The 55,976-nt window shown below is 69.8% G+C and carries 52 protein-coding genes (1 of these 52 running past the window's edge); 28 read left to right on the plus strand and 24 right to left on the minus strand.

Features of this window, described 5'->3' with window-relative positions:
- The coding region (locus ACYVDG_RS22920) for a hypothetical protein (protein ID WP_460757496.1) at positions 1-193 on the plus strand (193 nt) is incomplete at its 5' end.
- Between the two features lie 146 nt (positions 194-339).
- Here ACYVDG_RS22920 and ACYVDG_RS22925 read toward each other — a convergent pair.
- Positions 340-1,614 (minus strand): alpha/beta hydrolase, encoded by a 1,275-nt coding sequence (locus tag ACYVDG_RS22925; RefSeq protein WP_460757500.1) that lies wholly within the window; start codon positions 1,612-1,614, stop codon positions 340-342.
- Positions 1,615-1,684: 70 nt separating this feature from the next.
- On the opposite strand from ACYVDG_RS22925, the gene ACYVDG_RS22930 reads away from it, so the two are divergent.
- A complete protein-coding gene (locus ACYVDG_RS22930) occupies positions 1,685-2,284 on the plus strand; it encodes a TetR/AcrR family transcriptional regulator (protein ID WP_460757503.1) in 600 nt (199 codons plus the stop codon).
- A gap of 445 nt (positions 2,285-2,729) precedes the next feature.
- Here the strand turns inward: ACYVDG_RS22930 and ACYVDG_RS22935 are convergent, their stop codons facing one another.
- The 3 genes from ACYVDG_RS22935 to ACYVDG_RS22945 all read right to left on the minus strand — a co-directional run bounded on the left by ACYVDG_RS22935 (position 2,730) and on the right by ACYVDG_RS22945 (position 4,696).
- Entirely contained in the window at positions 2,730-3,182 is a 453-nt protein-coding gene (locus tag ACYVDG_RS22935; protein ID WP_460757506.1) for an ATP-binding protein, read from the minus strand.
- A gap of 520 nt (positions 3,183-3,702) precedes the next feature.
- A complete protein-coding gene (locus ACYVDG_RS22940) occupies positions 3,703-3,891 on the minus strand; it encodes a DUF397 domain-containing protein (RefSeq protein ID WP_460757509.1) in 189 nt (62 codons plus the stop codon).
- Positions 3,881-4,696: a helix-turn-helix domain-containing protein gene (locus ACYVDG_RS22945; RefSeq protein ID WP_460757512.1), complete on the minus strand. Its 816-nt coding sequence runs from the start codon at positions 4,694-4,696 to the stop codon at positions 3,881-3,883. The genes ACYVDG_RS22940 and ACYVDG_RS22945 overlap by 11 nt, the downstream gene beginning before the upstream one ends.
- Before the next feature lie 218 nt (positions 4,697-4,914).
- Here ACYVDG_RS22945 and ACYVDG_RS22950 point away from each other — a divergent pair, with 218 nt between their 5' ends.
- Complete coding sequence (locus ACYVDG_RS22950; protein ID WP_460757516.1) at positions 4,915-5,286, plus strand: hypothetical protein; 372 nt, start codon at positions 4,915-4,917, stop codon at positions 5,284-5,286.
- A 140-nt stretch (positions 5,287-5,426) separates the two neighbouring features.
- Positions 5,427-6,536 (plus strand): baeRF2 domain-containing protein, encoded by a 1,110-nt coding sequence (locus ACYVDG_RS22955; RefSeq protein WP_460757519.1) that lies wholly within the window; start codon positions 5,427-5,429, stop codon positions 6,534-6,536.
- Between the two features lie 113 nt (positions 6,537-6,649).
- Here the strand turns inward: ACYVDG_RS22955 and ACYVDG_RS22960 are convergent, their stop codons facing one another.
- The 3 genes from ACYVDG_RS22960 to ACYVDG_RS22970 all read right to left on the minus strand — a co-directional run bounded on the left by ACYVDG_RS22960 (position 6,650) and on the right by ACYVDG_RS22970 (position 10,120).
- Positions 6,650-8,026: an MATE family efflux transporter gene (locus ACYVDG_RS22960; protein WP_460757522.1), complete on the minus strand. Its 1,377-nt coding sequence runs from the start codon at positions 8,024-8,026 to the stop codon at positions 6,650-6,652.
- Positions 8,027-8,156: 130 nt separating this feature from the next.
- Entirely contained in the window at positions 8,157-8,822 is a 666-nt protein-coding gene (locus ACYVDG_RS22965) for a response regulator (protein WP_460757526.1), read from the minus strand.
- Complete coding sequence (locus ACYVDG_RS22970; RefSeq protein ID WP_460757528.1) at positions 8,819-10,120, minus strand: sensor histidine kinase; 1,302 nt, start codon at positions 10,118-10,120, stop codon at positions 8,819-8,821. Before ACYVDG_RS22970 ends, ACYVDG_RS22965 begins: the two co-directional genes overlap by 4 nt.
- Positions 10,121-10,234: 114 nt before the next feature.
- Here ACYVDG_RS22970 and ACYVDG_RS22975 point away from each other — a divergent pair, with 114 nt between their 5' ends.
- The 4 genes from ACYVDG_RS22975 to ACYVDG_RS22990 all read left to right on the plus strand — a co-directional run bounded on the left by ACYVDG_RS22975 (position 10,235) and on the right by ACYVDG_RS22990 (position 17,065).
- Positions 10,235-11,464 carry a DUF418 domain-containing protein gene (locus ACYVDG_RS22975; RefSeq protein ID WP_460757531.1) on the plus strand — a complete coding sequence of 410 codons (1,230 nt, stop codon included), beginning with the start codon at positions 10,235-10,237 and terminating at the stop codon, positions 11,462-11,464.
- 628 nt (positions 11,465-12,092) lie between these two features.
- Positions 12,093-13,097, plus strand: coding sequence for an ABC transporter ATP-binding protein (locus ACYVDG_RS22980; protein ID WP_460757534.1), 1,005 nt, complete (start codon positions 12,093-12,095; stop codon positions 13,095-13,097).
- Between the two features lie 109 nt (positions 13,098-13,206).
- Positions 13,207-14,058 (plus strand): ABC transporter permease, encoded by an 852-nt coding sequence (locus ACYVDG_RS22985; RefSeq protein WP_460757537.1) that lies wholly within the window; start codon positions 13,207-13,209, stop codon positions 14,056-14,058.
- A 271-nt stretch (positions 14,059-14,329) separates the two neighbouring features.
- Positions 14,330-17,065 (plus strand): sensor histidine kinase, encoded by a 2,736-nt coding sequence (locus ACYVDG_RS22990; RefSeq protein WP_460757541.1) that lies wholly within the window; start codon positions 14,330-14,332, stop codon positions 17,063-17,065.
- A gap of 138 nt (positions 17,066-17,203) precedes the next feature.
- Here ACYVDG_RS22990 and ACYVDG_RS22995 read toward each other — a convergent pair whose 3' ends face one another.
- The 3 genes from ACYVDG_RS22995 to ACYVDG_RS23005 all read right to left on the minus strand — a co-directional run bounded on the left by ACYVDG_RS22995 (position 17,204) and on the right by ACYVDG_RS23005 (position 19,567).
- Complete coding sequence (locus tag ACYVDG_RS22995) at positions 17,204-17,965, minus strand: hypothetical protein (protein WP_460757544.1); 762 nt, start codon at positions 17,963-17,965, stop codon at positions 17,204-17,206.
- Between the two features lie 205 nt (positions 17,966-18,170).
- Positions 18,171-18,692 carry a hypothetical protein gene (locus tag ACYVDG_RS23000; RefSeq protein ID WP_460757547.1) on the minus strand — a complete coding sequence of 174 codons (522 nt, stop codon included), beginning with the start codon at positions 18,690-18,692 and terminating at the stop codon, positions 18,171-18,173.
- A gap of 311 nt (positions 18,693-19,003) precedes the next feature.
- Complete coding sequence (locus ACYVDG_RS23005) at positions 19,004-19,567, minus strand: gamma carbonic anhydrase family protein (protein ID WP_460757550.1); 564 nt, start codon at positions 19,565-19,567, stop codon at positions 19,004-19,006.
- Positions 19,568-19,945: 378 nt separating this feature from the next.
- Between ACYVDG_RS23005 and ACYVDG_RS23010 the strand changes: the two genes are divergently transcribed.
- The gene (locus ACYVDG_RS23010) at positions 19,946-21,187 is read left to right on the plus strand and encodes a cell division protein DivIVA (RefSeq protein ID WP_460757719.1); all 1,242 of its coding nucleotides are present in this window, start codon (positions 19,946-19,948) and stop codon (positions 21,185-21,187) included.
- A 131-nt stretch (positions 21,188-21,318) separates the two neighbouring features.
- On the plus strand, positions 21,319-21,768 hold the full coding sequence (locus ACYVDG_RS23015; RefSeq protein ID WP_460757553.1) for a GNAT family N-acetyltransferase: 450 nt from the start codon (positions 21,319-21,321) through the stop codon (positions 21,766-21,768).
- Here ACYVDG_RS23015 and ACYVDG_RS23020 read toward each other — a convergent pair.
- A complete protein-coding gene (locus ACYVDG_RS23020) occupies positions 21,759-23,594 on the minus strand; it encodes an MDR family MFS transporter (protein ID WP_460757558.1) in 1,836 nt (611 codons plus the stop codon). The genes ACYVDG_RS23015 and ACYVDG_RS23020 overlap by 10 nt on opposite strands.
- 192 nt (positions 23,595-23,786) lie before the next feature.
- Between ACYVDG_RS23020 and ACYVDG_RS23025 the strand changes: the two genes are divergently transcribed.
- Together ACYVDG_RS23025 and ACYVDG_RS23030 are read left to right on the plus strand one after the other, a co-directional pair.
- Positions 23,787-24,395, plus strand: a complete 609-nt coding sequence (locus tag ACYVDG_RS23025) for a TetR/AcrR family transcriptional regulator (RefSeq protein ID WP_460757564.1) — start codon at positions 23,787-23,789, stop codon at positions 24,393-24,395.
- Positions 24,396-25,012: 617 nt separating this feature from the next.
- Complete coding sequence (locus ACYVDG_RS23030; RefSeq protein WP_460757569.1) at positions 25,013-26,212, plus strand: acyl-CoA dehydrogenase family protein; 1,200 nt, start codon at positions 25,013-25,015, stop codon at positions 26,210-26,212.
- Between the two features lie 62 nt (positions 26,213-26,274).
- On the opposite strand, the gene ACYVDG_RS23035 is transcribed toward ACYVDG_RS23030, so the two are convergent.
- The 6 genes from ACYVDG_RS23035 to ACYVDG_RS23060 form a co-directional block, all read right to left on the minus strand.
- Positions 26,275-27,660 (minus strand): IS30 family transposase, encoded by a 1,386-nt coding sequence (locus ACYVDG_RS23035; RefSeq protein WP_460757575.1) that lies wholly within the window; start codon positions 27,658-27,660, stop codon positions 26,275-26,277.
- Positions 27,661-27,769: 109 nt separating this feature from the next.
- Positions 27,770-28,375, minus strand: coding sequence for a GAF domain-containing protein (locus tag ACYVDG_RS23040; RefSeq protein WP_460757579.1), 606 nt, complete (start codon positions 28,373-28,375; stop codon positions 27,770-27,772).
- A gap of 33 nt (positions 28,376-28,408) precedes the next feature.
- The gene (locus tag ACYVDG_RS23045; RefSeq protein ID WP_460757584.1) at positions 28,409-28,990 is read right to left on the minus strand and encodes a GTP-binding protein; all 582 of its coding nucleotides are present in this window, start codon (positions 28,988-28,990) and stop codon (positions 28,409-28,411) included.
- Entirely contained in the window at positions 28,968-29,339 is a 372-nt protein-coding gene (locus tag ACYVDG_RS23050; RefSeq protein ID WP_460757587.1) for a DUF742 domain-containing protein, read from the minus strand. Before ACYVDG_RS23050 ends, ACYVDG_RS23045 begins: the two co-directional genes overlap by 23 nt.
- Positions 29,336-29,764, minus strand: a complete 429-nt coding sequence (locus tag ACYVDG_RS23055; protein WP_460757590.1) for a roadblock/LC7 domain-containing protein — start codon at positions 29,762-29,764, stop codon at positions 29,336-29,338. Before ACYVDG_RS23055 ends, ACYVDG_RS23050 begins: the two co-directional genes overlap by 4 nt.
- 36 nt (positions 29,765-29,800) lie before the next feature.
- A complete protein-coding gene (locus tag ACYVDG_RS23060; protein WP_460757593.1) occupies positions 29,801-31,507 on the minus strand; it encodes a sensor histidine kinase in 1,707 nt (568 codons plus the stop codon).
- Positions 31,508-32,550: 1,043 nt separating this feature from the next.
- Between ACYVDG_RS23060 and ACYVDG_RS23065 the strand changes: the two genes are divergently transcribed.
- The gene (locus ACYVDG_RS23065) at positions 32,551-33,225 is read left to right on the plus strand and encodes a class I SAM-dependent methyltransferase (protein ID WP_460757598.1); all 675 of its coding nucleotides are present in this window, start codon (positions 32,551-32,553) and stop codon (positions 33,223-33,225) included.
- 93 nt (positions 33,226-33,318) lie between these two features.
- On the opposite strand, the gene ACYVDG_RS23070 is transcribed toward ACYVDG_RS23065, so the two are convergent.
- Positions 33,319-33,699 carry a RidA family protein gene (locus ACYVDG_RS23070; protein WP_460757603.1) on the minus strand — a complete coding sequence of 127 codons (381 nt, stop codon included), beginning with the start codon at positions 33,697-33,699 and terminating at the stop codon, positions 33,319-33,321.
- A gap of 188 nt (positions 33,700-33,887) precedes the next feature.
- Between ACYVDG_RS23070 and ACYVDG_RS23075 the strand changes: the two genes are divergently transcribed.
- The 4 genes from ACYVDG_RS23075 (at position 33,888) to ACYVDG_RS23090 (ending at position 37,026) form a co-directional block, all read left to right on the plus strand.
- A complete protein-coding gene (locus ACYVDG_RS23075) occupies positions 33,888-35,486 on the plus strand; it encodes an N-acyl-D-amino-acid deacylase family protein (protein ID WP_460757608.1) in 1,599 nt (532 codons plus the stop codon).
- Positions 35,483-36,409: a sugar kinase gene (locus tag ACYVDG_RS23080; RefSeq protein ID WP_460757613.1), complete on the plus strand. Its 927-nt coding sequence runs from the start codon at positions 35,483-35,485 to the stop codon at positions 36,407-36,409. Before ACYVDG_RS23075 ends, ACYVDG_RS23080 begins: the two co-directional genes overlap by 4 nt.
- Positions 36,410-36,484: 75 nt before the next feature.
- A complete protein-coding gene (locus ACYVDG_RS23085; RefSeq protein ID WP_460757617.1) occupies positions 36,485-36,769 on the plus strand; it encodes a type II toxin-antitoxin system Phd/YefM family antitoxin in 285 nt (94 codons plus the stop codon).
- Positions 36,770-36,771: 2 nt separating this feature from the next.
- A complete protein-coding gene (locus ACYVDG_RS23090; RefSeq protein ID WP_460757622.1) occupies positions 36,772-37,026 on the plus strand; it encodes a type II toxin-antitoxin system RelE family toxin in 255 nt (84 codons plus the stop codon).
- A 3-nt stretch (positions 37,027-37,029) separates the two neighbouring features.
- Here the strand turns inward: ACYVDG_RS23090 and ACYVDG_RS23095 are convergent, their stop codons facing one another.
- Entirely contained in the window at positions 37,030-37,338 is a 309-nt protein-coding gene (locus ACYVDG_RS23095) for a hypothetical protein (protein WP_460757627.1), read from the minus strand.
- A gap of 244 nt (positions 37,339-37,582) precedes the next feature.
- On the opposite strand from ACYVDG_RS23095, the gene ACYVDG_RS23100 reads away from it, so the two are divergent.
- Together ACYVDG_RS23100 and ACYVDG_RS23105 are read left to right on the plus strand one after the other, a co-directional pair.
- Positions 37,583-37,882 (plus strand): DUF6412 domain-containing protein, encoded by a 300-nt coding sequence (locus ACYVDG_RS23100; RefSeq protein WP_460757630.1) that lies wholly within the window; start codon positions 37,583-37,585, stop codon positions 37,880-37,882.
- A gap of 73 nt (positions 37,883-37,955) precedes the next feature.
- On the plus strand, positions 37,956-38,663 hold the full coding sequence (locus ACYVDG_RS23105) for a YidC/Oxa1 family membrane protein insertase (protein WP_460757634.1): 708 nt from the start codon (positions 37,956-37,958) through the stop codon (positions 38,661-38,663).
- 82 nt (positions 38,664-38,745) lie between these two features.
- Here the strand turns inward: ACYVDG_RS23105 and ACYVDG_RS23110 are convergent, their stop codons facing one another.
- Positions 38,746-41,352, minus strand: a complete 2,607-nt coding sequence (locus tag ACYVDG_RS23110; protein WP_460757637.1) for a PEP/pyruvate-binding domain-containing protein — start codon at positions 41,350-41,352, stop codon at positions 38,746-38,748.
- Positions 41,353-41,551: 199 nt separating this feature from the next.
- Here ACYVDG_RS23110 and ACYVDG_RS23115 point away from each other — a divergent pair, with 199 nt between their 5' ends.
- Positions 41,552-43,081, plus strand: a complete 1,530-nt coding sequence (locus tag ACYVDG_RS23115; protein ID WP_460757640.1) for an MFS transporter — start codon at positions 41,552-41,554, stop codon at positions 43,079-43,081.
- Entirely contained in the window at positions 43,074-43,844 is a 771-nt protein-coding gene (locus ACYVDG_RS23120; RefSeq protein ID WP_460757645.1) for a TetR/AcrR family transcriptional regulator, read from the plus strand. The genes ACYVDG_RS23115 and ACYVDG_RS23120 overlap by 8 nt, the downstream gene beginning before the upstream one ends.
- A gap of 47 nt (positions 43,845-43,891) precedes the next feature.
- On the opposite strand, the gene ACYVDG_RS23125 is transcribed toward ACYVDG_RS23120, so the two are convergent.
- The 3 genes from ACYVDG_RS23125 to ACYVDG_RS23135 all read right to left on the minus strand — a co-directional run bounded on the left by ACYVDG_RS23125 (position 43,892) and on the right by ACYVDG_RS23135 (position 45,788).
- Entirely contained in the window at positions 43,892-44,509 is a 618-nt protein-coding gene (locus ACYVDG_RS23125; protein WP_460757650.1) for a superoxide dismutase family protein, read from the minus strand.
- 66 nt (positions 44,510-44,575) lie between these two features.
- On the minus strand, positions 44,576-45,052 hold the full coding sequence (locus ACYVDG_RS23130) for a DUF3291 domain-containing protein (protein ID WP_460757653.1): 477 nt from the start codon (positions 45,050-45,052) through the stop codon (positions 44,576-44,578).
- Between the two features lie 43 nt (positions 45,053-45,095).
- Positions 45,096-45,788 carry a helix-turn-helix transcriptional regulator gene (locus ACYVDG_RS23135; protein WP_460757658.1) on the minus strand — a complete coding sequence of 231 codons (693 nt, stop codon included), beginning with the start codon at positions 45,786-45,788 and terminating at the stop codon, positions 45,096-45,098.
- A gap of 84 nt (positions 45,789-45,872) precedes the next feature.
- Here ACYVDG_RS23135 and ACYVDG_RS23140 point away from each other — a divergent pair, with 84 nt between their 5' ends.
- From ACYVDG_RS23140 to ACYVDG_RS23155, 4 genes are all read left to right on the plus strand, one after another.
- Positions 45,873-46,505, plus strand: a complete 633-nt coding sequence (locus tag ACYVDG_RS23140) for a YigZ family protein (protein WP_460757663.1) — start codon at positions 45,873-45,875, stop codon at positions 46,503-46,505.
- Between the two features lie 117 nt (positions 46,506-46,622).
- Entirely contained in the window at positions 46,623-48,218 is a 1,596-nt protein-coding gene (locus ACYVDG_RS23145) for an outer membrane protein assembly factor BamB family protein (protein ID WP_460757666.1), read from the plus strand.
- A gap of 165 nt (positions 48,219-48,383) precedes the next feature.
- Entirely contained in the window at positions 48,384-50,024 is a 1,641-nt protein-coding gene (locus tag ACYVDG_RS23150) for a serine/threonine-protein kinase (RefSeq protein ID WP_460757670.1), read from the plus strand.
- A 10-nt stretch (positions 50,025-50,034) separates the two neighbouring features.
- Positions 50,035-50,439 (plus strand): spore-associated protein A, encoded by a 405-nt coding sequence (locus tag ACYVDG_RS23155; RefSeq protein WP_460757674.1) that lies wholly within the window; start codon positions 50,035-50,037, stop codon positions 50,437-50,439.
- A gap of 91 nt (positions 50,440-50,530) precedes the next feature.
- Here the strand turns inward: ACYVDG_RS23155 and ACYVDG_RS23160 are convergent, their stop codons facing one another.
- On the minus strand, positions 50,531-51,205 hold the full coding sequence (locus tag ACYVDG_RS23160; RefSeq protein WP_460757677.1) for a hypothetical protein: 675 nt from the start codon (positions 51,203-51,205) through the stop codon (positions 50,531-50,533).
- 229 nt (positions 51,206-51,434) lie between these two features.
- Between ACYVDG_RS23160 and ACYVDG_RS23165 the strand changes: the two genes are divergently transcribed.
- The 3 genes in view from ACYVDG_RS23165 to meaB are tightly spaced (each overlapping or abutting the next) and all read left to right on the plus strand, a layout consistent with a single transcriptional unit that may run on beyond the window.
- Positions 51,435-53,414: a methylmalonyl-CoA mutase family protein gene (locus tag ACYVDG_RS23165; protein WP_460757682.1), complete on the plus strand. Its 1,980-nt coding sequence runs from the start codon at positions 51,435-51,437 to the stop codon at positions 53,412-53,414.
- Entirely contained in the window at positions 53,411-55,642 is a 2,232-nt protein-coding gene (gene scpA, locus ACYVDG_RS23170; protein WP_460757685.1) for a methylmalonyl-CoA mutase, read from the plus strand. The genes ACYVDG_RS23165 and scpA overlap by 4 nt, the downstream gene beginning before the upstream one ends.
- Positions 55,639-55,976: the 5' portion of a methylmalonyl Co-A mutase-associated GTPase MeaB gene (meaB, locus tag ACYVDG_RS23175; protein ID WP_460757688.1), read on the plus strand. Its footprint extends 727 nt past the window's final position; 338 of the gene's 1,065 nt are visible here — the first part of the coding sequence; the start codon lies at positions 55,639-55,641; the stop codon falls past the right edge of the window. Before scpA ends, meaB begins: the two co-directional genes overlap by 4 nt.

Here is a 55,976-nt window from a genome sequence, read left to right on the forward strand (position 1 = left end):
CAACCCGGACACCGTCTCCACCGCGTGCCCGTTCTGTCAGGTCATGCTCGGCGACGCGATCAACGAGAAGAAGTCCTCCGGTGAGGCCAAGGAGTCGCTCGAGGTCGTCGACGTCTCCCAGCTGCTGCTGCGTTCGGTCAAGGGTGAGAACCAGGCCGAGGGCGGCGAGGAGAAGGAGACCGCAGACGCCTGAGGGCCGCTGATGCCTGAGGGCTGAGGTGCTCACCGGACGAGTCCGGAATCCGCGCGCAGGGGGCGGGGTGCCAGAGGCACCCCGCCCTCCGTGCTGTCCGGGGCCCACGGGTCGCCCTCGTCGGTGAGGGCAGCCGGATCGGCGGGTCAGAGGTGCTCGGCGAGGAAGCCGTCGATGCTGTGCCGGGTGACCTGGCTGGCAAAGCCGCCCCAGTTGAGGTCGTACATGTGCTCCGTCCAGGGGAGTTCCAGGTGGTGGTGCGGGACGCCGGCCGCATCGAGGTGCTCCGCCATGAGCCGGTTGTCGTCGGGGCTGACGAAGAGGTCGTGCCCGGCGGTCAGCAGGAGGGTCGGCGGGGTGTCCGCGTCGACGTGGCCGACGGGGGACATCGCCGCGTACTCCTCGGGTACCTCGTCGACCGAACCGCCCATCATGCGCTCCTCCAGCTCCACGAGTTCGTCGTTGACCGGGGAGCGGAGCAGCCGCCAGGGGAAGTCGGGGGCGTCCGCGGTCACGTCCGTGGCCGAGTACCAGGCGATCACCGCCGCGGCCTCGGGGACCTCGGTGTCGCAGCTGGGCGCGTGGTCCGTGGTGTAGGTGGCGAGCAGCGCCAGCAGGGCGCCCGCGGACTGTCCTGTGACGGCGATGCGCTCCGGGTCGCCGCCGTACTCGGCCGCGTTTTCGTGTACCCAGCCGAGCGCGCAGCGGACGTCGCGCACGGGGGCGGCCCAGTCGTCGTCGGGGAAGAAGCGGTAGTCGACGTCGAACACCACGCGTTCCTCCGAGGAGGGGTTGTCGGCGCTCGCACCGGAGGGGTCCGTGCCGTCGGCCAGCCAGGTGTCCCAGCGGGGGAGGAGGCTCTGCGGCATGTCGATCGCGCCCCCGTGGATGTTGACCACGACGGGCATGGGACCGGCGGCCGGTCGGGCCGGTTCCCAGACATCCAGCTCCAGGGGCCCGCCGTCGACGCTGGTGTACTCGAGGGTGCGGGGTTCGCGGTCGGCGGAGTCGGCCAACCCCGCTGTGTACTCCCCGAGGCTGAGTTGCGCGCCTTCGCCGCGTGCCGTGGACCAGAGCGACGCGGAGGGGACGAGGGCGGCGACGAGCAGGACGGCGTTGATTCCGGCGAGGACGAGGGGTGCCGTGCGGCGGTGGTCCGCTGGTCGGCCGCCGGTTGGGTCAGGGCTGTCGCTGCGGCGCCGTTTGCGGGCCGCGAGGAGTGCGAGAACCAGCCCGAGGGCGGCCGGGAGGGTGAGGAACAGGGAGAACTCGAGGGCCAGCAGCGCGTACTGCCAGCCGCCCCAGGACACGGGTGGAAGCAGGACCAGCAGGGTCGCGGCGGTCCCGGGGAGGGCGAGAAGCCCGGCGAGTACAAGGAGTGCGGTTCGGGCGGGGTGGCGGGTTCGAGCGGGTTCGGTCATGGGACCTCCAGTTGATACGTCCGTATCGATACAACTGTATCAACATGTCGGAGTGTGCCAGAATGACCGGGTGCCGAAGGTCGTAGACAGGGAAAGCCGCCGAGGCCAGGTCGCCGAGGCGCTCCACCGCATCGCCGCCCGCGAAGGGCTGGAGGGGGTCAGCGTCCGGGTGGTCGCCGCCGAGGCGGGGCTCTCGGTGGGCGCTGTGCAACGGGAGTTCGCCACCAAGGACGAGCTGCTGCACTTCGCGCTGCGGACTTCCATGGACGAGGTGTTCGAAAGGTTCGCCCGTTTCCCTATCGGACCGACCCAACTGACCTTTGCCGAAGGGCTACGCCAGGTGCTCCTGGATCTGCTGCCCACGGACGAACGCCGACGGGCGCAGGCGCGCATCTGGGCCGCCTTCTACGCCAAGGCGGCCGTCGATCCGGCCTTCGCCGAAGTGCTGGCCGAGTTGGACGCCTTGGCCAGGGAGAACCTAGGGAAGGCTTTGGAGTACGCGCGCGACCGGGGAGAGCTGGTGTCCGCTCAGGACCCGGCCGCGCTCACGGAGCTGCTGCTCGTGTTCGTGGACGGCCTGTGGCTCACGTGTGCCCGCCTCCCGGAGGACGCGGACCCGGCCCCGCAGCGTGCGGCGGTGGAGGCGGCGGTAGCCCTGGTGACGGGCTGAGCGGGGAGCGGTTCAACCGTTCCCGCCCATCCGCGGTGACTGCTGAGGCTTGAGCCGAAGAGCTCTTCGGCATCCTTGACCGCGGCGGCCCTGTCCAACCAGTGGTGGAGGGTGTCCAGGTCGGTGCAGTTCTCGATGCGGGTGCGGGCGCTGTCGGAGACGGTGGCGCCGACCGATGTGAGGACTCGGAGGAGGCTCTGGGCGGCCTCTTCCATCCGGCCCTTCTCCTCTCCGATACCCACGTACTTGCGGGCGAAGTCGCTCTGCCACTCGTAAGTTCCCAAGGCCGTCAAGTCCTCCGGATATTTTCGAGCGACCACTGCGGGGGCGTCGCGGATGAGTCTGAGGGGTATCTCGTGCTCTGCGCTGGGTGCGGGTTCCCTTTCTGTTGTGTGGAGGGAACCGGGCCGCAGGGGAGGGCGGCTCGGGGACGCTGCGGGACCGGTCAGACCGGATGCAGGTGGCGTGCGGGCAGGTGGAAGTCGGCCCAGACGAGCGTCCCCAGGCCGGACCAGCGCGGCCAGGTGTGGTGGCCCCAGCCGTCAGCGAGGTTCTGCACCAGGAGCAGCCCGCGCTGGCCCTCGGCCCAGTCCCATTCGTCCGCGGAGCGCTCCGTGGGGATCCGCGGCTCGCTGTCGTCCGGGCCGGGCTGGTTGAACACGGTGAGAGACAGTTGCCGGGCGCCCGCCAGCGTCAGCTGGCAGAGCACGGGGGCGCGGGGGTGGCCGTACTTGCAGGCGTTGGCGTGCAGCTCGTTGAGGCACAGCTGAACGGTGCCGACCAGGTCGGGGTCGAAGCCGCGCAGGTCCCGGGCGAGGTCGCGGCGGGCGCGGGAGAGGTCGGCGAGGCCGCCCGGGTAGCTGCGGCGGACGTTGGAGAAACCGGGGAAAGTGGTCACGCGATCGCCCCCTGGAGCTGTTGGAAGTGGCTGAGGGGGCGGTACGGCGGAAGTAGCGGAGGGGTGTGTAGTGGCGGACACGCGGGTTGAGCGGTGTTGGCAGGCGTGACCGGCCGACCGGGGCGGCGAAGAGGGCCGTTTCCCGGTTCAGGCCATGGCGGAAGAGGGCACCGGTCCAATCGCGCACGCCGACAGTCCTTTTCTTCAAGGTTGTGTGCTGATGGCCACTGCCCGGGCGCTTGCCAAAGTGTCGCGGGGCCGCACTGTCAACCTTTCTTCGAGTAGAACTTTAGAGGGTCGCGGCGGTGGGGTGCGGGGTTTTCGTTGAGGAAGTCAGAGAATTTGTCACCCGCGGTGCCCCGTAGCAGGTCAGGTGCTGTGAAGAATGGGTTGCGACGTTTTTTCTGTCGAGTCTGAAAAATCCCGTATATCCGGGTTGTTGGATTTTGCAGGGATTCGGAAAGAGCAATGGCCGACCGGTTCGAGCCGGTCGGCCATGAAAGGGCTGGGGCGAGGCGCCTTAGTGAGTGTTCTTCATGTTCTGCAGGAATGCGGCCCAGGCGTGGGCGGGGTATTCGACGTGCCTGAGTCCTCGGTTCTGGGAGTCGCGTACCAGGACGGTCGATCCCTCAGCCACCTCGACGCAACGCCCTTCACCAGAGCTGTAGCTGCTGGTGTGCCACGGGCGCCCGTCGTGACTAATCTTCAATGTTCTTCCTGACCTTCCTGATCAGTTCCGCGGAGGATTTCGGGGACAGTGCCTCAGCCTGTATGAGTCCGAAGATCGTCATGCGGTTTTCCACCTTCCTCGGGTCGTCCATCACCACCTCGCCGCCCGCGTACTCAGCGGAGGCGAGCATGGGGTTGTCCGGAAAGGTGTAGATGCAGAACGGGCCGGCCGTGCCGGGGTGTCGTCCGCTGTTCGAGGGCATGACTTGGAAGTCGATCCTGCGCTCCTCGATCAGCTTGAGCACGTGATCCAGCTGGTCGATTTGGGCGCGTTCGTCACCAACAATCCGGCTCAGGACGAACTCCTCCACCACAATACCCACCAGAGGTGGATGATCCCTCGCCAGGATCTCCTGTCGCGCCATCCTCGACATCACCATCTTCTCTACCTCCGCTGCGGAGGTCCATGGGAGTGAGTCGCGGATGACCGTGCGGGCGTAATCCTCGGTCTGGATCAGTCCTGGGAAAATCTGGCACTGGTACTCGCGCAGCATGGAGACCCGGCGTTCAAAATCTCGCGACCTTTCGTACCACGCTGGGAGATTTTCGCCCGAATTTTCGCGTTCCCACACGCGTACGAGTCGACCATTGGCGTTGAGCGCCTGGTCGAGCGCGGCCGCTTGGCTCTCGGTCATCCCGCGCTTACCGTTCTCCCACGCTGAGACCTGGGCCGAGACCACGTTGGCGAGTGTCCCCACCTGCGTTTGTGTCATTTTGGCGCGGGCGCGCAGGCGCGCGAGCTCGCGTCCGACGCGGGCCCATTTCTCCTTGCGGCGACCGCTCACGAAGCCACCCACTTCAACCGGGGGTAAACCAACTCAACCAGAGTGCAACAGCCGCTCAACCGCCCGCAACCGATTCGACCATTCAGCATCCGCCCCGTTGTTTCCCTGGCCTTTCTCGGCGGACGGTTCCAGGGTGGAGCCAAAGGACAGCGGAGAGCTCCGAGGGGCGAAGGGCAGGGTGGAGTGATGGGAACTGTGACCGGCGGGGGCGACGGCCCGTGCCGACCGGGCCGCAGGGCGGGGCGGTGATGCCGGTGGGCCGGTACGCCAGCGACGACCGGAACCAGTACGCGGCGGCCGAACAGCTGTACCGGCGGTACGGGCGGCTCTGGTGGGTGATGTGGGCACCGGGCATCCGCCGGTTCTACGCCTTCTACCAGGGCGTAGCCGATATCGATCCGATAGCGGAGAACACCGTCGAGGACCTGGAGGCGCGGATGCGGCGGGCGCTCTGCGCCATCTCGCGGAGCTACCCGGCCTCCTTCTGGCGGTGCCCGCGGTCCGGCTGTTCGTGGACCTCCATCAACCCCGTGCCGCACTCGCCCTGCCCGGTGCCGAGGTCGGGCAGGGCGAGTGTTTCCGCTGGTTGACGCGGTCGGAAGGGTGCCACAGGACACACGCGTTCCGTGGCTGCTCCCATGATTGGTGCCCGTATGCGTGGGCAGGGGCGGGAGTAGAGACCGTACGGACCCCGTATAGGTTCCCCGAACCGAATGAGCGAGGACCGAACATGGATCTGACTTTCCTGCAGCCGCTGTACGACCGTCCCGCACCGATGGCGTCACTGTTCATCAACGCCTCGCGTGACGCGGAGGACGCCGAACACGCGATCAGGCTGCGCTGGGACCAGGCCCGTACGGAACTGCTGGAAAAGGGCGCTTCCGAGGAGACCGTCGCAGCCATGGACGGTGTGGTCGGCCGCACCGAAGGCGTACCCGGTCCGCACGGCCAGGTCGTGTACGCGGCCGGGGACAAGGTCGTGTTCGACTCCACGGTGGCCCGGCCGCCGCAGGACTACCAGGTGAGCGTGGGCGACCTGCCCGATCCGCTCCCGTACATGGCGGCGGAGCACCGGCACGTGCCCCACGTGCTCGTGGTGGTCGACAGCATCGGAGCCGACGTGACCACGGAGTACGCCGACGGGCGCACCGAGTTCCGCCGGGTCGAGGGCGAGGACAAGCCCGTACACAAGGTCCGCGAGGGCGGCTACCACCACAACCAGATGCAGCGCGCGGTGGACGAGCAAGTGGGGCAGAACACCGACCTGGTGGCGGAGGCGGTCGCCAAGGCCGCGGACGCAAGCCGCGCCGAGATCATCGCCCTGGCCGGGGAGATCCAGGTGCGCGGGGTCCTCGCCGAAAGCCTGCCCGACCGCTTGGCGGGCCGGATCGCGGACCTGGAGTCGGGTGCACGCGCGGCGGGCTCGGAGAACTCACCGCTCGATGCGGAACTGGCCGAGAAGCTCGACGCGAGATCCGCCGAGCACGTGCGCGAGACGGTCGACGCGCTCGGACGCGGGCGCGCGGACGGCACCGCCGCGGAGGGCATGAACACGGTGCTGCGCGCACTCCAGCGCGGCCAGGTGGAGACGCTGCTCTGGAACGACGACCTGCCCGGCGCCGACCGTGACGTCTTCATCGGTGAGCTGGGCGAGCAGGTCGCCCTCACGGCGCAGGAGCTCCGCGATATGGGGGTCTCCGAGCCCCGGTCCGAACCGGCGAGGGCGGCGATCCCGCGCGCCTTGGCCACCACGGGCGCCGGACTCGAACTCGTCCCGGCGGCCGAGGTGAAGCTCGAAGGCGGGATCGGCGCCGTCCTCCGCTTCTCCACCCAGGCCTGACCGGAGGGGTGGAGCAGCCCCGGCCGTGGCGGAAGAGGGGATGGTTCCGCCGCGGCCGGTACGGGGCCTGCACGCACCGGTGCGAACGGAACGAGCTGGCAGCCTCGAGCTGTTCAGGGAGTAGTCGAGATCTCCCTGCTCACCCGCAGGAAGGTCATGCCCTGACCGACCACGAGGCCGGCGGTGGTCAGGGCGTAGACCGACCACACGCCGGCGATCCCGGCCGCAGCGGATACGGGCAGCGACGCCGCCACGAGGATCCCGTAACAGACGAGGAAGGTGTACATCGACGGGGTGGTCCGCTTGAGCGCCACCAACCCCATGCCGGACACCACTTGCAGATTGTCCGCCAGCGCCATGAGCAGTAGGAGCGGGACCAGCGAGACCATCACGGACCGCACCGCGGGATCGTGGCTCATCAGCTCCGCGAACGGCTGGATCAACACCGGGACGGCAACCAGAACCAGGCCGGTCACCGGAACGGCCACGGCGTAGGCGGCCAGCAGCGTCCTGCGCGCCTGTAGACCGTCGCTGTTCTTGACCGCCCGGACGATGAAGGGGATGGCGGCCTGGCCGGTCGCCAACGCGGGCAGGAAAACGAAGTTCGCGGTGATCACCAGGAGCTGGTGCGCGGCCGCGTCGGCGGCACCGGCTCGCGCCACGACCAGCACCACGACACTCAAGGCCACCGATTTGACGAGCAGGGTCGAGCCGGTGGGGGCGCCGACCTTGGTCATCTCCCAGATCCGGGACCACCGGGGCGCACGCGGAAGGACGCTCTGCCCGCCGAGCACGGAGAGCCTGCTGACCGTGGCGAACTTGATCACCAGAACGACACACCCCACCAGGAGCGTGGCCACCCCCGCGCCGAACAGGCCGAGGGCGGGTGTGGGGCCCAGACCCAGGACCAGCACCGGGATCACCACGACGGACAGGGCCGTGGTGGTCAGCCCGAGCACCATGACGGTCTTGCTGCGGCCCAGCGAGGTGAGCAGCACGGTGGCCGACGCACTCAGAGCAGCGACGACAGCGTAGGCCGCCATCAGCAGGGGGTAGGCGCCCAGCGCCGCCCGGGTCTCCTCGGCCACCCCGATCACCCCGGCCAGCAGGGGGACCGAGAGCACGGCCAAGCCCCCCAGGAGCCCGGAGAGGAGCGCGACCCACGTGCCGTCGCGCACGGTGGCCGCGAGGACCCCAGGATGGTCCTCGTTCTCCGCGACGAAGGGCATGGAGCCGCGTTGAACCCCTTGGAGCACCATGACGACGGGGCCCAGAACAGCGGTCACCAGGGCGTGCGCGGCGAGTTCCTCGGTTCTGGTGTTGCCCAGTACGCCCGCGGTGACCATGGTCCCGGCCAGGGCGGCCACCATGGAGGTGTACAGGGGGAAGGCCTTGCGTCCGATCCGTGAGGCGAGCTTCGGTGTGGGGAGCGCGGCTTCGGACTCGGCGGGGGTGGAGTGTGCAGGGTTCTCAGTGTTCTCGGAAGGCACCGATGTCCTGTCGTTACTGTGAGCGGCTGAGGCCCGGACCAAAGTACTACCGTTGAATCATCTGGCAAGTGTTTTCTGGTTCTGGCCGAAGACCGATTCCTTGGGGTTCTCTGGATTCCCCTCTTGTGCTTCAGGTTCCTTCGAAGGTGTCCGCCCAGGTGGCGAGGCCGTACCGGTACGCGTACACGGCGGCTTGTACCCGGCTCTCCACGCCGAGCTTGGTGAGGATCCGGGTCACGTGGATCTTCGCGGTCCCCGGCGTGATGCTCAGCTCCTCCGCGATCCGCGCGTTGCTGTGGCCCATGGCCACCAGACGCAGCACCTCGCGCTCCCGTTCGGTGAGGTCGGCGGCCCGGGTCGGCGGGGTCCGGGGCGACGTCTCCGCGAACCGGCTCACCAGCCGCGGGGTCACCCGGGGGTCGATCACCCCCTGGCCCTTGTACGCCGCCCTGACCGCCTCCACGTAGAGTTCCGGCTCGCTCTCCTTCAGCAGGAACCCGATCGCCCCGGCCTGGAGTGCGCCGAACAGGTACTCGTCGATGTCGAACGTGGTCAGCATGACCGTCGGCGGGGACGGGTCCAGCCGTGCCAGCTCGCGCATCGCCGTCACCCCGTCCATTCCGGGCATCCGGATGTCGGTGAACACCACGTCCGGCCGCAGCCGCCGCGCCATCGTCAGCAGCTCACGGCCGTGCGCGGCGGCACCCACCACCTCCACGTCCGGCACCGAGCCGAAGAGCATCCGCAGCCCCTCGCGCGCCACGGGCTGGTCATCCGCCAAAAGCACCCTGATCACGTCCGGTCCCCACTTTCGTCCCGTACTTCTCCCCGTACCCCCGGGTCGGAGCCGCCAGGGCCGGTGCGGTCCGCTTCCTCATCCTCGGCACCCTGCCGTCCCCCGACGAGCGGCAGGAAGGCCCGGACCCGCCAGCCGGAGCCGCGCCTGAAACCCGCCTCGAGGGAGCCGCCCAGCTCCTCGGCGCGTTCCCGCATCCCCCGCAGGCCCATGCCCGTGGACTCCGGGACGTCATCCTCGGGCAGTGCCGAACCGTCGTCCTCCACCGTGACCACCAGCTGCCGAACCACGCCTGACTCGCCGTTGCGCCGGGCCAGCCGCACCACCGCGTGCCGTGCGGAGGAGTGCCGCAGCACGTTTCCCAGCGACTCCTGCACGATCCGGTAGGCGTCCGCCTCCACCCTGGCCGGTACCCCGTTGCTCACCCCGTACGGCACCACCAGGTCCACCTCGACCCCGCTCCCGTCCAGCGCGGACACCAGCAGGGGGATGTCGTCCAGGCGCACGTCCGCGGGGGCGGGTTCGTCGAGGCGGTCGCTCCGCAGCAGGTCCAGCAGTTCCCGGACCTCGCGGACCGCCCGCCCCGACGCGTCGGCGATCCCCGCCAACACGGCGTCGGGGTCCGCGTCCGGCCTCTTCAACGACTCCCGGCCGCCCACGGCGAGCAGGCGGATCGCGCTCAGGTGGTGGCCGGCTATGTCGTGCACGTCCCGGGCGATCCGCGCCCGCTCCCGGGCGCGTTCCTGCTGGGCCCGCGCCCGCGTGGCCCGCAGCCGCTGCTCGGTGCGCTCGGCGCGCAGCCGCAACAGGTACCCGATGATCGCGGGCAGTGCTCCCATCACCGCGATCATCACGAGCTGGTCCGCTGGTTCCGGGGACAGGTCACCATGCCCCACCAGGTGGAAGAACAGCAGGAACCAGCCGGTGGACAGGGGAACGAGGGCCGACATCGGCGTCCCGTGGAAGGCAGCTGAACCGCCGGCGTAGGCGACCAGCGCCAGCGTTAGGGGGTGGACGTCTGTCGAGATCCCGAGTGTCAGCATCATGAGCGCGCCGACGGCGAGCGCGACCTTCAGCGGGTAACGTCGGCGCAGCACTAGGGGTAGGCAGGTCAGCAGTTCCATCAGCGTGGTCCAAGGCGCGCCCAACGACCACCCCCAAGGCCCGCTCACCCCCATGACCAGGAACGCCAGCATCCAGACCCCGGCCAGGAGGGTGTCCTGAGCGGTGATCGGTAGTCTGCGCCACCGCTGGCCCACGGCGTTACTAACTGTGCCGAAGTCTGCTCGTGTCTCCATACGTTCTATGGTGCGCCAGCAGCCCCCTTCCCCTCGTCTGCCGAACGGCATACGGAACCGGATATCCCCTTTGGCAGACGCGCGTGGGTAGCTCCGGCTCGCAGGCTTCCGGGCATGGACACCACACCCGGGCCGACGGCCGTGCCCGTACCGCAACCCATCGATCCCGCACTCACGCCCCCGCCCCGGCTCCTGCTCTTGGACGTCCTGCGCGGCGTCGCCATCCTCGGCACGCTCGCGATGAACATCATCTACTTCGACCTCTCCTCGGGTGAGGGGAACCGTTGGGTGGAGGACGCCAGGACCGTGTTCGTGAACGGCTCGTTCTTCTCCCTGCTCGCCCTGATGTTCGGGGTCGGTCTGGCGGTCCAGTTCCGGGCCGCGCGGGCCTCCGGGCGGCGCTGGCCGGGCAGGCACCCTTGGCGCGCCGCCCTGCTCCTCCTGGAGGGCGCCCTGCACGTGGTCCTGGTGTTCGCCGCTGACGTGCTCATGGGCTACGCGGTGACCGCACTCCTGGTCATCTGGCTGCTGGGCCGCTCCGAACGGGTCCGCTCGGTGGTGATGTGGTCGGCCTTGGGTATCCATCTGGCGCTCATGTCCACCATGGCCGTGCTGTGGGCCTTGACGGAACCGGGGCGGGGAGAGCGCCCTGACCGTGCGCAGGGCCGCCTCGACGAGTACGAAGCCCTCTACCTCGATGGCCCCTACCTCGACCAGGTGGCCGACCGCTTCACGGGGTTCTTCCTGACCCGGGGAGAGGTGGTCATGGCGTTCCCCATGATGGTGTTCCTGTTCCTGTTGGGCGTGCGCCTCTACCGGGCCGGGGCGTTCGACGACAGCGCCGCCGGGCGGGGTATCCGCACCCGCATGGTGCTCTGGGGGTTCGGCCTGGGGCTGCCGCTCAACATCCTGGCCAGCCAGATCTTCTTGCTCTCTCCGATGGCCCGCTACGTGTTTCCCATCGTGCTGATCCTCGGCTACATCGGCCTGACCGGCTGGCTGCTGGAGCGCGTACGCCCGACCGGGCAGGTGGTCCGATCCCTGCGGGCGGTGGGGCGTACCGCGCTGACCTGTTACATCCTCCAGAACGTGGCGGCCTCGTGGCTGTTCTACGGCTGGGGGATGGGACTCAGCCGGTACTTGGACGATCGGGGCGTCGAAGGCCTCGCACTGGACGCCTGGATCTTCGGGGGCTGGCTCGGGATCACCGTGCTGCTGGTGGCCGGGTCGAGGCTGTGGCTGCACCGGTTCGACCGGGGTCCTCTGGAGGCGTTCGGCGCCCGGTTGGTCGCCCTGGTCCCTGAGCGGCGGCCCCGGTCATCGGTTCGGTCCGGGGCCGAGTGACCGTGCCATGGCGCGTTCCGACGTCAGTCCCTCGCTTTTCCAGTGAATCGGTTTCCGTTTCCATCCGCGTACGAAAGCCCTTCTCGGCGGCGCCGCCTGTGTGGAAACGGAACTCGGCCTGCGGTCGGTTGCGTCGTCGGCCGGGGGCTGGTCACTGCCTGTGGCGTGGTCGATCGTACCCGTGGTCGGGGTGGTCGCTTGGCCCCTGCTCCCGGTCTCTCGGGGCCTTCGAACTATCTCCCTTAGGACGATGTTTCCTAAGAAGAAAACGACCAATGTGCCAACCCGGGATTCGATTCAGATTCGAATGTCGTATTCGCCTCTCGGTTCGAAGAAAATTCATGTACAAAGTAAACAACCGTCGCAAGTCCGGGCCCGACGTGAGTAGTGAGGGGACGGGCCCGGCCAGGCGGCGGCCGCGACCGCGTCCGCACGTGAGGTGACGTAGGGGCACGTGCGGGCGCGGACGCACACCGGGCTCCCCGGGAACGAATCCATGTCCGGTCGCCGGAGTGCCGCCAGCGGGCCGGGATGACATTTGTCAGTACCGGCCCCGGGCAGTTGCCATCCAAGGCCGGTGACAGCGGCGTCTGTCTCCGTACCCCCGGCTCGCGGGACGCTGTACTGCATGACGACGACAGCGAGCACCGCACCGGCCGAATCGACCCACGCCCCCGGGGACACCGTCGGGCCGTCGGTGGTCGTCCGCGACCTCCGGCAGAGCTACGGCGACTTCGAGGCCGTCAAGGGCATCTCCTTCGAGATCCGCCCCGGAGAGCTCTTCGCGCTCCTCGGCACCAACGGGGCAGGGAAGACCACCACCATCGAGACGTTGGAGGGCTTCCGCCGTCCCGGCTCCGGCGCCGTCCGGGTGTTCGGCCAGGACCCCTTCGGCCAGCCCACCGGGGTCCGTGAGCGCACCAACGCGGTCCTCCAAGGCGGCGGGCTGATGGAGGACCTGCGGGTCGAGGAGACGCTCCTCCTCGGCCGCGACCTCGCCGCCGCGCCGCGAGGGGTCGACGAGATCCTCGAACTGATCAACCTCGCCGACAAGCGCAAGGTCCCCGTCCGCCAGCTCTCCGGCGGGCAGAAGCGCCGCCTCGACCTCGGGCTCGCGCTCATCACCCGCCCCGACGTCCTCTACCTCGACGAACCCACCACCGGGATGGACCCCGAGGCGCGGCACGCGACCTGGAAGATCATCAGCGACCTCAAAGACGACGGCGTAGCCGTCCTGCTCACCACGCACTACTTGGAGGAGGCCGAGCGGCTCGCCGACCGCCTCGCGATCATGCACCGCGGCGAGATCCGGGTGGAGGGCACCCTGTCCAGCGTCCTCGCGGGCTGGGGCGACCGGGTGAGCTTCCTGCTCCCCAGCGACGTGCGCACCGCGGACCTGCCCGAGGTCGACGGAGCCGGGTTCGAGGTGGTGACCCGCGACCAGGCCCTGTGGGCCACCTACACGGTCAGGGAGGGAGACGTCGCCGACCGCGCCCACCACGCGGTCGCCGCGCTCATCGCCTGGGCCGCGGAGCGGGGCTCCTCCCTGCAGCACCTCCAGGTACGCGGCGCCTCCCTGGAGGACGTGTTCCTGCAGGTCGCGGACGGCGCCTCCGACCTGGTCACGCCCTAACAGCGGCGCCGGGCAGAGAACCCCCGCAACCGCAGACCCGAGAACCCGCCCCTCGCGACCGCACGGCCGAGGCGCGAGACCGTCCACACGACTGACCCAGGAGCACCCGATGAGCACGACCACCTCCCGGACCCGGCCGCAGGGCCGGACCGCGCGGCCCGCCACCAGTTGGGTCCGGCAGGCCCTGCGCCTGACCCGCACCGAGATCACGCTCTTCCTGCGCTACAAGACCGCCTGGATGTACGTGGTGCTGCCGCTGATCATGTTCCTGCCCGCGCTGGCGGGCCCCTCGCCTGAGCTGTTCGAGGGTTTCACCACCACGGAACTCGGCCTCGCCGGGGCCATCGGCGGCATCGGCGTCATCCTGGGGATCGGGCACGCCTCCAACGTGTTCACCGCACGCCGCGAAAGCCTCGTCCTCAAGCGGCTCAGAGTCAGCGGGGTCCCGCAGTCGGCGATCTTCGGCGCGATGATCATGTTCGTCTTCGTGGTCTCGCTGGCCGTCACGGCCCTGGTGGTGGCGGCGCTCTTCGCTGTCGGCCAGCTCCTGCCCGCCGATCCCCTCATGCTGGTGTTCTCGGTCTTCCTCGGCGTCGTCGCCATGTCGCTGATCGGCCTCCTCATCACGCCGCTGGTCCGCAACGCCGAAGCTGCGCAGATGGCCGCGATGGTGCCGCTGCTGATCCTGCTGTACCTCGGCGGCATCATCATGCCGCTGGAAGCCATGGGCGACAGCGTGCGCCAGGTCGCGCAGCTGCTGCCGGTCGTCCCGACCGTCGAAATGGCGCAGGCCGCCTACTCCGGTCACGACGTGTTCGGCGGCGTGGAGGGCGCCGAGGCGCTGGGCTTCGGGGGACTGTGGCTGAGCGCACTGCCCTCCATCGGCTTGATGCTCGGGTGGATCGCGGTTCTGTCGCTGCTGGTCCGCCGCTACTTCCGCTGGGACCCCCGGCAGCCGTGACCGGTGCCGGGCGTCGGGCGCCGGGCATGGGTGGCGGTCAGCGGTCGTCGGCCCGGTGAGGTGGGTGCCCAGCGGAGCCGCGGGCGCCGGGAGACCGGGACGGGGGTCTCCCGGCGCCGCTTCGTGCACGGCGGCCGTGACCGGTGCCGGGCAGGTGCCGCACACCAGTTGGAAAGCCGGCCTGTGGACAACCGCCCGGCGGGGGCCGTCGGGTTTTACCGTTGAATGAGCCGGGCGGTCTACAGGGCCGGGCAGCCAGGAGGGGGATGCTGTGAGTCACACGGACACGGCATCGGACGGGACCGTCGGCCCCGCGGCGCCGCCCGTCACCGGCCCCGGTACCGGGGAGACGGAGGGCCCGGGCAGGGGCGGCGAATCCGCGGTCTCCGCCCTGACCGGGGGGCCGGTGCCCAATACGCGCCTGGCCCGCACCCTCAGGCGGGCGCGCAGGTACTGCGTGTGGGCGACGGCGTTCGTGGCCCTGATGGTGCCGTACTGGACCGTGCTCGGGGCGCTCATCAGCCGGATCGCGCCCGAAGACCCGCCGCCCGGTCCCGTCACCGAACTCCTGGCCTGGGCCGCCGTCCCGGTCTCGGTGGCTCTCGCGGTCCTCATGTTCCTGCTGGTCCGGGACCGGATGGACGGCCGGCGAACCCCCGCGCCCCGCCGCTACTGGACGGCGGCAGGGCTGCTCGTCCTGGTGTGCGCCCTCATGTGGTTCACCCCCTACGTTTTCTTCGTCTGCGCCTCCATCTGGTCGATCGCGGTCTTCCTGACCCCCCGGGAACGTGCCCTGCGGGTGACCGCCGCCCTGGTGGTCCTGCCCTGGCTCAACCTCCTGTTCTCCCCCGTCGACCTCCAGTCCACCTCCGCACTCGTCTACGTCCTGGGGGCGTTCCTGTTCGCGGCCTTCTTCGGCGTGAACCTCGCCCTCTACTGCTTCGTCAACTTCCGCCTGTGGGACGGGGTCCGGGAGGCGACCGCCGGTGAACAGGCGCGGTCCCGGCTCGCCGTGAGCGAGGAGCGGCTCCGGTTCACCGAAGAGATGCAGGGGCTGCTGGGACACAAACTGGGCGCGCTGGAGGCCGGTGCGCGAAGAGCCGGGCAGCTGGTGCGGAGCGACCCGGCGGGGGCGCGGACGGCGATCGACGGGGTGCACGAGCTGGCCCGCGGCACGCTGCGCCAAGTGCGCTCGGTGGTGCGCGGCTACCGGGACATCGATCTCGAGGACGAAGTGGGTTCGGTCAGCGCGGTCCTGGCGGCCAACGGCACCACGGCCACTGTCACCGGGTTGGAAGGCCTGGCCGCGCCGCCGGACACGGCCGCGTTGGCCGCCTGGGTGGTGCGTGAGGGTGGTACGAACGTGCTCCGGCACAGCGACGCCCGCCGCTGCGGGATCTCCTTCACCGTGGCGGAGGGCGCCGAGCAGGCGCCAGGGGAGCTGGTCGTGGAGATCACCAACGACCGTGCGGAGGTGCCTGCGGGGGACCGCGAAGACTCCGGCAGCGGTCTGGCCGGGCTCACCGAACGGATCAACCGGGGAGGTGGCACACTGGCGGCGGTCCCAACCAACGACGGCGGCTTCCTGCTCCGAGCCGTCCTTCCCCTGTCCGGAGGGCCCCGCCAACCAGGAGTTGTCTTGAACGAGAACGGTGCGACCCAGGTCAGCCCGCCCGGCCGCCCCAGGACGGACGGTACCCCTGGAACCCGGTCCGCCGGTACCTCCGAGGACCACCGTCCGACCGCGCAGACGGCACCGGCCGCACGAGAGGCCGTGAACCAGGACGAAGACGGCCTCAGGGACACGGTGCCCGCGCTCACCGACGACGAGCGACGGGACCGCCGGATCCGGACCGCCCGGCACATCATCACGGTCGTCCTCGGTTTCACCACCCTGGTCGTGATCGCGTTTCCCGTGTTGGACGTGGTCTACGCCCCCAGCCAGGGCCTAGCGGTATGGCCTTCGGCGGTCGGTGTGCTTCTCTCCGCGATCATCGCCGTGCTGCTCATCGTGCTGCTCATCGAGCGGATGGACGGGAACCGGCAGCCGTCCCCGAAGCTCTACTGGGCCTCGCTCGTCCTGCTGGCGGTCACCGCCGTACTGCTCCACAGCCCGCTCAACGCAATGTTCACGATCGCCGCCTGGTGGGCGCTCGGCGCCTTCCTCGCCCCGCGCCGGACCTCCGTCTACGTCACCGTCGTTCTCCTGCTGTCACCGCTGCCGCTGGCGCCGACCTTCTTCCAGCACGAGGGGGGCCTGAGCGCGCTCAACCCGGTTCTCTACGCGCTGGTGTGGTTCGCTTCGATCGCCGTCGCACTGGGGCTGGCCGCGACCACGCTCGGCATGATCTGGCTGTGGGACATCACCCGAGAGGCGGTCGCCGGGCAGCGCGCCCGCGCCCAGCTGGCGGTGACCGAGGAGCGGCTCCGCTTCGCACGCGACATGCACGACCTGCTCGGGCACAGCCTCTCCGCTCTGTCGGTCAAAGCCCAGCTGGCCGGACGGCTCGTGGACCGGGCGCCCGACCGGGCCGGTGCCGAGATGGCCGAGGTCCAGACCCTGGCCCGCCAAGCGCTCCAACAGGTGCGCTCCGCGGTCAGCGGATACCGGGAGGTCGACCTCCAAGGGGAGGTGGACTCGGCGGTGTCGGTCCTCGACTCCGGCGGTACCAGGAGCACCGTCACCGGCCTGGACGGCCTGGATTTGCCACCGAAGGTCGCCGGGCTGGCCGCGTGGGTGGTGCGCGAAGGCGGAACGAACGTGATGCGGCACAGCGACGCCGAGGAGTGCCAGATCGGCTTCACGCTGACCAGAGAGGGCTTCGAGGGCCCGAAAGGACTCGTCGTCGAGGTGTACAACGACCACGCGCGTGACGTGAAAACGGAGGCGAGCGGCGGCAACGGGCTGGCGGGGCTGTCCGAGCGCGTGGCCCTGGGCGGCGGAACGCTGTCCGGGGCGCGGACCAAGGACGGCGGGTTCCTGCTCCGCGCGGTGATTCCCCTGTGAGCTGGACACCCCGGAGCGACTGGCGCGCCGGGGTGCTGAGCTCCCGGAATCCCCGTGACTCTTGGGAGTCCCGTGACGTACGGGTCGCCGAGTGCGTCCCGGTGCCCGGCGTTCGGTGGCCGGGTCAGCGCCCGTGCATCAGAGGGTGCCGACCGAATCGAACGCGGAGTCGACCTCGGCGGTGGCCTCGTCGCCGCCCCCGGTGTTGAGGCCGAGCATGAATGCGCCCTGGTCGCCGTCGAGCTCCACCACGAGGAACCGGCCGTAGGACTCTTCGCCGTCGTCCGTGCTGCCGCCCATGGTCACGCCGAAGGCCGGCAGGCCGTCCACCTCGGTGTCGCCGGAGGGTTCGGCCCGCAGGTCACTGACGTCGGTCACCAGGTCGTCGGCCGTGTCCAGGGCCAGCGACACCCCTGAGACCGCGATCGGCTCCAGGGGGCCGAGGTCCTCGGTTCCGGTGATGATGACGGCGTCCGGGTCGTCCGCGGAGCCGTACACCGCGTAGGAGGTGTACTCGGCCGGGACCTGGTCGTCGCCGAGCCGCTCCCAGGCATCGCCGGGCAGGTCGTAGGTGAGCCCGGCCTCGGAATCGGTGACGGTGTCCTCGTCGACGGGATCGGGCGCCGCGCCCGAGTCCTCCTCCGCTCCGTCCGCTTCGTCTTCCGCGCCTTCGTCGTCGGTGTCGGCCGCGGTGGGGCTGTCGGACAGGGGGCCGTTGTCCGAGAGGAACCATCCGAGTCCGGCCGCCGTGACCAGGAGGAAGGCGAACGTGACCACGAGGGCGATGGTGAAGGTGATCCGGCGTGCGTTGTCGGGCTCGCCGTCGGCGCGGCGGCGCGGGTGCGCGTCGGTGTCCCGGCCTCCCTCGCGCTCGGGTCGGTCGGAAGGTCCTGCGTGCATCTCGGCTCCTGAGGGGCTGCTGGCCGTTCAGTGGGCTGAGGGGCCCTGGAGGGGGAATACCCCGTGTGGGCTCACGCGCAGCAGGACGGGAGGTACCGGATCGGGCCGATTCCGGCCATCACGGGGCCGAGTGCCCGGGTCACGGGCTCAGCCGGGCCGAGACACAGCGGATTCCAGGCATGCCGGGTTTGCGGTGGTCCGGTGCTCAGCAGGGCCAGGGGTAGATGCGGTGGGTTGAGCTGCACAGCGGGTTCGGCTCCCTGGAGGGCTTGGGAACCGCTCGGCGTACCGCCCGCGCGACCGACGTGGTCCGGGGGTCGTCCTGGAGGGGCACAGAGTGGTCGGGGGACGCGTCTTCCCGACCTGTACCGGCATCCCGCGCTGTGGGCCCGTCCGGGTGGGTGTCCTGCTCGGACGGCTCGGGTGGCGACGGCTCTGGAACCCGGTCCGGGGCGGGTACCGGTGCTCCGCGGGGACCTGCCGCCCGTGGCCGCCGGGCGGGATCTGAGCCGGGCCGATCGCCCCCGTCCAGGGCCTGTTCTCCGGGCTCCGCGGTCTGCCCGGACTCAGCCGGTACGGCGGAGGTGAGCCCCAGGACGCGGTCGATCTCGGTAGCGCTGAGCGGCCGGTCGGTATCGGCAACCGCGATGAGCACCTCGGCGTAGAGTTCGATCTCGTCCAGCGCGACGTGGTCGTGGAGGCGGTCGCGAAGGCCGAGACCGATCACGGCTCACCTCCCGGGACAACGGTGTCGCAGGACAAAATGAGAAACCCGCGTCGAGGGGTTGTGGGCCGGGTGCGACAGAACCGTTTCCACAGAACGCGAGGAGTTCCAGGGTACGACCGGAGGCGGCCTGAGCGCATGACTCTTGTGGACCAGTGGACTGCTCACCCGGGTTAGCCAGGGGGTGCCGGCCCCCTCGGGGGAGGGGGCCGAAGGTCCCTCCCCCGAGAGGGTCATGCAGGTCGGCGGGGTACGCGCCCCCCGCCGTTTGTCAGCCGACCGATGCCGTCCGGGCCACTCCCGTGTCGGCAACCTCAGCGCCAGGCGACGTCCTTGTGCTGGACCGCGTAGGCGGCGTAGGCGGTGGGGGTGTGCTCCAGTACGAGCCGGTCGTCGTCGTTGAGCTCTCGGACCGGTTTTCCGGGGAGCCCGGCCCAGAGGGTGTTCGGCGGAACGGTCTTGCCGGGCGGGACCAGTGAACCCGCCGCGACGAGTGCCCCCTTGCCCACGTGCGCGCCGCCGAGGACGATCGCGCCGATACCGATGAGTGCGCCTTCCTCGACGACCGCACCGTGCACCATCGCCTTGTGGCCCAGGCTCACGTTGTCGTGCAGGATCACGGGCTCTCCGGGGTCGGAGTGCAGACCGCACTGGTCCTGGATGTTGACCTTCTCACCGACCACGATGTCCTCGGTGTCGGCGCGCAGGACCGACCCGTACCAGACGCTGCTCTCCGCACCCAGGCGGACGCGGCCGACAACGATCGCTCCGGGGGCGATCCAGGCCGTGTCGTGGATCTCCGGCTCACCGAAAGGGGCTCCGCCGATCCACGGCCCCGGGTTCTGGCCCGTGGTCGGGTTGTCCGTCTCGCTGCCCATGTCAAGGCCCTTCCCAACGTAGGTCCCCTGGGGCTGAAGGGCAGGAAGTTGACCGCTCTGCACCCGTACGGGGATGATCGCGCATACCTTAGTAAGAACGTGACCAGGGTCCGCACGGCGATGTACCCGTCAGGGCTCTTGACGCCGCGGCACAGCGCGTGTCTACCTTGGTCGTTTGGACGGTGTCCACGGCGTTACGCTCCGCGCTCGGCCGGTACCCCTCATCGAGCCGGCCCGTGGCGCGGGATGGGACATCCGCGGGCAGAAGTCGCTGAAACGACCCGATGGGTGTTCCTGTGACAACTGGGTACGGGGAAACTCTCACCATCTGCGACGTGCAGTCAACGGTGTTAAGGACATGAAAGGCACATGAGCGATATGTTGCCGGGCGGCGGACTGCAGCAAGACAGGTTCCCGACAGTGCGCAAGGGTGGCTACGACAAGGCGCACGTCGACGACTACTACGTCCGAATGGACAACCAGTTCAAGGACCTCCGCGAGCGTCTCCAGCGGATGGACGACGAGCTGGAGCAGTACAAGCGCGATCTCGCGATCGCTCGGGAGAAGGCTCAGGTCAAGCCTGAGCACGAGCAGATCAGCGAGCGCATGGCGGAGATTCTCCGCATCGCCGAGGAAGAGGCCAAGGAGCGTCGCTCCAGGGTCGAGTCCGAGGTGAAGGAGGCCGAGAAGAAGGCTAAGGAGGAGGTCGCCAAGCACCGCAAGGACTCCGAGGAGCACGCGGAGCGGATCGTCTCCTCCGCGCGCACCGAGGCCAATGAGATGGTCGCGAGTGCGAAGAAGGAAGCGGACCAGCTCCGCGAACAGGCCAAGCAGGAGGGCGACCGGCGCCTCAGCGAGGCCGAGGCCCGGGCCAAGAAGATCCACGACACGGCGGACCGGCGTCTGGCGACGCTGACGGCCACGCACGCCGAGGCCCTGCGTCGGCTCAAGGACATGCACTCCACGCTGGCCGACCTGGTCACCGCCGAGGACAAGGCAGGCGCTCTGGAGACCGGTCTGTCCCGCGAGGACGCTGCCGCCCCGGCCGAGGAGCCCAAGGGCAAGCCGAACCAGGCCCAGCAGCCCAACCAGAGCCCGCCGGCGGGGCAGCAGCCGAACCAGCAGCAGCCCGGCCAGGGTCAGCCGAACAAGGGTCAGCAGCCCAGCCAGGGCACCAAGCCCGAGGGCAAGGCTCCGGAGGGCAAGGCTCCGGGGGGCAAGGCTCCGGCCAACAAGGCTCCCGAGGCGCCCGAGCCCGCTCAGCAGCCGGAGAAGGAGGAGGCCGCCACCAAGGTTCCCCCGCTCCAGCAGGAGCCGGACGAGGCCACGGTGCGTATCAAGCCGATGCCCAAGCCCGAGCAGGGCAAGCAGGAGGGCCCCAAGCCGGAGGGCGGCCAGGGCGGTGACCCCAAGGCCTCAGCTCCGCAGGGCGGCCGGGTCGATGGACCGGCGCCGGGCCAGGAGGGACAGCAGCAGAGCGGTCCGCAGCAGGCCCAGTCGGCCCCGTCCGACGACGAGGACAGCGGTGACCCGGGCATCACCGGTGTCTACCGGCGTCCGGAGGGCAATCAGCAGCCGCCCACGGGCGACGAGGGCGTGCGGGTCATCCGCAAGCCTTGACCGGCTCGGGACCGAGGTCCCAGGCGATATGGCGTGAGGGCGGGACCGCCGGTCCCGCCCTTGGCGTTTTGTGGCCAAAAGTAGGGTGAAGTCCGCCTTGTCGCAGGCTGTCGGCTACGATGCCGACAGCCATGATGATACGCGCGGCCATTCGGTCCGACCTAGGTGCGATTCTGCGACTTCTGCGGGAACTCGGTGACACCACCCATACGCAGAGCGCGCAAGTTCGCATGTCCTCAGCCGCTGTACGCGCCTGGACCCGGATGGAGAACGACCCCGAACGCACCGTCATCGTGGCGGAGCGCCGGGGCCAGATCATCGGGACCCTGGACCTGCTGGTGGTAGCCAACCTGACCCACGACGCCCAGCCCTGGGCGGTGATCGACAACCTCGTCGTCGACCCGGACGCGAGGTACCAGGGCATCGGTAGGGCGCTGATGGAAGACGCCTTGGACCGCGCCACGCGCGCGCGTTGCTACAAGGTCGAGCTCCTCTCGCACGAGAGCCGCCAAGGGGCGCACAGGTTCTACGCCTCCCTGGGCTTCGACAACTCCGCCGAGGGTTTCCGCCGCTACCTCTGAGCGGCGCTCCCGGGCTTGGCGCTCCAGCTCCGGCGTGCCTTGCGGCCCTTCCGCTTCCTGCCCGCCCCGGGGCTCCTCCGGGCCTTCGCCGCCTTCGCGGCCTCCCCCGCCGCCTCGTCCTTCTGGCCCGCCACGGGCGGGCTCTTCGTGTCCCCGCCGCGCAGCGGCACACCCTTCATGAAGGACACCGCGATCAGCCCGGCCGCAGCGATGGGGATTCCGGCCACGAACACGCCCTGCATCGCGTGGTCGAAGGCGCCCACGACCACCTCGCGTACGGGTTCGGGGAGCGAGTGCACGAGCTCGGGGGAGCCTTGGGCGGACTCTGCGGCCTCCTCCAGGCCGATGGACAGCTCCTCAGCACCAGATTCGGTTCCGTTGAGCGCGTCCGCTGCCACCGCCTCCTGTGCCCGGGCCGCGGCGGCGTCGAGTTCGGCGTTGAGCCTGCTCACCATCACCGCACCGAAGGCCGCCACCCCCATGGCACCGCCCAGGTTCCGGAAGAAGGTGACCGAGGCCGTGCCGGAGGCCATGTCCCTGACCGGGAGCGCGCTCTGGGTGGCCAACAGGAGGATCTGCATGTTGAGCCCGAATCCCAGGCCCACGAGCATCTGCCCCGCGATCACCGTGGTCAGCCCGGGGTCGACCTGCGCCAGGCTCAGCACCGTGAAGCCGAGGACGCACAGCACCATGCCGACGACCGGGTAGGCCTTCCACCGGCCGGTGCCGCTGATCGCGAAGCCGGAGCCGATCGAGGTGAACAGGAAGGATCCCACCAACGGCAGGGTCATCAGGCCGGAGACGGTGGGGCTCATCCCGTGCACCATCTGCAGGTACTGGGGCATGTAGATGATGAGGCCGAACATCATCATGCCGACGGACACCGATCCCGCGGAGGCCAGCACGAACGTGCGGTCGCGGAAGAGGCGGGTGGGGATGATCGGTTCTTTGGCGCGGCGCTCGATCAGGATTGCGGAGACGGTCAGCAGCACCGCGCCGGCACCCATGCCGTAAGCGGTCGGCGAGTTCCACGGGATCTCGGTGCCGCCCAGGCTGAGCAGCACGATCACGGTGCTGGCGGCGCTGAAGATCAACCCCGCGCCGAGCCAGTCAACGGAGGGTTTGCGGCGCGGCGTGAACGGCATGCGGAACATGAGCTGGATGACGCAGAAGGCCACCACCGCGAGGGGGACGGTGATGAGGAAGCACCAGCGCCAGCCGAGCGGGCTGTCCACCAGGAAGCCGCCCACCAGCGGTCCGAGCACGGTGGAGACGCCGAAGACCATGCCGATCAGGCCGCTGTAGCGGCCGCGCTCGCGCGGTGAGACGACGTCGCCGAGGATGATGTTGGGCAGTGTGGCCAGGCCGCCCACGCCAAGCCCCTGGAGGGCCCGCGCCGCGATCAGCCAGTTGATGTCCTGGGCGAAGCCCGCGGCGAGCGAGGCGACGATGAAGATGCCGAGGGCGATCTGGAAGAGGAGCTTGCGGCCCCAGATGTCGGACAGCTTGCCCCAGACCGGGGTGGAGGCGGTCATGGTCAGCAGGGCCGCCGTCGCCACCCAAGCCAGCCGGTCCTGGCCGCCGAGCTCACCCATAATGGTCGGCAGGGCGGTGCCGATGATCGAGTTGGTGAGCATCGAGGTGAGCATGGCCAGGATGAGGCCGACCATGATGCGGCGGACGACCCGGCGGGAGGGGTATTCGGGCGCGGGGTCGGCGGTGGCCTCGGTGGCGGCACCGGTGGTCGGGAGGCCTTCTGCGGAGGAAGAGTCCGGATCGGGGCCGGGCCCCGGTGACTCGGATGTGCTGCTTGCCGACTGCTCCATGTGTCCCCCGATTCCGGACGCACGAAAGCCCCACGGCTCATACGCCGGGGGCAAGCATCCACTTCAGGTATATGTAAACGCTGTTGACCTGTCAAATCGGTATCTCTCCGCCCCTTCCGGTAGGCGATGGGTGCGTAGAGGTGTCAACCTGGAGTCCTGAAAGCCAGATCGCGGCCACCAAGGGGTGTGCAGATGGAGCGTCCGGACGGGACCGGAGGCGGCGCGGAGGCGCCGATACGTGGCCGTGAGGCGACCCGGGAACGGATCCTCGCCAGTGCGAAGGCGCTGTTCACCAACGAGGGGTACGGTGCGGTGTCCTCGCGCAAGATCGCCTCGCAGGCCGGGGTGAACGTCGCGTTGATCAACCGCTACTTCGGTTCCAAAGCCGGGCTGCTCACCGAGATCCTGCGCGAGGACGGCGTCTTTCCCAAACTCATCGAGGAGGGGGAGCCCGAGGACCTGGCGGAGCGCCTCGCCGAGCACGCGGTCGGCCGTCTGCACGGCGAGGGCAGCCAGCTGCAGCTGGCGCTGGACGACTCCGCGGGCGACCCCGACCTGCAGTCGGTCTACCAGGGGAGGCTCAAGAGCGCGTTGATCGACCCTTTGGCCAGGTATCTGGGCGGGCCGAACGCGCGCGTCCACGCCTCTTTGGTCGCCTCGGTCCTGTTGGGCGTCGGTCGCGTCCGGCGTGTGGAGGGGGCGACCGCCCTGCGCGCACACGACCGGGAGCAGCTCACCGCACGGGTGCTGGCTCTGCTGGAGCTGTGCCTGGAGGACTTCGAGGAAAAGGGGCCGAAGTAGGGCCCTGAACGGGGTCCCGAACCGGGAGCCGTAACGGGTCAGCTATGGGTCCCTGGTGTCTGGCTCGGATCTTCGGCTCGGGGCGTTCGGTCAATTCACTGGGGTGATCGCCCGCGGTCGATTACGGAGTGTGCTCGATATGGGCCGATGCAATACCTGTTCGAGGTATGCTGCCCTGCCTTCTTGTGTGTCGATAAACTTCTGTTGATGTGATATCGCCCACAGATCGCGCTGTCGTGAGCCGGTGTATCGGCTGGTCGGGCGAGCTGTCCGCTGGCCGCTGGCCCCTCGTGTGCCTCAGGCGCTTCGCCTGCGTGGGGCTTCGGGGCGAAGTTGCGGTGTCTTCGCAGTTCAAAGGAAGTGTTTCAGAGGCTTGTCCCGGCCGCGGTGCATTGTCAGCCGCAGGTGGTACCTCTTGTTTCACGTGCTCTGATCTTGAATAAGACCGTCCGGAAGTGTTGTCCTTTATATGGTTATTGTTTGGTGTGGTAGGTAAAGGCTTGTGTTTCCACAGGGCTCTAATTCACCATGTCCCCGCTGGCTTGGCCGTGTGGGTCCGCTGACGGGCTGTTCCCTGCGGTCGCCTGAGGCAAGAACGTACATGTGAAGGGACCCGAATGACCGAGTCGTTCGCCACGGAGTGTCACGAGCGCCTAAGGGCGAAGGTCCGGGCCTTTGCGGAGGCAGAGGTCCGGCCCCGCGTGTCGGCTATGGAGGAGTCCCGATCCGTCCAACAAGAGCTGTCCAGTCTGATCGCCCGACAGGGATGGATCGGTGTCACTATCGGCCAGGAGTACGGCGGCATGGGCCTGGGCCACGTGGCGAAGACGATCATCATCGAGGAGCTGTCCCGTGTCAGTGGGGCGATGGGGGCCATGGTCCAGGCCTCCCAACTGGGTGTGGCCAAGATCATCCACTTCGGCGACGACGCACAGAAGAAGACGTGGCTTCCGGAGGTGGCCAAGGGAGACTGCCTGCCCACGATCGCTGTGACAGAATCCCAGTCGGGTGGCCACGTCCTTGGTATGACGACGAGCGCGGTGCGCGACGGCGACGAGTACGTCCTCAACGGGCGGAAGGTGTTCGTCGGCAACAGCCACGTCGGCGACCTGCACGGAGTCGTCGTCCGGACCGGTCCCGGATCCAAAGGCCTGTCCGCGTTCCTGGTCGAGGCGGACGCCCCGGGCTTTTCGCTCGAGCCGCACCGCCCCGCCATGGGACTGCACGGATTCAGTTTCGGAGAGCTCGTCTTCGACAACTGCCGGGTCCCCGCCGCCAACCGGCTGGGAGAGGAGGGCGACGGCCTGCCCGTCGCCTATTCCTCCAGCGTCCTGTACGGAAGAGCCAACCTGACTGCGGTTTCCCTCGGGATCCACCAAGCTGTGCTGGAGGAGACCACCGCCTTCGTCTCGGCCCAGCACCGCTACGGGGAACCACTGTCCGAGCTTCCGGCGGTCAAGACGAAACTGGGGCAGATGCAGTCGCGGTTGATGACGGCGAGGCTTGCCGCCTACGACGCGGTGGGTCGACTGGACCACGGTCTGCCCTGTGACGCGGAGCTGATGAACGCCAAACTCGTGAACGTCGAGGGTGCCCTTGACTCGGCGCGCGCGTCCATGGAGATGCACGCCGCGTGCGGGCTCCTCACCGACCGTCCGGTCGAAAGGTACATGCGGGACGCACACCACATCTTCGCCCCCGCCGGCACCTCCGACGTCCAGTTGCTCAGGCTCAGCGAATTCGCGCTCGGCAGGAACAAGGGGCAGTGGTCCGAGAGGTTCGCCTCCCGTGCGGGGGAGCAGGCGCAATTCTCTTGACCCGTAAGGAAGGGGCCCCGGTCCCTGGGCGGATTCAAGGGGTCTTCGCAACACCTCGTTGATCACACGAGTGTATGCAGACGCTCGGCTGGAGTTTTCCAGCCGAGCGTCTTGCGTGGCCGACCGTTCAGTTTCTGAGCCACATGCTCTAGATCCAGCGGGCCGTGCACCGACAGGTCAGTGCCCTTGGGGAAGTACTGGCGCAGCAACCCGTTGGTGTTCTCGTTCGACCCGCGCTGCCAAGGAGAGGCGGGATCGCAGAAGAACACCGGCACCCCCGTAGCGATGGAGAACCTCCTGTGGCCGGCCATCTCGCTGCCCTGGTCCCAGGTCAACGATCCGCGTAGATGCTCGGGCAGCGCGGTGATCAACGCGCTCAGCACACCCCCGACCGCCTCGGCGGTGTGCTCACCGGGCACGTGCCCCAGCATCACGTACCGGGTAGAGCGCTCGACCAGGGTGATGATCGCGGACTTGTTGTAAGCACCCGTGATGAGATCCCCTTCCCAGTGCCCGGGAACGGCACGGTCTTCGACCTCGGCGGGACGTTCGCTGATCATCACCATCTCGTCGACGAACCGGCTCTGCCTGTGCTCGGGTGAGCGGTGCGGCTCGCGTCGGATACGGCCGGTGCGCAAGGCGGCGGCGACCTCGCGTTTGAGTCCGCCTCGGGCCTGGACGTAGAGCGCCTGGTAGATGGTCTCGTGGCTCACACGCATGTCCTGCTCATCGGGGTGGTCCTCAACGATCCGGTTGCTGATCTGCTCGGGGGACCATTGTTGGCGCAGACCCGTGGCGACATAGTCTCGCAAAGGTCCGGTGGCGGCGAGCTTGGCGGGTTTGGGACGCGCCCGCTGTGTGGCCGCCCGGCGCTGGGCCGTGTAGGCACCGTAGGAGCCATCGGTGGCGCGGTGATGGTCGAGCTCACGCTTGATCGTGGAGGCTGGGCGCCCCAGGTCATGGCCGATCGCTCGCAGGCTCCACCCCGCTCGGTCCAGGTCCGCGATCCGTTCCCGGTCCGCGAGGGTCAAAAACCGCGGATGGACGAGCTTTTCGAGCGTGTCCAGCGTTGCTGGGGGACTGGTCATGGACTCCATGGTCGTCTGTCCGGTGGAGTAGTTCACACGGCGACCATCGGGGTAGAAGCGGGAGTTACGGGACTTGCGTACTCCGTGGTCCCAGTCTCGGGCGGTGCGCTCGTTGATCCCGGCTCGTCGCGCGGCTTCTCTGCGGGGCACAGCGCTCTTGCGTAGGCGTTGGTACTCCTGCCGTGCCGGGTGCGGTCGCTGCTGCGGCTGGGAGCGTAGTCCGGCCTTGCTGGCCCATCCGAACGCGGTGTTGCGGTTGACGCCCAAGGTGCGGGCCACCTCGGTGACACTACCGATCTCGCCCATCAGCTCCAGGAAGCGTTCCCGTAGCCGAGCCCGTTCCTTCTTCGAAAACGACACGGTGGTCGCAACCTCCCTCAAGTCAGGGTGTTGCGACCACCGCTAGAACCCAAGCTGCCGGGATCGGGGCCCCTGTGGCGGGTCGGTGTTGCGCCCCCACTGCCGCGGGTCAGAGCGGTCGGTGCGCATCCGGGGAGGGAGCGGCCCGGGCGTACTGGTCCTCACGCCGGTGGATGAGTTCCGTCAGCTCGGCGGCCTTCTCCTTGATGAACTGCAGCCCCGGACGTCCCCAGGGGCGTTGTTCGCGGTCGACGATGCAGATCGTGCCGAGGGTCGTCCCTGTGCGGTCGATGATCGGAGCGCCGATGTAGGAGCGGATGCCGATCTCGTCGACCACCGGGTTGCCGGCGAACCGGGGGTAGTCGCAGACGTCGTCGAGGACCAGCGGCAGGCGCCGGGCCACCACGTGCGGGCAGTAGCCGTGGTCGCGGCCCATGACCCGGTCGGGTTCCGAGGCCTCTGAGGGCTTCCCGCCCGTGCCGGAACCGTTCGTCGGGTTTCCGGCAACGTACAGGCCCGCGAAGTACTGGCGGTCCTCGTCGATGAAGTTGACCATCGCGAACGGGGCGCCGGAGCTCTGAGCCAGCTCGCGGGCGAAATCGTCGAACTCCGGGTCGGGGCCGTCCCCGAGCCGCAGTTCTTGCAGTCGCGCCATGCGCTGGGGGACTTCCTCGTCCTTCGGGGTGAGTAGGTGTTCTTCGGTGTGATCGGTCAAGGCGTGCTCCAACTCCGGGGTTCTTCGAGCGGACTACGTGGTCGGGGTGGAACTGGCGGCGAGCAAAGACTGCACGAGGGACACGAGTACGGACGTCGCGGCGTGGCTGTACCGCGCGTCGCAAACCGTGACCGGAACCCGGGAGCCGAGCTTGAGGGCGGCTCGCACCTCCTCGGGCTCGTAGCGAAACGCGCCTTCGAACTGGTTGATGGCGACGAGGAAGTGGATACCGCGGCGCTCGAAGAAGTCCACGGCCGCGAAGGAGGCCTCAAGGCGGCGCGGATCCGCCAGGACGACCGCACCCAGCGCGCCCTCGCAGAGCTCGTCCCACATGAACCAGAAGCGCTCCTGGCCGGGCGTACCGAACAGGTAGAGCACGTGTTGGGAGGAGAAGGTGACCCGCCCGAAGTCGAAGGCCACTGTGGTGGTGGACTTCTCCTCGACTCCGCCGAGGTCGTCGGTGCCGACACTCGCCGAGGTGATGATCTCCTCGGTCCTTAGGGGTTCGATCTCGCTGACCGAGCCGATGAAGGTGGTCTTGCCGACGCCGAAGCCACCCGCGATCAGAATCTTGACCGCTGTGGGAAACGGTTCAGAGTCGTTGTTGTAGGCCATGCAGCAGTGCTTCCAATACGGATCGGTCGGTCGGGTCGGCGGCGGGCCGTGGCGCGTGGGTGGTCGCCGCCCCGCAGTCGATCAGATCGGAGAGGAGGATCTTGGTGACGGCCGAGGGCAGTCGGAGGTGAGCGGCCACTTCAACCACCGGAGTCGGACCGGGGCACAGGTACAGGGCCTGGGCGTGGTCCGGCTCCAGCTGGCTCCGGGAGACCTGCCCGGTGGCCATCACCATGGACAGCAGGTCCAGCCTGTTGGTGGGGTTGGTACGTCCGTTGCTCACCGTGTACGGGCGGACCAGGCGCCCTGCCTTCTCGTCGATCCAGATGTCGTCTTCGGACGAAGTCATGTCCATCGGGCCCGATAGTCGGTCGACCGGGTCGGGGTCGCGAGGAAGGGCCGGACGCTGTTGATGAGCTGGGACATCTCGTATCCGAGGACGCCGACGTCTGCCTCGCGCCCGGCGAGGACGGCGAGGACCGAACCGGAGCCGGCTGAGGAGACGAAAAGTAGCGTGTCGTCCAGTTCCACGACCACCTGGCGGACCACTTCGCTCCGGCCGAACTTGAGCCCGGTGCCGCGGGCGAGGGAGAACAGTCCGGAAGCGATGGCCGCCAGTTGTTCCGCGCTCTCGACGTCGAGGCCGGACACCGCCCTCTTGAGTCCGTCGGAGGACAGCAGGACGACGCTTCGCGTATGCGGAACCCTTTCGACGAGGTTGCTGAGAAGCCAGCTGAGGTCAGACTCCTGACCCGGGTGTGCGGCACTCACCATGATGAATGGTCTCTCTTTCGCGCGGGTGCTGGTAGGTCAGCTGTTGCTGTCGTTGCGGTCCAGCGGGTCGTTGGCGTTCTCCGCCTCGGCCCGCTTGAAGCCCGACTGGAACGCGGACATGAGATCGGGCGTGTGGTCGCCGCCGGTCTCTCGGTGCCCGGGCGTGCGTTCTTCGCACAGCTCGGGCGCGAGGTGTGTCTGCACCTGGCGTTCGGGCAGCGGCGGTCGCACGTCGGCGGGTTGCTTTCCTTGGGGCGGCGGTGTGGGGGCTGGCGGGCTGGGTGTCGGATCGGGGTCCGGTCCGGTGCGTTCGGTGCCGTTGTCCCGCGCCCGCGGCGAGCGGCCCGGACGTGGCGGCTGGGCAGGCTCGAAGGGAGCACGGGCTGGCTCGGCGCGGCGGTCCATCGGGTACCGGGTGTCCGTGCCCGACCCCTGGTCTCCGTACCCGTGACCGGCATCAACCGGAGCGGGCTCACGGACAGGCGACGGGGTGGTGACCGGAGAGGGCCCCGGGAACGGGCGGGCCGGGACCTGCGTCGTGGGCCCGTTCACCGCGGAGGTCTGCCCTGCTGAGACGGAGGCGACCGTCGGCACCGGTTCGGGTCCGGCGGAGGCGTGCTCCAAGGGCCCGGCGCCGCGCTTCTGGTTCTCCGAGCCGACCAGACCGTTCGGCAGGAGAACGATGGCCTGGGTCCCGCCGAAGACGTTCCTCTGTAGCTCGACCCGCACACTGTGCTTACGGGCGAGGGCCGAGACGACGTACAGACCGATACGACCGTCGCGGAGCAGTTCCCCGATGTCGATCTGGCCCGGGTCGGAGAGCAGACTGTTCATCCGGTGGATGTCGGCGGACTGCATGCCAAGTCCGCGGTCCTCGATGTCGATGGCCACACCGGCGGGCACACTCTCGGCTCGGAGCATGATCTGCGCATGGGGTGGCGAGAATTTGGTGGCGTTCTCGATCAGCTCGGCGACCAGGTGGATGACGTCGACGACGGCGCTGCCGTTTAGGGTGCCCGTGACCGGCGGCACCACCTTGACCCGGGAATAGTGCTCGACCTCGGCCACGGCCGAGCGGAGGACTTCGTAGAGCGAGACCGGTTTGCTCCACTTGCGCCGCGACGCCGCACCTCCGAGGACCGCGAGGCTTTCGGACTGGCGCCGCATCCGCGTGGCCAGGTGGTCGATGGTGAAGAGGCCCTTGAGCAGGTCCGGATCCTCGACCTGGGACTCCAGCTCGTCGAGCAGAGTGATCTCCCGGTGGACGAGGGACTGCATCCGACGTGCGACGTTGACGAATACCTCGACCTGTTGCTCGGAGGGACGGGCGTAGCGTAGTCCGGCGATCTCGACCACTGCCGTCTCCGAGGCGTGCTGGGCGACGGCCAATTCGTGTGCCAGACGCGTGAACGGGTCGCTGTCGCGCGCGGGTCCGGCGGGGTGCTCGGGGGACTCGGGGTGTTCGCTCCGTCGCACCCGATCGGTGAGCTCCCGCAGGTTGGCCTGCCCTTGGGCGATACAGGCGCGCAGGTCGTTGACACGCCTGTCTACCTGATGGTTGGCCTGCCCCGCGCCGTAGGCGGCGAGGAACAGGATGAGTAGGGCTCCGACACCGGCCGCGGACAGCGCGAGGGCGAGGGCCGCGCTCTGGTCGGAAACGTCGGAGAGATCTATGGCGAGGACGAACAGCACCGTTACCGCGGCTAGGACGGCCATGAGGGCCGCGGGCAGGGCCGTTGTCACGAGGAGTAGGGCGCGAGTGCTCCAGCGGGGGCGCGGGGTCGGTGCGTGGAATCGTCGGGTGTTCCGGTGCGCAGCGACGTCAGAGGGAGGGGAGTCAGGCATTGGGGTCCTCAGTGCGGGGAGGCCTGTTGGCAGCAGGGATTAGAGTAGCGACTTCATTGCCCTGGTAAAGACGAAGGTGTCCCTTCGGGTTCAATATTGGCTGCTGACTAGTAACTTGACAGGGTTCCGGACGGTTGCCCGGTTCCCCTGCTGAGGGCCGTCGCTTCCCGTCCGCTCCAGGGTGCGCGACATTGCTGGAGGTTCGGCTTCTCCGGCCGGGCTGTCGCCGAGTTCGAACCGGGGGCGCCCAGGGGTCGCCCCTTCCGTGGCGGGGCGGATTTTCGGTCTCCGTCGCCGTGCGCGGCGGAGGAAAACTGAAAAGTTTGTTTTATATTCGTTCAAAGCGGGCACGCCGCTGCGGGTCTGTAAGTCCCGGTCGTCTTCGCGTGTATCGCCGGAACGGGGGTCGACGGGCGGTGCGCGGAGGAGGCTGTCCAGGCGGAGTGGCCCGCGCCCTGCAGCTCCCGGGGAGCGCGAGGGCCGGTCACCCTGTGCTTTACCTGGGCAAAAACCACAAGCGGCAATGATGTTATCAGTGAACGCACTCAGGGCAACTCTAGGCCTCGCGGAACTGAATCTGGACGTTGGTCACCAAGCGACGTCAGAGGCGGTTTTCGGATGTCCTGGTGCGCACTCGAAAGGCTCCGGAGGTCGGCACCGCAGCTCCCTGGGACGTCGGTGGCCAGGAGGCCGAAGGGCAGGTGAAGACCGCCGCGATGAGCACAACGAGAACGCCCCAGCCGCGCCAGATGATCATGATGAGTCCTTCGGGTCCTGTGTTGAGGGGGTTGCGGAAGGAGTGTGCGACCCCTGGTGTGACTGACGCGTTCTGGGGAAATCCCGAGCGGTAGGGCGGGCTTCCCGTGTTCTTGCTGGTTCGGCAAGGGAACTCGCATCACCAGTCGGCCCCGGTGAGAGTGGGGCCAGGAGGTGGACGACACATGGCACAGGGACGCGACGCCCCGCGCGAGGAGTTCGGCGAGGAGTTCGGCGAGGAGTTCGGCGAGGAGTTCTGGAATGACCGCTACCGCTCCGGTGACAGGATCTGGAGCGGCCGACCCAACCGGCACCTGGTGGCCGAGGCCGAAGGGCTGCCGCCGGGCCGCGCACTCGACGTCGGGAGCGGTGAGGGAGCCGATGCCCTGTGGCTGGCCGAGCGCGGCTGGCGGGTGACCGCAGTGGACATCTCGTCCGTGGCGTTGGACCGGGCCGCCGCCCACGCTGAGGAACGCGGCGCGGAGATCGCGGAGCGGATCGTCTGGCAGCGCGCGGACGTGACGGCGTGGGCGCCCCAGGTGTCCGCGTACGAGTTGGTCACGGCGCAGTTCATGCACCTGTACCCGAACCCGCGTGCGCTGCTGCTTTCGGCGCTGGCCGCCGCGGTGGCGCCCGGCGGCGAGCTCCTGGTGGTCGCGCACCACCGCAAGGACCTCGATGCGGGTGTGCCGCGCCCGAACGTCCCAGAGCTGTACTACGAGGGTGACGCCGTGACCGCCGCACTCGCCGAGGGGCACTGGGACGTGCTCGTGGACGAGGTGCGGGATGCCGAGCAGACGATCGACGGAACCACCTACACCGTGCACGACGTTGTGGTCCGCGCCAGGCGCCTGACCTAGGCCCCCACCAGCGGTGATCTTGCCCCTGTCTCCACCCTCGGCGGCCGAGGGCGGAGCTGGGGGCAAGATCACCGCTGGTGGGCGGCGAAGAAGTCAGTCCCGGAGCTTGGCGACGACGTCGATCTCGACGAGGATGTTGGCGAGGTCCGAGCCCACGGTGGTCCTCACCGGGTAGGGGGCGGTGAAGTGCTGTTCGTAGACGGCGTTGAACTCAGGGAAGTCCGCCTTGAGGTTCTCCAGGTGGACCGTGGCCTTCACGACGTCGTCCAGGGTCAGGCCGTGCTCCTCGAGTACGGCGGCGACGTTGGCCAGGACCTGGGTGGTCTGCTCGCCCACGGTGGGCGGGACCTGCCCGGTCCGAGGGTCCTGCGGGCCGAACCCGGCCGTGTACAGGAAGCCTCCGGCGACGACGCCCTGGCTGTAGGCGCCGGCCGGCGCGGGAGCGTTGTCGGTCGTGACCGCTTTCTTGGACATGGGACTCCTTCGGTCTGGTGTCGCGTGCACATGCGCGCGCGGGTGCTCGTGCGAGCTCATGGGCGACCGGACATATTTATTGGTAACAAAGTTACCAATTATCTTCCGCGCAGCGTATCTTGGGCCACATCGACACTCCGGCGGCGACTCCGTCGAAACGGGTGTCGGGGACCCCGAACGGAGGAACAGTGCAGCCCGAGACCGTACTCGCCGGAGCGCGGGTGATCGACGGCAGCGGCGGGCCCTCCCGCCTCGCCGATCTCGTCCTTCGAGACGGACGCATCAGCCACATGCTGCCCCCCGGGACAGCCAGAACGACCGGCAGCGTCCTGGACCTGACCGGGCTCGCCGTCGCCCCCGGGTTCGTCGACATGCACGCCCACTCCGACCTTGCCCTGCTCGCCGACCCCGCACACGAGGCCAAGGTGTGCCAGGGCGTCACCCTCGAGGTGCTCGGCCAGGACGGGCTCGGCTACGCCCCCGTCACCGATGACACCGTCGAGCCGATCCGCGCCCAGATCGCCGCCTGGAACGGGACCCCCGCACTCGACCACTCCTGGCGCACCGTCGGCGAGTACCTCGACCGGATCGACCGCGGGGCCCCCGCCAACGCCGCCTACCTCGTCCCCCAAGGCAACGTCCGCATGGCGGTCGTGGGCAACGAGGACCGCCCGGCCACCGACGCCGAGCTCGACCGCATGCGCGCCATGGTGGCCCAGGGCATGGCCGACGGCGCCCACGGGCTCTCCACCGGCCTCACCTACACCCCCGGCATGTACGCGAGCGACGACGAGATCGTCGCCCTCCTGGACCCCGTCAGCGCGGCGGGCGGCTACTACTGCCCCCACCACCGCAACTACGGCTCGCGGGTCGTGGAGTCCTACCAGGAGTGCCTGGACGTGGCCCGCCGCGCCCACGTCCCCCTCCACCTCGCGCACTGCCACGTGAACTTCCCGCAGAACCGCGGCCGCGCCCCCGAGGTGCTCGACGCCATCGACGAGGCCACCGTCCACTACGGCCTCGACGTGACCCTGGACAGCTACCCCTACCGGGCCAGCGCCACCTACCTCGGTGCCCCACTGCCCAGCTGGGCTCAGGAGGGCGGTACCCCAGCGACCCTCGACCGTCTGCGCGACCCCGGCACCCGGGCCCGGATCCTCCGCGAGGTCGAGGTCCAGGGCACCGACGGCAACCACGGCGTGCCCATGGACTGGTCCACCCTCGTCGTCACCGGGACCGCGGACCCCTCGCTCTCCTGGGCGGTGGGTTCCTCCATCGCCGACCTCGCCAAGCAGCGGAGGGAGGACGCCGGCCAGGTGTACGCCGACCTGCTGGTCGCCGACGAGCTGCGCAGCGGATGCCTCCTCCAGGTCGGTAACGAGGAGAACATCCGCACCATCATGCGGCACAGCGCGCACACCGCGGGGAGCGACGGCATCCTGGTCGGCGACCGGCCCCACCCGCGCGGCTGGGGCACGTTCCCCCGCTACCTGGGCCACTACGTGCGCGAACTCGGGATCCTCAGCCTCGAGGAGTGCGTTCGGCACCTCACCTCACGGCCCGCGCAGCGCCTCGGCCTCACCGACCGGGGCACCATCCAGGTCGGCGCCGTGGCCGACCTCGTGGTGTTCGACCCCGACACGGTCGACTCCCGTGCCAGCTATGAAAACCCCCGGCGCACCCCCGTGGGCATCGAGCACGTGATGGTCTCCGGTGAGTTCACCGTCCGGGACGGTCGGCGCACCGACCGCCTACCCGGTCGCTCGGTCCGGGGGAGCGCCGGATGAGCGGGATCGACGCGATCTGTGTCGGCGAGACCATGGCCGTGCTCACCTCGCCGGAAGCGCTGAACGAGGGCGCCCGCCTCACGGTGGGTACCGGCGGGGCCGAGTCCAACGTGGCGGTGGCGCTGGCCGGCCTCGGCCACCGGTCCGCCTGGGTGAGCCGGGTGGGGGACGACCCCTTCGGACGGATCGTCACCGACGCCGTGGCCCGCCGGGACGTGGACGTTCGAGGCGTGGAGGTGGACCCCGAACGGCCCACCGGCCTGTACGTGAAGGACACGGCCGCGGGTGGCGCGGGGGTTCTCTACTACCGCAGGGGCTCGGCCGCCTCGGCGATGTCGGCCGCCGACGCCGAGAAGGTGTGGTCCCGGGGAGCCCGCCTGGTGCACCTTTCGGGGATCACCCCCGCGCTGTCCGCCCGAGCGGCCGACCTGGTGGAACACCTGCTCGACCGCGGCTCCGGCAACGGGGCGTGGCGCTCCTTCGACGTGAACCACCGCCCGGCGCTGTGGTCGGCCCGTGAGGCCGGGCCGGTCCTGCTGGCGCTCGCCCGCCGCGCCGACGTGGTGTTCGTCGGCCGCGATGAGGCCGAACGCCTGTGGGGGACCCCGGCCGCGGAGGACGTTCGGGCGGTGCTTCCGGAGGTGCCGACCCTGGTGGTCAAGGACGCCGAACACGGTGCGACGTGCTTCGGCGGACCAGAGCCCGTGTTCGTGCCCGCCCCGCCGGTGGACGTGGTGGAGGAGGTCGGCGCGGGGGACGCCTTCGCCGCCGGCTACCTGTCGGGCCTCCTCGACGGACTGCCCGCCGACCGCCGCCTCAGCCTGGGCCACGCGGTCGCCGGGGCCGTACTGAGGTCCCGCGCCGACACATTCGACCGGCCCCCGGAGGAGGTCGAGGCCATCCGCGCCGCGACTCTTTCCTGAAAAGACTGGCCCAGGGTACGTGCAGGTATTCAGCAGGCCGGCTTTTCGAATCCCCTCACATGGGTAACGTACGGAATGTACGCTCTGGACATGATCAAGGAGCTGGATGCCATGGCGACCATGGGCGCGGGCGATGCGAGAGAGAACTTCTCAGACACCCTCAACCGTGTCGCCTACGGGAACGAGCGGGTGACCATCACGCGTCGGGGCCGAGCCGTGGCCGCTCTGATCTCAGCCGAGGACCTGGAACTCCTGGAAGCTCTCGAGGACGCCCGAGACGCCGCCGAGCTGAGGGCGGCGATCGCGGACGACGATGGTGAGCGGGTATCGCTTGACCAAGTGGAACGCGAGTTCTCATAGCGGTGGGGTACGACGTCTATTTCACGTCAGCGGCCCTACGGCAGATACGGAAGATCGATTCTCGGCAGCGCAAGCGTGTCCTGCAAGGGGTGCGTGGACTAGCGGCCGACCCACGCCCCCCGGGAGCCAAGGCGCTGCAAGGGAGGAGTGGGTACCGCATCCGTGTGGGTGACTACAGGGTCCTGTACACAGTTGACGACGGGGTGGTCGAGGTTTGGGTGGTGAGGGTGGGGCACCGTCGCGACGTCTACCGGTGACTGCTAACCGATGACGATGGCTCCGGCGAGGACCGGGGTGCCGAAGCGGACGGATCCGTGTCCGGAGGCCAGGCTGCGGCTTCCCTGGCAGCTGGTGCCCGCGAACAGGGCGAAACGGGACTCGCCCTCGATCTCCACGACACCGCCCTGGCCGGTCTCCAGGATCCGGCAGCCGCCGTTCTCCACGGTCTGCTCGTGGCCGGACTCGAAGGTGACGAGGACCGGGGCGGTCTTGTCCTTGCTGGACATCCCCGAGATCGCTCCGGAGATGGTCGCGGACATGGTGGCCAGGTTCGCAGGGCGGATCGGCACAGGGTTCCCCTCTTCGCGGGCTCGCCGGAGCCCGCCGGTCGCAAGTCCGTGCACACGGCTGGGCACGGAAGAGCCAGCTGGGTGCGGAGTTGGTTACTCTGTGTCATTTAGCTACAGGATCGCGTAAAAGGTGGGGAGCGGCGGCGGAGTGTCGGCGGATTTCTCACCGGCGTGAACTGGACCTTTGTCCGCTTCGTTACGGCTGAGTAGAATCGGTGCGACCGGACGGGGAGGGAGGGCACGCGTGCACGACCTGCTGCCCTTCCTGGAGTTCCTCTCCCTCGGCTTCCTTCCCGCCGACATCACCCTGCTCGGCGCTGAGGCCGGCGCACTGACCCTCGTCGTGGTCGCGGTCGGTGCGGCCCTGGCCCTTCTCGCCCTGCGCGGAACGGCCCCGTGGCCGGTCGGCGATACCGCCACCGGCGCCGCGAGCGCGATGCGCCGCCGTTCGGAGAAGCTCCCCGTCCTCACCCTGTGCGACCCCGACGCGGCGGGCAGACCGCGTCCCCGAGCACCAGGTGCGGCCCTGCCGGCCGCTCGCTGACCCGCGCCCTCGCCGCGTCGCGGCTTCGAGCGGCCTGACGTCTGAACACTCCAGCCAGACGAAGGGCCTCACCTTGTACACCCTCGGGCCGATCGCGGCCGCCATCAACCTGCTCTCATCGATCCTCGCCGCCCTGACCGGCATGCTCACCCCGCTCACCGGAGCCCTGGCCGCCGGGCTGGCGGTCCTCGCCCTCACCGTCGTCGTCCGCATCGTGCTCCTGCCGCTGGGGGTGGCCCAGGTGCGCGCTGAGAAGCAGCGCGCCCGGATCGCGCCCCGCTTGGCGGAGATCTCGAAGCGGCACCAGAAGAACCCGGAACGCATGGTCGCCGAACAGCGCAAGGCCTACGCCGAGGCGGGCACCTCGCCGCTGGCCGGATGCCTACCGGGCCTGGCGCAGATCCCGCTGGTCATCGCCCTGTACGGGCTGTTCATCGGGGCCGGTCCCGTCGAGGAGCCGCTGCTGGGGCACACCTTCGGCGGTGTCGAACTGGGCAGCACCCTGGTCGCCAGCGCGGAAGGGCTCCTGGTCGCACCGGTCTTCGCCGCGCTCCTGGCCACTCTCGCCGCGGTGGCCTGGGCCAACCGCCGCTACGTGGTCCTGCCCATGATGAAGGAGACCCCCGGGCAGCCCCCGATGCTCGGGATGCTCTCCTACATGCAGTTCGCGACCGTGGTCGTCGCCGCCTTCGTCCCCTTGGCCGCGGGGCTCTACCTGTGCGCCTCCACGGCCTGGGCGCTAGGCGAGAAGGTGGTCCTGCGCAGGATCCTGCCTGACTGACCAGGGGCTGTCCGGACACGGGCCGCCCTGGCCTGGCCGCCGGGTACCGGCCCGCTCGATCCGGTACCCGGGCACTCCTTCCTTAGGCGGGAGGAACGGCCGCCGTGTCCGCGGACGCCACGATCTCGACGGTGCCCCGCGACCCGTCCACCCGGATCCGGTCGCCTGTGGCGATCCGGGTGGTCGCGTCGCCGCATCCCACCACCGCGGGGATGCCGAGCTCGCGCGCGACGATCGCGGCATGCGACAGCGGCGCGCCCACGTCGGTGACCACGGCCCCGGCCCGGGGGAACAGCGGCGTCCAGCCCACGTTGGTCACGGTGGTCACCAGGATCTCGCCGGGCGCCAGCGCCTCGCCTTCGGCAGCAGAGGCGACGACCCGCGCCGTGCCCTCCACCGTGCCCGCGGCCCCGGGCGCGCCGCGGATCCCGCTCTCGGTGGAGCCGGTGGGGGTACATCCCTCCTCGTAGACGTCGGCCCGGCGGTGGGGGTCCGACGCCCAGAGCTGGGGGTCGAACCGGCCCCGGATGAACGAGGGGTAGGTCGGCAGCGAGCGGTAGAGGTCGTAGGTCGCCCGGCGCGCCGGGACCTTGGCCAGCGCCGTCTCGTCGCCGCGCAGTACGGCCAACAGCTCCTCGAGTTCCAGGAAGAACAGGTCCTCCCCGTGCCCGGTGAGTTCCCCTGCGCGCAGCACGAACTCGCGGTGGACCCCGATGGAGCGGACCCACTCGGACCTGCCGGCCTCCCGGAACCGGGCCGCCCGCGCCGAAGCTTCCATCCGTCGGCGCAGCTCTCCTGCCTTGTCCGGATGGCGCCGCACGAACCGCTCCTGCGCCTCCCGCCGGGTCTCGCGCTGGCTTTCCACCAGGGAGTCCAACCGGTCCAGGGATGCACGCGCTTCGTCGACCTGCCGGTCCAGCAGGTCCGGGTCCTCCGCCGGGCGGGGTACCGACAGTTCGAACTCGTCCGGGGACCGGTGCCCCCAGCGTTCGATGAAGGTCTGCCGGTCGATCTCTCCGCGGGCCAGCTGGGCCAGCCCCACCACCGGGCCGAGACTCGCCAGAGGGCTCTCGTCCTGAGTCGGATCCGCACCGGTGCTCAGTGCGTTGACGTCTGACTCGCTCGTGCCGTGCTTGAGCAGCCACGGGCGGAAGGCGAACTGGCCGAGACCGTGGCAGGCCCAGAAGGTGCGGGCGGCGAAGGCGAAGGCCGGGTTCGCCTCGGAATCCCAGCAGCGCGCCAGTTCGACGGGGGTCCGCGCCGCGTGGATGCTCTCCCGGGCCGCGGCCAGGCGTGCGGGGACCTGGGCCAGCTTCTCGCCGGTCCGGCGCCGGTACGGGAGCAGGGACGGCAGCGCCCGCAACAGCACCGGCGCCGCGCGTGCGATCAGCTGCCCCCGTGACAGCCCGAGCGGCGGTATCCGCACACCGTCGGGAAGGTGCCCGGTGATCTGCTCGGCCATCGCCTCGGCCTTCGAGCCGAACGCGGTGAACAAGGACACGTTCATGTAGAGACGGCCGCCGATGTTGCCGAACTGCATGATCCCGGGCACCCGGCCCAGGGGTTTGATCATCGCCATCGAATGCACGAACACCGACCAGGTCAGGGGGGTCATCACGCTGGGTACGGCCTCGCCGACGTTGACGCTGGTCCACAGGTAGTCCCCGGCGAGGCTGTCGTTCCACACCTCGGCTTCCACGGCCCCGGCCGTGCCCGGGGCCGGGGCGAGGGCCGTGGTGATCGGCCGGGCCTGCAGGATGTACAGGTTTCCGGCGTGGCGGGCCCACTCGATGTCCATCGGTGTGCCGTACAGTTCCTCGATCCTCGTGCACTGGTGTGCGAGTTCCCGGGCCTCGTTGTCCCGGAGCACCTCCTGCAACCGGAGGTGGTCCGGCACCGGTTCCTCGGCCGTGCCCGAGGAACGGGGCACCGTCATGACGGCCTTGTCCCCGGTACTCCGCTCCACCAGTGCTCCGCTGGCGCGGTCCACCACCAGGACGTCGGAGGTCACCTCGCCGCTGACCACCGCCTCGCCCAGTCCCCAGGCGGCGTTGATCGTGATGCGCTCCCGGGCTCCCGTGACCGGGTCGGCGGTGAAGGCCACGCCGGCCGCGTCCGAGGGCACCAGCTCCTGGACCACTACGGCCAGACTGACGTGTTCGGGTGCGATGCCCGCGCGGGCGCGGTACCCGATCGCCCGTGCCGTCCACAGTGACGCCCAGCAGTCACGCACCGCCGCCAGCAGTGCTTCTTCCCCTTGGATGTTGAGATAGGTGTCCTGCTGCCCGGCGAAGGAGTGTTCCGGCAGGTCCTCCGCGGTGGCTGAGGAGCGGACCGCGACCGCGGCGGACCCGCTTCCGAGCCGCTTGTAGGCGGCGCGGATCCCTTCGGCGACATCGTCCGGTACCGGTGCCCCTCGGAACAGGTCCGCCACCCGGTCGGCGGCGGACCGCAGGGTCTCCGGTGCCCCCGGGTCGGCCGCCGCCACGGCCTCGAGGATCGGATCGCCCAGTCCGGAGCGCTCGACGTAGTGGTCGTAGGCGCCGGTGGTCACACAGAAGCCGTCCGGTACGGAGACCCCGGCCCGGATCAGCCTGACCAACGAGGCCGCCTTGCCGCCCGCCTGTTCCAGGAGCGTGTCCATCTCTGCCAGGGGCACCACGGCTGGGCCCCGTTCATCGTTGTTCATCACGCGGTCTCCTCACGCTGAAGGCGGTCCGTGAAGGGGTCGGCGGGCCGCGCGGTGATGTCTGTCAACTCTCGGCCGCTGACTCTTCCAATGTAAGAATGACCAATTTAGTATATTTGGTCAATAGTAGATGTCGGTGTGGTGAACGACCGGGGCCCGTGCGGTGTCCTGAGTGCCCCGGTCCGGAAGGGTGTGGGAGATGACCGACCAGGTGGAAGCGGCAGGGCCGCCGCGTCTGCGGCCGGTCCTGACCGCCATCGTGCTGGGAACAGCGATGGCCGCTCTGACCAGCTCCATCGTCGGTCCGGCCATGCCGACCATCGTCGGGGACCTCGGCAGGATCGACCTTCTCCCCTGGGTGGCCAGCGCAACCCTGCTCGCCCTGACGGTGGCCACACCGCTGTGGGCGGCGCTGTCCGACCGCTTCGGGCGCAGGCGGCCCTTCATGGCGGCCGTCCTGCTCTTCACCGCGGCGGCCCTGCTCGCCGGCCTGGCGCCGAACATGCCCGCGCTCATCGCCGCCCGAGCGTTGCAGGGGGTGGGGGCCGGCGGCCTCATGGTGCTGGCCCAGATCCTGCTGGCCGACGTACTGCCGCCGCGGGAACGGGGACGCTACAACGGTCTCCTCGGCGCCGCCCTGCTGGTGCCCCTGGTGTCCGGGCCGGTGCTCGGCGGCGCCCTGGTGGGCCTGGGCGACACGGGGTGGCGGTGGTGCTTCCTGATCAACGTGCCGGTGGGTGCGGTCACCCTTGTCCTCAGCGGACGTTTCCTGCCGTCGGATACGGTGCCCCGGAAGCCGGCCGTGTTCGACTGGTCCGGTGCGGCCGCCGTCACCGGCGCCGCCACGTCCGTGATGCTGCTGCTCACGCTGGCCGGTACCGAGTTCGCCTGGACGTCCGGTTGGAGCTGGGGCCTCGGCGCGCTGACCCTGGTCCTCACGGCGCTGGCCGTGTACACGCAGCGGCGCGCCACAGCACCGATAATGCCGCCGTGGCTCTTCGGCCGACGCACCATCGTGTCGGCCATCGCGGCCTCCGCCTTGGTGGGTGCGGCGATGTACGGGGCGATGATCTACCTGCCGCAGTACCTGCAGCTGGTGGCGGGCCTCGGGCCCACGGCTTCGGGGCTGATGATGGTCCCGCTGCTGGTCGGCCTCATGGCCTCGCTCACCGCGACGGGGCTGCTGACAGCCCGTACCGGACGCTGGAAGCCCTACCCGGCCCTGGGAACGGTGCTGCTCCTGCTCGCCTTCCTCCTGCTCGCCGGGCTCTCCACCGACCCGCGCGGGCTGGTCCTGCTCGGCTCAGGAGTCGCGCTGGTCGGCTGCGGCCTGGGAATGGTGATGCAGATCCTGACCCTGGCGGCACAGAACGAGGTCGACCCGGCCGACACCGCGGCGGCGACCGCGGCTGTGTCCTTCTTCCGGTCCCTCGGCGGCGCGCTGGGGGTCGCCGTGCTCGGCGCGGTCTTCACCCACCGCCTCCAGAGCGGACTGGCCGCCGCGGAGGGTGTCGCGCTGCCCGCACGCATCGCGTCCGAGCTGGAGCTCGGCGCCCCCGAGGAGGTTCGTGCGCTGCCTCCCGGTGTGCGCGACATCGTCCACGAAGCGCTTTCGCAGGGTATGCAGGGCGTTTTCCTCACCGCGGCCGGTCTGAGCGCGGCAGCGGCGGTCGCGGTGCTCGTGATGCGGGGGACGCGGCTGCGCTCGACCATGTCCCGGGATGGCTAGCGTGGAGGGCATGACCATGGAGCAGCGGAAGTCGCGTGAGCAGCGCACGAGAGAACGGCGCGAAGAGCGCGCCGAGCACATCCTCGACGTGACCAAGGAGTTGGTGCTGCGCTGGGGGTACCGCAAGACCACCTTGGACGACATCGCCCGTAACTCCCAGGTCAGCAAGGGAACGCTCTTCCTGCACTGGCGCAACCGCGACGCGCTCTTCGCCTCCTTGCTGCGGCGCGAGCGCCTGGGGATACTGACCGACGTCGAGGACGCGTTCCGCCGCGATCCGGACCAGGCCAGCCTCTACGGCCTGGTCCGACTCTTCGTTCGGATGTTCCACAGCCGGCCGCTGCTGACCGCGCTCATGCTGGGGGACCAGAGCACACTGGGCCGTCTCGCGGACCGCCGCAAGGACGAATGGAGTGCCTCGGAGAGGGCGCAGAGTTTCCTTGCCTACCTAGAGGAGCTTCGCGCCAGCGGGCTGGTCCGCGACGACGTGCCCACTGAGGAACTGGTGTACTCCTTCACGGCCGTCTTCTACGGCTACGTAGCGGCGCGGCCCACGACACCGGAGGACCGCTTGCCCTCAGAGGAGCGCGTCGCCGACCTGTGCGCCGACACCATCTGCCGCGCCCTGGCGCCCTCTGCCGGCGCCGACCGCCGCGAGGAACTCGACGAGATCACGCGACGGTACGTCGCCCAGGCGCTGGAGATCACCAGGACGCAGTACCTGGCTTCGCTCACCGCCCCGGCGAGCGCGGAGGAAGCCTGACCGGGCTGCCTCAGGGCTGCCTCAGGTGATCCCCGGTCCGAAGCGGGTCAGAACTCCACGGTCACACAGGCGAGGCGGTCGCCCGCGGTGCCCGCGTGGCCCTCGTGGGTGGCTGTGTGCTCCTCGTGCAGGACGAGGGACTGCGCCTCGCCCTCGCGGAACTCCCAGTCGACGGTCGAGTCCACGGCTGCCTTACCGCTGTCGTCCGTCGTGAAGTCGAGCCAGACCTCGTTCTCGGGGTTGGCGTAGTCGGGGTCGGTGGAGGGGTCGTCCTCCTCCGCCTCGGGGTCGACCTCGTGCTGGTAGTGCGGCCCCGAGTCGTCCGGGTCGTCGCCGCAGGGCTGGGTGTGCACGTGGGCGCCGAAGTCGCGGTCCGCCTCCAGGTCGGTCCCGGTGAACTGCACGAACGTGGACTCGTCCTCGACGCGGACTTGGACGTCCGCGGTGGCGCCCTCGGGCACGGCGGTCTCGTCGTAGGTGACCGCGAGGGCGTCCTCCCCGGGAGGGAGGAAGGTCGAGACGGTCACGCTCGGGGACGCGGTGGGGTCCGCTGCGGGGCCGTCGGTGGCGGCTGATCCGTCGGTGGTCGCGGGGTCCCCCTGTGCGCAGCCGGCGGCGAGGAGAGCGGTCAGGGCCAGACCGACGGCGGGTGTGGTGGTGCGCATGTCGGGACTCCCGGGTAATCGGCGCGTTGGATGCCCACAACGTTACCCAAGGTGTCGATCAGATAACTACAAGCGCGGTGGCTGCAGCGTGGCTGGAGGGTCGAAGGCACTCCTGAGGGTGAACGCCGCTGGCGTCGGTCCCTTCTCGCGCAGGGTTTCCAGGCGCTCTCCGCCCTCCTCCAGTGTGGGGACCGTACCAGCAGGGATCCACCACAGCGCGAGGTGTGCGGCGGAGAACCTCTCGAACCAGCTCCTGCGCTGGCGCAGCAGCTCCAGGTGCTCGGTGCGGTAGGTGAAGTCCCACAGTGACGCCACGTCCTCCCACACCGAGAAGTTCACCAGGATGTCGTCGCCGAACGGCCGCAGTCCGGTCGCGTCGCCCTCCCCGTCGCCGACGAGCCGCCAGACGAAGCCGGGCGACCGGTCCGCCAGGGCGTTGATCGGGTCGAGCTGGTCGGTGAAACCCGACATCTCGGGGGTGTCCAAGGGGGCTTTGAGTATGCCGACGTTGATCTGCGCGAGGTGGTGGGAGGGATGGCTCATGGGAAACAGGACACCATGGCCCGCGCTTCTAAGTCAACGATCATTATTTTTGGAAAATGAGGACGCAGCACCGACCCTTCTCCGGGGCCAGCCGGGTCCGCGGCGCGTCCCGGTCCTGCCCCTCCGCGTGGGCGGCCAGCATCCCCCGGAGCAGCTCCAGGTTGAGCCCGCAGGCCAGCGGCGGGAACTCCCCGGCCAGCGCGTGGAAAGGGCAGTTCCGCAGCCGGATCCCCCCGCTGTGCGGGCTGCCGTCAGTGCGGCCGGTCTCCGGGCCGCCGTCCGGCTCCGGCTCGTAGCCCCGCTCGCGCAGCAGGTCCACCACCGAACCCGCTCCGGCCGCCGCGCCGATCCGACGACCTTCCTCCTCGGCAGCGGCGTGCAGCGACTCCTCGGCGCCGTGCCGCTCGACCGCTTCGGCCAGCACCCGTGCCGCCAGCTCGTAGTCGCGCGGCGGCAACTGCAGTGAGACCTCCCGCTCCGAACGCCGGTACAGCTTGGCCGGCCGCCCCGAACCCGGCCCCTCCCGGCCGCTCACCTTGCGCCGGACCACGTCCAGGAGGCCCGCGTCCGCCAACCGGTCCAAGTGGTGCGCGGCCAGGGTGCGCTGTATCCCGAGCGCCTCGGCGGCCTCACCCCGGCCGACCTCCGTCCCCGAGCCCGCGACGTGCTCGTACAGCCTGCGCCGCAGGGGGTCGCCGAGGACCCGGGCGGCGTCGATCGAGGAGTCGTCCATCATCCCCCCATTGTGCTCCCTCGAGGGGCGCGGCCCACGGGATGGCAGACTGGTGCGGTCCACCACGGCCCCTCCTGAACAGGCGATATGAGAACGATCAGATCCGGCGGCGAACACGAGATCGAGATCAAGAAGTCCCGCTTCATCTGTGCCCTGGCCAGGGTGGACAGCGAGGACGCCGCCCGTGAGTTCATCGCGGAGCGGCGCAAGGAGCACTGGAGCGCCAGCCACAACTGCACCGCCTACGTGCTGGGCGAGGACGGCGGCGTCCAGAGGTCCAGCGACGACGGTGAACCCGGCGGGACCGCAGGGGTGCCCATGCTGGAGGTACTGCGCCACCGGCGGATCACCGACACCGTCGCCGTCGTCACCCGTTACTTCGGCGGGACCAAACTCGGCGCGGGCGGGCTCATCCGCGCCTACGGCAACGCCGTTTCCGCGGCGGTGGAGGAGTTCGGCCTGCTGGAGCGCCGCCGACTGCTCGTGGTGGACGTGTTCGCCGACTACGTCCTCGGCGGGCGGTTGGAGAGCGACCTGCGCGACTCCCCGATCACGGTCCGGGACGTCTCCTACGAGGAGCGGGTGCGCATCGAGGTGGCCCTGCCCGAGGACGCGCTCGCGGACTTCGGGGTCCGGCTGGCCGAACTGACCGGCGGCAAGGCGGACCTCGAGGTGAGGGGCAGCACAGTCGTCGAGGTCGAGCCCGACACCGAGTCCTGACCCCCGGGAGCGCCGGTTCGGTCGGACGTACCGCGCGATCGGGGTGTGTATCCACTTGGCCGTTCCCCGGCTTAGGATTTGCCGTAAACGTCATCGTTTCGTGGGGAGAGACCGTCCATGCGCAGCACACGAGTGCCCCAGGCCCTGACCTGTGGTCTCGCGGCGCTGCTGGTCGTCGGGTGTACAGGCGATCCGGAACCGCCCGAACCCGGTCCAGAGGAAGAGGCCGCCCCGGTCCCCACCGAGTTCGAGGGGGACCTGCCCCCGGGGATCGAGGGCGACGCCCTGCGCTACCTGCACGGTGACGACGCCGAGGTCCACGAAATCCTCGACGACCCCCTGGGTGTGCGGATCAGCCCCGTGGGCGGCTCCTTCTTGATCAGCTCGGGGGGCGAGGACAGCCACCTGCTGCACGACGCGGCCACGGGGGAGGCCCTCTGGGAGGGCGAGGCGCGCTTCCGCGGTTTCGACGTGGACTCCGAAGGCGAGTCCGTCCTGCTCCTCGCGGACGGCGAGGACAATCCGTTCGTGCTCGACTCCGAGGGCGAGCTTCTCTGGGAGCCCGCGGAGCCCGGCGACGCCTACCTTGACGGGGTGGCGGTGCGCCGCCCGGCCGAGTGGAGCGCCGAGGAACCCGACGGCGAGTACGCGGTGCTGGACACCGACGGGGAAGAACTGTGGTCCTACACGTTCGAGTCCGAGCCCGAGGACACGGACGAGGACGACGAGGCGGCGGACGACGAGGACACCGACGACGAGACCGGAGAGGGATCCGCGGACGAGGGTGCCGAAGACGAGGAGGGCGATGACCGCTCCGAGCGCTTCGGCGTACCGGTCGCCGTCTGGGGCGACACGCTCCTGCTCGACCCCGGCGACTCCACTCTGCACGCCCACTCGCTGGACCCCGACTCCGCTGGGGAGTACCTCTGGTCGGTGACGGTCGACGACGAGGAACTGGGCCTGCCCGCGACGGCGCCGGTCCCCGTACCGCAGGTTCTCGGGATCTTCGGGACCCCGGTGCCCGAGGAGGACGACGCGGAGGACGGGGACGAGGAAGGCGACAACGGGACCGCTGACGACGAGGGCACCGAGGAAGACGAGGACGCGGAGGACGCTCAGGGCGCTGAGGACCGTGAAGGCGACTCGGAGGTCGTCCTGCTGCGCTGGGCCCAGCCCGAGGCGACGTCCTTCCTCTCCGGACACGACGCCGTCGACGGCGAGCTGCTGTGGACCCTTGAGGAGTCGGGAACCAACCCGGTCTCGCCGTACTTCGACGAGGCGGGCGTCCCGGGAAGCCTCTACGACAGCGAAACCGGCACCCTGCTGCTGCCCCAGGCCAGCGGGGAGGCCACCATGGCCGCCGTCGACCTGGTGGAGGGCGAGGTCCGCTGGGGCCTCGAGGACGAGGACGACTCCCTCTCACCGGCCTTCGCCCACGGAGGCCTGGTCTACGGTGACGCGCGCTCCAACGAGGACGAGGACGAGGACGAACAGCTGGTGCTGGACGCCGAGACCATGGACGTGGTCGGCGACGACCTCTCCGCGTACGTGGAGGCGATCACGGATACCGGACACGCCATCCTCGTCCAGGACCGCCAGCGGTTCGTCATCGGCCCCGAACCCGGCACGGACACCGAGGACGATCCCGCCGACGGCTCCGAGGACGAGGACGGGGACGGCTCGGAGGACGAGCCCACCGAGGACGCCAGCTGACCGGGACATGGCCGGTTCCGGCCACAGAGGTGTGCTGACCGCCAGAGCGGCATGATTTTCCGAGGGAGGTCGGTTCCGGGCGGCTAGGATGCATGTTCTGGCGCACCCCGCGAGTGGCGTTCCGCCCCAGCGCCCCCTACCGACACCCCACCCCACTTGAGCCCCATGAGCCCTGCCCGGACCTCGGCCCTCCTGCCGGCCACTGCCACCGACCTCATCCCCGCCGACCCCTCCGAGATCGGTCCCTACCAGACGCTCAACCGCCTGGGTGCCGGAGGCATGGGCGTCGTGTATGCCGCCCAGGCCAAGGACGGCACCCTGGTCGCGGTCAAGGTGATCCATCCCGAGTTCGCCGCCGACCCCGACTTCCGGGGGCGCTTCGCCCGTGAGGTCGACATGCTCGGCCGGGTGGGCGGTGCGTGTGCGGTGCCGCTCCTGGAGGCCGACACCGAAGGCGCCCATCCCTGGCTGGCCACCCCGCTGGTGCGCGGCCTCACCCTCAACGCCTACCTGCGCGAGAACCGCGGTCCGCTGCCGTCCGGCCTCCTGCACGGGCTCGCGGCGGGCATCGCCGAGGCGCTCGCGCAGATCCACGCGGCCGGGGTGGTCCACCGGGACCTCAAACCCGCGAACATCGTGGTCTCCCCGGACGGGCCCCGGGTACTGGACTTCGGTATCGCCCGCGCCCTGGACCAGACCGCGCTCACCCGGACCGGTTCGGTGCTCGGATCCTCCGGATGGATCAGCCCCGCCCACTACCGTGGCGAGCCCATCAGTACGGCCGACGACATCTTCGCTTGGGGCGCCCTCGTCACCTACGCCGCCACCGGACGCCCTCCGTTCGGCGGCGGCGACCCCGCAGCCGTCGCACACCGCGTGATCAGCGGTGAACCCGACATGGAGGGCTTCGACGGCCCCCTCGCCGAACTCGCCCTCAGAGCCCTGTCCAAGGACGCGGCCCAGCGGCCCACCGCGATGGCGCTGGTGATCGGTGTGATGCAGTTGCTCAACCTGGGCCGTCCGATCGGCCCGATCGAGGGCCCCGCGGCAGCCGGGGCGGCGGTGTCCGAGACACTCCAGGCCACCTGGCACGGGGTGCGCACCCCCGAGGAACGCAAGGTCGAGGTGCCCAAACGGGGCCGCGGGAAGGGCCGCAGGAAGGGGGCCGCGGCCGCCGCGGCCGCCGTCTTGCTGCTGCTGGCGGGGGTGGGCGGTGCCGCGGTCGCCACCAACTGGGACACCCTGCCGATCGCCGCCTGGTTCGGCGCCGACGGACCCGAAGACGAGGGTTCCACTGACGGCGGCGGTGGGACGGACCCCGATCACGCCGACGCCGACACCTTGGAGGGGCCCTCGGAGGAACCCTCCGAGGAGCCCTCAGAAGCGGAAGAGGACACGGGGGCCGAGGCCGACAGCGACGACGGCGGTGGCGGTTCGGATGAGGACGGAGAGCCCGTCACCACGATGGCCACGGTCGGGGCCGGGGTGAGCGCAGGGGGCTCCAGCCCCTCGGGAAACCACGTCGTGGCCTTTCAGCCGGTCAACGGCTCCGGCAAGTACGGCGTGGTGGACGACGCGACGGTGTTGTGCGCGTGGAGCTTCTGCCAGGGGGAGGGAGGGGCCGTGGGCAACGGCGACGCGGGTTCGGTGCCTTCCAGCCCGTCCACGCTGACCGGCTACGTCAACAGCGGAAGCCGCACGATCTCGGCTGAGGTCACGTACACGGAGGGCTCCGACGGCAGCTACACCATCACCCGACTCGTGGAGCACCACCAGACCAGCGGCACCGGAACCCCGCCCTGGTAGGAGGAGAGAAGTGTCGAAGTCCCTCACCCGCTGGGCCTCCTGCGGGCTCAGCATCGCCCTGATCTCGGTTCTCGCGTACGCGGCCCCTGCCTCGGCGGCGCCCTACAACGGCGTGTGCGGCGACGGGTACAACGTGGTCAACAGCGCCGACATAGGCGGGGGAACCATCTACCTGACCTACAACAACTCCAACGGCCGCAACTGCGTGATGGTCGTCCGCGCCGATCCCGGCGACGCCATGAACATGGACGCCGTCCTCAAGCGCAGCGACGGCACGTCCTGGCAGACGGACCCCGGGGACTGGACCATGTACGCGGGGCCGATCTACCTGGAGGCCGCCGGCCAGTGCGTGGACTGGGGCGGCGTGATCGGCAACGAGTGGGTCGTGCGCAACGGGACCAACTGCGGCGGCTGAGCCGGACCCGTGCCGTCGCGCGCCAACGTTTCCGTTGAGGGCGAAGGGCAACGGCACGGGACCGGTAGGACCCGAAAGGCCTGGCCTGGGCCTAGACCTCGTAGACGCTGAGGGTCCCGGTGTCGCCGATGCTCACGCTGTAGTCGCGCACCCGGTCCTCGTCCTGCGCCTCGCACGTCGCGACGTCGTCGGCGCCCGGGACGATCATGAGGACGTCGTCCATGTCGCAGCGCACATCCTCGGTCTCGGCGCGCACGCGGAGGGTGTCCTCGACGACCTCGCGCTGCAGCGGGGCCTCCGACAGCTCCCAGTCGTAGGTGACGAGGATGCCGCCGCCTTCGATCTCCAGGGAGTACTCGAGCTCCTCGCCCAGGTAGGTGATGGTGCAGGTGGCGGTCTCACCCTCCTCACCCTCGATGTCGGGGCAGTCGGCTGCGGCGTCGGGGTCGCCGACCTTCGCGAAGGACGACACGGTCTCGATCGCGTCCCAGCCCAGGCGCTCACTCAGCGGGGCGTCGTCCGCAGGTTCGTCGGGCAGGTCGGCCTCGTCAGCCTCGGGTGCCTCGTCCGGGATGGGGCCCTGGTTGAAGTCGCCGCCGTCGGCAGCGCCGTCCGCATCCTCTTCTTCGACGTCCTCGGCCTCCTCGGCGGCCGTGTCCTGCTCCGCGGGCTGGGGGTCGTCGGCACCGCAGGCGGCGAGGGCCAGAGCCGAGCCTGCGGCGGCCACGCCAAGAGCCAGGCGGTGTCTACGAGCGGAGTTCAGCATTCCGAGTGTCCTGTCTGTGTCTTACTGCGACGTTCGGCCACTACGTTGCGAGACCCTCCGAAGTGGTTCGCCGATCCGCGTATCTGTGTCCCATGTCATAGCCTTGGGGGTAGTGGTGTGCCGGGGCGGCGGGGAATCCCCGCTGTTCAGAGCAGTGGAGCGCGATTCTGTGCCGGGCACCACACCCCGGCTCACCGAAACCGAACCCGGTTCTCTACCATCTCGGAGTATGGACGTCCCTGAGAGAGGGGCAGCCGGTACACCGGCGCCCAACCTGGCCGAAGGCTTCCCGGCGGCCACACCTGAACGGTGGCGCGAACTCGTCGCGGGAGTGCTGCGCAAGAGCGGTGTCGCTGAGGACCGCCTCGCCGACGCCCCCGAATCCGTGCTGGCCACCCACGCCTACGACGGGTTCGACATCGACCCCCTCTACACATCCACCCCGCCCGCGGGTGATCCCGGCTACCCGGGCCTGGCCCCCTTCACCCGCGGCTACCGGCCGGGCGGGGGAGTCACCGAGGGCTGGGACATCCGCGCCCGGCACACCGACGCGGACCCGGAGACCCTCCGCCGCCGCATGCACAACGACCTGATGAACGGCGTCAGTTCGCTGTGGGTCAGCGTGGGAGAGGCCCCTGGGCCGGAGGCGTCCGTTGAGGACGGTGGAGGGGTGCCGGCCGACAAGCTCGGTGCGGCGCTCGCCGACGTCTACCTCGACCTCGCCCCCGTCGTGCTCTCCGCGTCGGGTGAGACCGCCTTGGATGCCGCGAACGCGCTGCTCACCGCACACGCCGACGCCGACGTCCCGGACGCCCGGGTCATCTCCCACCTGGGCCTGGACCCCCTCAGCACGGCCGCCCTGGCCGGTGAACGCCCCGACGTGGCCGACCGGGCGCGGTTCGCCGCCGAGAAAGCCGCCACCTACCCCAAGCTCGGCCTGTTCATCGCCGACGGCACCCTCGTGCACAACGCGGGCGGCTCCGAGGCCCAGGAGATCGGATCCGCGATCGCCGCCGGAACCGCCTACCTGCGCGCGCTCACCGAGGCCGGCCTCGAGCTGGCTGACGCCGCCCGCCGGATCGAGTTCCGCCTGGCCGCCAACGCCGACCAGTTCTCGGTCATCGCCAAGCTCCGCGCGGTCCGCGCCATGTGGAACCAGGTGCTGGAGGCCTCGGGCCTGCCAGCGGACCAGCGGGCCATGCGCCTGCACGCCACCGCATCGGAGGCGATGCTCACCCGCCGTGACCCGCACGTGAACATGCTCCGCACGACCGTGGCCTGCTTCGCCGCCGGGGTGGGCGGCGCCGACGCGGTCACCGTCGCGCCCTTCGACTCCGCGGTGGGCCTGTCCGACGACTTCGCCCGCCGTATCGCCCGCAACACCCAGTCGCTGCTCATCGAGGAATCCCACCTGGCCCAGGTCATCGACCCGGCGGGCGGCTCCTTCTACGTGGAGGCCCTCACCGGCGACCTCTACCGCGCCGGGTGGGGCTTCTTCCAGGAACTGGAGCGTGCCGGGGGGATCGCGGCGGCGATCGAGCACGGCGAACTGCGCACGGCGGTGGACCGGGTGTGGGAGCTGCGCCGCGACGACCTGGCCCGCCGCAGGGCCCCGCTCACCGGTGTCAGCGAGTTCCCGGACCCGGACGAGAAGCCGCTCGTCCGCGAACCCGACCCGGCCCGCCCGGCGGCGCCCGTCCCCGAGGGCTTCCCGGTCCGCCGGTACGCGCAGGACTTCGAGGCCCTGCGCGACCGCTCCGACACCCGGACCGGGGAGGCGGGTCAGCGGCCCACAGCCTTCCTGGCCACCCTCGGCCCGGTCGCCGCGCACACCGCGCGGGCCTCCTTCGCCACGAACCTCCTCGCCGCCGGAGGTATCGCGGTCGACGAGCCGGGACCGCTCGACGACGCCCGGGCAGCTGCCCAGGCCTTCGCCGACTGCGGCAGCCGTGTCGCGGTGATCTGCTCCACGGACCAGCTCTACGCCGAGCACGCCGAGAGCGTCGCCCGCGCGCTCAAGGGGGCCGGTGCCCGCCGTGTCCTCCTGGCCGGGTCCCCTCGGGACGCCTACCGCGAGGCCGGTGTGGACTCCTTCGCCCACCGGGGCTGCGACGCCGTGGCCCTGCTCACCGACCTGCTCGACGTGGTGCTCACCGACCCTCCGGCCCCGACAGCAAGCAGAGACAACGCCCAGGGGGCGAGCGCATGATCCCCGACTTCTCCGACGTCGACCCCCAGCTACCCGCCTTCACCGGTGCGGCCAAGGGCGAGGCCGACTGGCAGCGCGCCCTGGAGGACACAACCGGCAAGGCCGCAGATGCCTTGGAATGGGAGACCCCCGAGGGAATCGGGGTCAAGCCGCTCTACACGCCGGCCGACCGTGCGGGACTCGACTTCACCGACGGGCTTCCGGGTATCCCGCCCTACCTGCGCGGGCCCTACCCGACCATGTACGTCAACCAGCCGTGGACCATCCGCCAGTACGCGGGTTTCTCCACCGCGGAGGAGTCCAACGCCTTCTACCGCCGCAACCTCGCCGCGGGCCAGAAGGGCCTCTCGGTCGCGTTCGACCTGGCCACCCACCGCGGCTACGACTCCGACCACCCCAGGGTGGGCGGTGACGTGGGTATGGCCGGCGTGGCCATCGACTCCATCTACGACATGCGCCAGCTGTTCGACGGCATCCCGTTGGACAGGATGAGCGTGTCCATGACCATGAACGGTGCGGTGCTGCCCGTCCTGGCGCTGTACATCGTCGCTGCCGAGGAGCAGGGTGTGTCCCCCGAGAAGCTGTCGGGGACCATCCAGAACGACATCCTCAAGGAGTTCATGGTCCGCAACACCTACATCTACCCGCCGCACCCGTCGATGCGGATCATCTCCGACATCTTCGCGTACACCTCGCAGCGGATGCCGCGGTTCAACTCCATCTCCATCTCCGGCTACCACATGCAGGAGGCCGGTGCCACGGCCGACCTGGAGCTGGCCTACACCCTGGCCGACGGGGTGGAGTACATCCGGGCCGGCCAGAAGTCCGGCCTGGACGTGGACGTGTTCGCGCCCCGCCTGTCGTTCTTCTGGGCGATCGGCATGAACTTCTTCATGGAGGTCGCCAAGCTGCGGGCCGCCCGCCTGCTCTGGGCGCGCCTGGTCAAGGACCTGGGGGCCACCAAGGACAAGTCGCTGAGCCTGCGCACGCACTCGCAGACCTCCGGCTGGTCGCTCACCGCCCAGGACGTGTTCAACAACGTCGCGCGCACCTGCGTGGAGGCGATGGCCGCCACCCAGGGGCACACCCAGTCGCTGCACACCAACGCCCTCGACGAGGCGCTGGCCCTGCCCACGGACTTCTCCGCGCGCATCGCCCGCAACACCCAGCTGCTCCTGCAGCAGGAGTCCGGCACCACCCGCTCCGTCGACCCCTGGGGCGGCAGCTACTACGTGGAGAGCCTCACCCAGCAGCTCGCCGACAAGGCTTGGGAGCACATCCAGGAGGTCGAGAGGGCCGGGGGCATGGCCGCCGCGATCGACGCCGGACTGCCCAAGATGCGCATCGAGGAGGCGGCCGCCCGCACCCAGGCGCGTATCGACTCCGGCCGCCAGCCGGTGATCGGGGTCAACAAGTACCGGCCCGACACCCCGGACGAGATCGACGTCCTCAAGGTCGACAACACCAAGGTGCGCACCGAGCAGCTGGACAAGCTGAGCCGTCTGCGTGCGGAGCGCAGCGATGACGAGGTGCGCGCCGCCTTGGACGCCCTCACCGAGGCCGCTGCGGGGGAGTCCAAGGCCGACGAGGGCCTGACGAACAACCTCCTGGCCGCCGCCGTGAACGCCGCCCGGGCCAAGGCCACGGTCGGGGAGATCTCCGACGCCATGGAGAAGGTCTTCAACCGCCACTCCGGCCAGATCCGTACGATTCAGGGTGTGTACAAGGACGAGGCCTCCGGGAGCGCCGACGCGGCCGGTCTGATGGACCGGGTGACCGCCAGGGTCGAGGAGTTCGCCGAGGAGGAGGGCCGCCGCCCCCGAATCCTCGTGGCGAAGATGGGCCAGGACGGGCACGACCGGGGACAGAAGGTCATCGCGACGGCCTTCGCCGACCTCGGCTTCGACGTCGACGTGGGCCCGCTGTTCCAGACGCCGGCCGAGGTAGCCGTGCAGGCCGTGGAGGCCGACGTACACGTGGTCGGGGTGTCCTCGCTGGCGGCCGGGCACCTGACCCTGGTGCCCGCTCTGCGCGAGGAGTTGGCCGAGCTCGGCCGCGAGGACATCATGATCGTGGTCGGAGGCGTGGTCCCGCCGGGTGACTTCGAGGCGCTGCGCGAGGCCGGCGCGGCCGCGATCTTCCCGCCGGGCACCGTCATCGCGGAGGCCGCGATCGACCTGCTCGACCAGTTGGAGGAGCGACCGGACCCCGGCCAGGAAGGGGAGTGACCGTGGCGGCGCGCAGGAGGCGTCCGTTGGACGTGGACGCCCTCGCCGAGGGGGTCCTCTCCGGGGACCGGCCCACCCTTGCCCGGGCGATCACCTTGGTGGAGTCGCGTCGGCCGGACCACGCGCGTGCCGCCCAGGAACTCCTGGTGCGCTTGCTCCCGCACACCGGTAAGGCCCACCGGGTCGGGATCACCGGGGTGCCCGGGGTGGGAAAGTCCACCTTTATCAATGCGCTCGGTACCCGCCTGACCTCGACGGGGCACCGGGTGGCGGTACTCGCGGTCGACCCGTCCTCCACCCGCACCGGCGGCAGCATCCTCGGTGACAAGACCCG

It is taken from the genome of Nocardiopsis oceani (assembly GCF_054777395.1).

Excerpts from the sequence above, each read along its gene's own strand:
- ACYVDG_RS22925 (WP_460757500.1), bottom strand. The coding sequence starts at position 1,614 with ATGACCGAACCCGCTCGAACCCGCCACCCCGCCCGAACCGCACTCCTT.
- ACYVDG_RS22955 (WP_460757519.1), top strand. The coding sequence starts at position 5,427 with ATGGATCTGACTTTCCTGCAGCCGCTGTACGACCGTCCCGCACCGATG.
- ACYVDG_RS22970 (WP_460757528.1), bottom strand. The coding sequence starts at position 10,120 with ATGGAGACACGAGCAGACTTCGGCACAGTTAGTAACGCCGTGGGCCAG.
- ACYVDG_RS22975 (WP_460757531.1), top strand. The coding sequence starts at position 10,235 with ATGGACACCACACCCGGGCCGACGGCCGTGCCCGTACCGCAACCCATC.
- ACYVDG_RS22980 (WP_460757534.1), top strand. The coding sequence starts at position 12,093 with ATGACGACGACAGCGAGCACCGCACCGGCCGAATCGACCCACGCCCCC.
- ACYVDG_RS22985 (WP_460757537.1), top strand. The coding sequence starts at position 13,207 with ATGAGCACGACCACCTCCCGGACCCGGCCGCAGGGCCGGACCGCGCGG.
- ACYVDG_RS22995 (WP_460757544.1), bottom strand. The coding sequence starts at position 17,965 with ATGCACGCAGGACCTTCCGACCGACCCGAGCGCGAGGGAGGCCGGGAC.
- ACYVDG_RS23005 (WP_460757550.1), bottom strand. The coding sequence starts at position 19,567 with ATGGGCAGCGAGACGGACAACCCGACCACGGGCCAGAACCCGGGGCCG.
- ACYVDG_RS23010 (WP_460757719.1), top strand. The coding sequence starts at position 19,946 with ATGTTGCCGGGCGGCGGACTGCAGCAAGACAGGTTCCCGACAGTGCGC.
- ACYVDG_RS23015 (WP_460757553.1), top strand. The coding sequence starts at position 21,319 with ATGATGATACGCGCGGCCATTCGGTCCGACCTAGGTGCGATTCTGCGA.
- ACYVDG_RS23020 (WP_460757558.1), bottom strand. The coding sequence starts at position 23,594 with ATGGAGCAGTCGGCAAGCAGCACATCCGAGTCACCGGGGCCCGGCCCC.
- ACYVDG_RS23025 (WP_460757564.1), top strand. The coding sequence starts at position 23,787 with ATGGAGCGTCCGGACGGGACCGGAGGCGGCGCGGAGGCGCCGATACGT.
- ACYVDG_RS23030 (WP_460757569.1), top strand. The coding sequence starts at position 25,013 with ATGACCGAGTCGTTCGCCACGGAGTGTCACGAGCGCCTAAGGGCGAAG.
- ACYVDG_RS23045 (WP_460757584.1), bottom strand. The coding sequence starts at position 28,990 with ATGGCCTACAACAACGACTCTGAACCGTTTCCCACAGCGGTCAAGATT.
- ACYVDG_RS23050 (WP_460757587.1), bottom strand. The coding sequence starts at position 29,339 with ATGACTTCGTCCGAAGACGACATCTGGATCGACGAGAAGGCAGGGCGC.
- ACYVDG_RS23055 (WP_460757590.1), bottom strand. The coding sequence starts at position 29,764 with ATGGTGAGTGCCGCACACCCGGGTCAGGAGTCTGACCTCAGCTGGCTT.
- ACYVDG_RS23065 (WP_460757598.1), top strand. The coding sequence starts at position 32,551 with ATGGCACAGGGACGCGACGCCCCGCGCGAGGAGTTCGGCGAGGAGTTC.
- ACYVDG_RS23070 (WP_460757603.1), bottom strand. The coding sequence starts at position 33,699 with ATGTCCAAGAAAGCGGTCACGACCGACAACGCTCCCGCGCCGGCCGGC.
- ACYVDG_RS23080 (WP_460757613.1), top strand. The coding sequence starts at position 35,483 with ATGAGCGGGATCGACGCGATCTGTGTCGGCGAGACCATGGCCGTGCTC.
- ACYVDG_RS23085 (WP_460757617.1), top strand. The coding sequence starts at position 36,485 with ATGTACGCTCTGGACATGATCAAGGAGCTGGATGCCATGGCGACCATG.
- ACYVDG_RS23110 (WP_460757637.1), bottom strand. The coding sequence starts at position 41,352 with ATGAACAACGATGAACGGGGCCCAGCCGTGGTGCCCCTGGCAGAGATG.
- ACYVDG_RS23115 (WP_460757640.1), top strand. The coding sequence starts at position 41,552 with ATGACCGACCAGGTGGAAGCGGCAGGGCCGCCGCGTCTGCGGCCGGTC.
- ACYVDG_RS23120 (WP_460757645.1), top strand. The coding sequence starts at position 43,074 with ATGGCTAGCGTGGAGGGCATGACCATGGAGCAGCGGAAGTCGCGTGAG.
- ACYVDG_RS23125 (WP_460757650.1), bottom strand. The coding sequence starts at position 44,509 with ATGCGCACCACCACACCCGCCGTCGGTCTGGCCCTGACCGCTCTCCTC.
- ACYVDG_RS23130 (WP_460757653.1), bottom strand. The coding sequence starts at position 45,052 with ATGAGCCATCCCTCCCACCACCTCGCGCAGATCAACGTCGGCATACTC.
- ACYVDG_RS23135 (WP_460757658.1), bottom strand. The coding sequence starts at position 45,788 with ATGATGGACGACTCCTCGATCGACGCCGCCCGGGTCCTCGGCGACCCC.
- ACYVDG_RS23140 (WP_460757663.1), top strand. The coding sequence starts at position 45,873 with ATGAGAACGATCAGATCCGGCGGCGAACACGAGATCGAGATCAAGAAG.
- ACYVDG_RS23145 (WP_460757666.1), top strand. The coding sequence starts at position 46,623 with ATGCGCAGCACACGAGTGCCCCAGGCCCTGACCTGTGGTCTCGCGGCG.
- ACYVDG_RS23150 (WP_460757670.1), top strand. The coding sequence starts at position 48,384 with ATGAGCCCTGCCCGGACCTCGGCCCTCCTGCCGGCCACTGCCACCGAC.
- ACYVDG_RS23160 (WP_460757677.1), bottom strand. The coding sequence starts at position 51,205 with ATGCTGAACTCCGCTCGTAGACACCGCCTGGCTCTTGGCGTGGCCGCC.
- ACYVDG_RS23165 (WP_460757682.1), top strand. The coding sequence starts at position 51,435 with ATGGACGTCCCTGAGAGAGGGGCAGCCGGTACACCGGCGCCCAACCTG.
- scpA (WP_460757685.1), top strand. The coding sequence starts at position 53,411 with ATGATCCCCGACTTCTCCGACGTCGACCCCCAGCTACCCGCCTTCACC.